The organism is Scandinavium sp. NPDC088450 (assembly GCF_044900545.1).
Lineage (GTDB): Bacteria > Pseudomonadota > Gammaproteobacteria > Enterobacterales > Enterobacteriaceae > Scandinavium.
This window is the reverse complement of the sequence record NZ_JBJDNI010000020.1, coordinates 57,672-98,540: the sequence shown is the minus strand read 5'-3', so window position 1 is coordinate 98,540 and position 40,869 is coordinate 57,672. Positions and strand designations below refer to the sequence as shown.

Here is a 40,869-nt window from a genome sequence, read left to right as displayed (position 1 = left end):
TCGGCGCAAAAACTATGTGATATTTACAGTTCCATCGGGTGTGCGCTAAGCTCTTTTCGTCCCTCATTGGGACCCCCTTTTGATTTCTTGTTGAATGTTTGCAGTTGCCAGACCGCAACCTGTTTTAACAAATCAAAAGGGGTTTTTAGAACCGACTCAAAGCTGAAAGCTTTACTGAACCCCCAGCCTAGCTGGGGGTTTTCTGTGCACAATAAAAAAGCGGTGATGGCCACCGCTTTTTAAATCTTACTCTGCTTTCGGCTCGGCGGTTTTCAGTTCGCCCATCACTTTCAGCTTCTTGGAGATCTCGCGACGCTCTTTAGAGAGTTCAGCGTTTTTGATGATGTAGTCGTCAACGCGATCTTCATAGTCGGTTTTCATGCTGGCAATGATGCCCTGAATCGCTTCTACGCTCATGCCTGGCTTGATGTAGTCGCTGAGGTTGTCCAGCAGCAGAACGCGTTTCTGGTTGTCACGGACCTTTTTCTCAACGTCCTGAATTTCACGCTGCAGCTTGTTCTTACGACGGAACAGACGAACAAACTCCAGTACGTCCTGGAATGAAGGCTTAGTTGTTTCCATTTTGACACCCCTGATAATTGAGATTCGGATTCGTAAAACAGCCGCTACGGGTAAACATAACTGCTAGCGGCCGCGAATGACAATGGTTTTTGCTCTGGGTTCATCATAACCCTAAACGTTGCTGAATCGAAACAAGCACACCGTAAACCGTGACCGTGTGGGCGTTATTTGCGCAACGCACGGCAAATCAGATGCGACAACAGTTCCAGCTGTCTTGCCAGCTCCATACTTAACCATACATAGCCGTGCATCGGGGTTTCTGCCAGGTTCTCCCCTTTGTAATCGCTGACCAGTTGGCGTAACTCTGCAACAATCTCATTGAGCTTTTCGTTATTCGCCAGAATCGGCTGCGGATTGCCTTCATACAGCGCATGCGCAATCGTAAGCAGCGTCTGTTGTGTCATATGCTGCATATCGCGCAGGGTATGAGCATTCAGCATCACGTAATGGCTGGCACGGGAAGCCCAGTGTGCGTTGATTTGCAGTTCAAGCATGCAGACCAGGTTGCGGTTAACGGTCTGAATACCTTCAAAGATAGATTTCTGGATGTGGGTTTCTTTGCTTGCGGGGGTAATCAGCCCACGCATTTTCACCACATCATTGAGGATTTTTTGCAGATGGCGGTCCAGACGCGGGCGTTCAAGCAAGTTCTGCGAGAACCCGGTCTGATAAAGACGGTTGAACTCTGTCACGTAGCTCGCCATCTGAATACGCCAGTGGATGAACGCTCGCTGCGGCCAGATACCGGTAAACAGCATCGCCAGCAATGAGCCAATGATCACGTCGCCGCTTCGCCACAGCGCCATGTGCATATCGCCAGGCGGCGCGCCCACCACCACCGCAAGCGTGATGCCAATCAGCAATGCCTGGTAAGGTTTTTTACCGAGCGCCAGCCAGCCACAAAGGAACATGGCCGCCGCACACCAGAGCAGCATTAACGGCAGCGACATCAGCTCCAGCTTGAGTGCCACCAGCCCGAGAACAGAGCCGAGGACAGTTCCGCCGATACGCTCGAAGGCGCGAGGCACCACATTGCCCCAAAATGAAATGGGCCCCATGATCACCACTATAGTGATCAGAGGCCACGTGCCTTCCGGGATGTTCAGCAGGCGAACCAGAAGAAAGGTCAGAATAAATGCCAGCGAAATACGAATGCCGTGAATAACGCGATAATTCCGGTACAGACGAATTTCAAAAGGACTCAATGATTTATCGGCGCGCACACCCGCTCTCCGCCAGGGCTAAAAACACAATTGTATCTGCTTTTCTGCTTCAGGCATCACGGATGTGCAAAAAACCCTGAAAAAGCCAGGACTTTTACCTTAAACCCCACGGCGTTTAACAGGCACGTACATCTCGATATCCCAGTGCCCGTCTTTGTTACCATCATTCAGATAGAGTTCGAAGCAGGGTTTGTCCGCCAGCTCGTGATCTTTATCTTCAAGCACGCTATTGAAGAACTGATACCACGGCGTAGAGAAGTCGTGATCGATGACCCTGGCAGAGGCTTTCGCATAAAGACCGGCGGCAACTTCAGTTATGATCACCCCTTCACTGTTAGCCGGGATAGCAAAGCCCTCATCGACCGTGACCACCGTATCGCAACGCAATTTTTCCGCTGGCGTTTCGTCTGGGTTGTCGTAATACACCGCCACCCACTCTTTGGCCGGGATCTTTTGGCCGTCCACCCACATAGCCAATTGCTCAAAGCCTTGTTTGACGGTTTGTTCCCATGGCCCAACCATGTGAAAACCCGCCACGACACGTTTTTGTTGCTGGGTAATGCTGTAATCCATACGTCCTCCGCAAACAAGTTTACTGGATAAATATACATATAAAATCTAGCAAACAGCCCTGAAGGAGTATGTGCGATGTTTCACAGAATGGGAAAATCAGATGTCGTCAACACGGGTTGACGGCCAGGGGAGCTGCCGGGTGGCGCTGCGCTTACCCGGCCTACAAATCCGTCCTGTAGGCCCGTGCAAACGCAGTGCCGCCGGGCAAAAGTGTCGTCCGGCAGAGGACTAAATAGATCAGGCTTTATGGTGCAACCAGTCGCTAAAGCGTGAGAAGACTCCGCCCTTGCCTACGCTTTCCAGCGTCACTAGCGGCCACCGGGCCACAATCTTGTCACCGTCGAACAGTTCTATTTCCCCAACGCGTTGATGGGCTGCAATCGGTGCATCCAGTTCTTTCTTATCGAGCACGTATTTGGCTTTGATGTTCGGCACTTCTGCTTTTGGCAGCGCCAGCCAGAAATCCTGGTCGGTGCCAAGACTGATCTGTTCTTTGTCGCCGTACCAGATGCGTTCTGTGCCCACCTGTTTGCCCGTATGCAGAATTTGCACGGTGTCGAAATTCTGCTGGCCCCATTGCAGCAGCTTGCGAGCCTGATCTTCACGCCCTTTCGGGCTATCAGCCCCCATCACTACCGCAATCAGACGGCGTTTGCCATCAACGGCCGACGCAATCAGGTTAAAGCCTGCACCTGAGGTATGCCCGGTTTTCAGGCCATCCACGTTCATGGTTTTATCCCACAATAGCCCGTTACGGTTGTTCTGGGTAATACCATTCCAGGTCAGGCTTTTCTCGCTATACATGTGATAGAAATCTGGCTCGCCGTGAATAATCGCCCGGGAAAGCACGGCCAGGTCGTAGGCAGAACTGTGCTGGCCTGGCGCATCAAGCCCGTGCACAGTTTCAAAATGGGTGTCTTTCAGGCCCAGCTTTTTCACGTAATCGTTCATCATGGTGACGAACTGCGGCTGACCCCCTGCGACGTAGTCAGCCAACGCCACGCAGGCGTCGTTACCGGAATCCACAATCAGGCCACGGCTAAGGTCATGCACCGTTAAGCGGTCGCCTTCTTTGAGGAACATCAGCGAGGAACCGTTAAACACAGGGTTAACCTTCGCCCACGCATCGCGCCCCACGGTGACCATGTCATCTGGTGAAATACGGTGGCTGTCGATAGCGCGGTCGACCACATAGCCTGTCATCAGCTTGGTCAGACTGGCGGGGTTACGCTGCTGGTGTTCATTACCGGCGGTAAGAACCTGGCCCGTGGTGTAATCCATCAGCACCCAGGAACCGGCCTGAATGGCAGGTGGCTGAACCGGTGCGGGGATATAATCTGCGGCAACGGCGCAGGTGATGCTCGAAGCGAGCAAAGATACAGCGACAAACAAACGGCCTTTCAACAGCAAATCCTCTACTTTCTTTTATTCGCCGTTCTTTTTACGGGAGTTACGTTTAACTGACAGCGTTAAATTGCAAGAAAATATGACATTTCCTGCGAGATGCGCCGCGAGATTAACCCCGTGCCCTTCTGATGCCCGGGCAAATCGTTTACCATTACCGCCTTTCGCGCTCACGGATTACTGACAGCTCATGCAAGAAACGCCCTCGCAACCTGGATTTCTGTTCCACGATTATGAAACCTTCGGCACCAGCCCACAGCTGGACAGGCCTGCACAGTTTGCGGCTATCCGCACTGACAGCGATTTCAATATTATCGGCGAACCGGAAGTCTTTTATTGCAAGCCTGCCGACGATTATTTACCCCAGCCACAGGCGGTGATGATCACGGGCATTACGCCGCAGGAAGCGCTGGCGAAAGGCGAAAATGAAGCGGCTTTTGCCAAACGCATTCACGACCTGTTTACCGTGCCGAAAACCTGCGTGGTGGGCTACAACAACGTGCGTTTCGATGACGAAGTGACCCGCAACATTTTTTACCGAAACTTCTACGATCCTTATGCCTGGAGCTGGCAAAACCATAATTCGCGCTGGGATTTGCTTGATGTTATGCGCGCCTGTTATGCGCTTCGTCCGGAAGGGATCAACTGGCCGGAAAATGAAGAAGGCTTGCCGAGCTTCCGACTTGAGCATCTGACCAAAGCCAACGGCATTGAGCACAGCAACGCGCACGATGCGATGGCCGATGTTTACGCCACCATTGCGATGGCAAAACTGGTGAAGTCACGTCAACCGCGCTTGTTTGAGTATCTCTACACCTACCGCGGTAAAAACAAACTCGCGACGCTGATTGATGTGCCGCAGATGAAACCGCTGGTGCATATCTCCGGCATGTTTGGTGCCTGGCGCGGCAACACCAGTTGGGTTGCTCCATTGGCGTGGCATCCGGATAACAAAAACGCGGTGATCATGGTCGACCTGGCGGGTGATATTTCTCCGCTGCTGGAACTGGATGCCGATGAGCTTCGTGAGCGTCTGTATACGCCAAAAGCGGATTTGGGCGAGTTAGCTGCCGTCCCGGTCAAACTGGTTCATCTGAACAAATGCCCGATTCTGGCACAAGCCAATACGCTGCGCCCTGAAGATGCAGACAGACTGGGCATCAACCGCCAGCAGTGTCTGGATAATCTTAAAATCCTGCGTGACAACCCGCAGGTGCGCGACAAAGTGGTCGCCATCTTCGCTGAAGCAGAGCCGTTTGTTCCTTCACCGAATATTGATACTCAGCTTTATAACGGTTTCTTTAGCGATGCCGATCGCACAGCGATGAAAATCCTGCTGGAAACGGAACCGCGTAATTTGCCAGCGCTGGATTTGACCTTTGCGGACCCGCGAATTGAGAAGCTGTTATTTAACTACCGCGCGCGTAACTTCCCGGGAACACTGGATGAGGCCGAACAGGAACGCTGGTTACAGCATCGTCGCAACGTCTTTACGCCGGAGTTTTTGCAAGCTTATGCGCAAGAGCTGGAAGCGCTTTACGGGCAATATGAAGGTGACAGCGAGAAGCAGGCTTTGCTGAAAGCGCTGTATCAGTACGCGCAGGATATTGTCTGATACCAGATTGCAGACATAAAAAAACCGGAGACAGTGTCTCCGGTTTTTTATTGCGCCAGAATTACTGCGCGATATCTTCGTACTGCGGCACCGGGTTACGGAAGCTGCGGGTCACACAGGCCAGATAAATCAGGCCAACTGCGCCCCAAATCAGACCCAGAACCATCGAGCTCTGTTCCAGGTTAATCCACAGCGCGCCAACGGTCAGAGCACCACATACCGGCATAATCAGGTAGTTGAAGTGGTCTTTCAGCGTCTTGTTACGCTTCTCGCGGATCCAGAACTGGGAGATAACGGACAAGTTCACGAAGGTAAACGCCACCAGCGCACCGAAGTTAATCAGCGCTGTCGCGGTAACCAAATCGAACTTGATAGCCAGCAGCGCAATCGCACCCACCAGCAGCACGTTCCACGCCGGAGTACGCCATTTCGGATGAACATAACCGAAGAAGCTTTTCGGGAACACGCCGTCACGGCCCATAACGTACATCAGGCGAGAAACCCCCGCGTGCGCGGCCATACCGGATGCCAGAACGGTGACGCTGGAGAAAATCAGCACACACCACTGGAAGGTTTTACCGGCAACATACAGCATGATTTCAGGCTGAGACGCATCCGGATCCTTGAAGCGGGAGATGTCCGGGAAGTACAGCTGCAGGAAGTAAGAGGCAATAATAAATACCCCACCGCCAATCAGCGCAGTCAGAACGATAGCCCGTGGGATCACGCGCTCCGCATCTTTGGTTTCTTCAGACAGCGAAGAGATACCGTCGAAGCCGAGGAACGAGAAGCACAGAATCGTCGCGCCGGTGATCATTGGCGTGATGTGTGCACCGTCAGACCAGAATGGACGGCTGCTGGTAAGCGTTGCAGCGCCCTCACCGTTGTGAACACCCCAGATGATCATGCCGACAATCACGGCCACGATACCCATCTGCAGTACAACAATCAGGGTGTTGAAGTTTGCCACGGTCTTGATGCTGCGCAGGTTAGAGATGGTCATAAAGGCCACCAATCCGACAACAAAGATCCATGACGGCACCGAAGGTACCAGGGCTTCAAAATAGATTTTCGCCAGCAGGATGTTGATCATCGGCATAAACAGATAATCAAGCAGCGAAGACCAACCCACCATAAAGCCAACCGTCGGGCTAATGGATTTCTGGGCATAGGTATAGGCTGAACCTGCAGACGGATAGCGGCGAACCAGCTTACCGTAACTTAGCGCAGTAAACAGGATGGCTACCAGAGCGAATGCATAAGCTGTCGGGACGTGACCATTGGTCAGTCCAGATACGATACCAAATGTATCGAACAGCGTCATAGGCTGCATATAGGCAAGACCCATCATAACAACCGGAACCAACGTAAGAGACTTACGTAATTCCACGCGAGAGGTGTTTGGAGTAACGTTATGCGACATGGTTATTCCCCTTTACGGTGATAACCGTCGCGTAAGCAAAAAATTGCCCCATTTTTTGGATTTCCTCGGCGACAACAACTGTCGATTTTTAGTAAGTATCTATCCGGTACGAAGCCCGGCCTCTTGTTTGTATGAGTGTCTGAAAACAAAAAAATAACCGACGCCACTGTTAAATTGCGTCGGTTACTCTTTTTTTTCTGGCGCGTATTTTGCCCCCATCCCCACGGAAAAACAAGAGAATGAGAGCCGCGTAAGAGAAATCTTTTCGTTAACTGTCTGATATTCCATCACCGATGCGATTGTAAACCGCCGCGATAGCATTATTTGCTAAAACTGCTTCCCGCCACCAGTTGCTTGCAAGCCCCGCCGTCTGCTCGTTCCAGCCCATCCAGACGGTATCAAAAGGCACATGAGCCGAAATCTGTTTTTCAATTAATGCGCCACTCTCAAGAAAGCGCTGCGCCATATATCGCGGTAAATATCCGCAGCCAAGGCCACTGATTTGCAGTTCAAGCTTGGTTTTAAAATCAAAAACCGTAATCGCTTCCTGATCGTCCAGCAATTGTTGAAATGCCGGGCAGTCCGGTGTCATACCATCGCCCACCACAATTGCGCGATAGCGTTTAAGGGTTTTACGACTTATCGGCTCCGCTTCCTGCGCCAGAGGATGATGAGGTGCAATAACGAAGATTTGCTCCAGTTGGCCCAGCGGCGCAAAGCCAAAATCACTGAGCGGTGGCGGATCGTGCAGCGCGCCGATAATCATATCCGCGCGGCCCTGGATTAACGCCTCCCATGAACCGCCGAGCACGCCGTTAACGAATTTGAGCCGCGTGACGTTGTGCTTTTCATAGAATTGCTCAATCAACGGTGCCAGAAGCGAGAAAGGAAAAGTGTCATCCACACCGATCACCAGATCGTTTTCCCAGCCTTCGTGCAGTTTAATCGCCTGCTTCTCAAGCTCACGCACGGTGTGCAGCACTTCCCGGCCTTTTTCCAGCAGCAGTTGCCCGGTGCGGGTGAAGGTTGCCCGATGCCCGCTGCGGTCAAGCAGTTGAATATTGAGGTCGCTTTCCAGCTTATGGACGGTGTAACTGAGGGCAGATGGCGTCTTAAAGAGCTTTGCCGATGCCGCAGCAAAGCTCCCTTCTTTATCGAGCGCATCAAGAATGATGAGGACTTCCAGCAATGGTTTCATCGTCGCCCCCTTTCGGTACGCGATGTCACCGCCAGCAAGTTATTCCAGCGGCATCACCAGCGGATCAGGATATTGATACTCAAAGCCCAACTCAGCACAAATCCGGTTCCCGTCAATAATGTGCCCTTTCTCAGCGCTGTTGCTGAACACAGGCGGCTCAAGCCCCAGTTCGCGGGCCATTTGCGGGTAAAAGGTCGAGCGCGACGGATGTCCCGGCGCACAAAGATTATAGATATGACCGCCTTTCGGGGCCTGTAACAGCAGTGTAATCGCCGAAATCACGTCTTCGAGATGCACAAGATTGACGCCCTGCTGCCCATCCGGCGCAGATTTTCCGGCAAAGAAACGGCCAGGATGGCGGCCTGGCCCGACTAAACCGGCAAGACGCAGAATGTCGACAGAGGTGCCCGGCAAATTGTGCAGCCAGTCTTCCAGCTCTTTTAATACTCGTCCGCTGGAGGTAATCGGCTCGCGCTCTGCATTCTCCTTTATTGTGCCCTGCCCTTTGCCGTACACGGACGTTGAGCTGGTAAACACGATGCGGGGAATATGGTAAGCCAATGCGCTGTCGACAATTTCTTGCACGGCCTGAAGATAAAAGTCTTCTCCCGGCCCGCTGCGGCGTGCGGGAAGCGTTATCACCAACGCATCCACATTCATCAACGCATCAAGGTCATCGCTATCGCAGACCAGTTGCGGCTCCAGACGCAGCGGATAACCATCGATACCGCACATCCTCGCCGCCTCAACCCCGTCAGCCGTGGTTTTGCTGCCCGTCACCTGCCAGCCTCGTGCCGTTAACGACAACGCCAGCGGCATTCCCAGCCAACCTAAACCGACAATGGCGACCTTTTTCATCTGCATTCTCCTGGCTTTTTCGCTTTCCTGACTTAAGGCTACGCCAGCCCCGGCGAACTGACAATTTATCTGGTGAATATGAAATGAATTAAAGATAAAAAAAAGCCCTTGCAATCAGGCGCAGAACTGGTTTAGGTTAAACGACATCAAATGCATAAGCATTCAACGAGAAAATTATGAGCTGCGTTCAATTTAAACACCACCATCATCACCATCACCCTGACTAGTCTTTCAGGCGATGTGTGCTGGAAGACAGTTAGATCTTCCAGTGGTGCATGAACGCAAGAGAAAGCCCCCGGAAGATCGCACTTCCGGGGGCTTTTTTTTGGGCGTGAGCAATCTAAATTCAGACAGGACTACGAGGATATAACAATGTCAGACACCAGCCGTTTACGCATAGCTATTCAGAAATCGGGCCGTTTAAGCGATGATTCACGCGAATTACTCGCCCGCTGTGGCATAAAAATTAATCTGCACACCCAGCGCCTGATTGCGCTGGCGGAAAATATGCCGATCGACATTCTGCGCGTACGTGACGACGATATCCCGGGCCTGATCATGGATGGCGTGGTTGACCTCGGCATCATCGGCGAAAACGTGCTGGAAGAAGAGCTGCTGAGCCGCCGTGCTCAGGGCGAAGATCCACGTTACTTCACGCTGCGTCGTCTTGATTTTGGCGGTTGCCGTTTTTCCCTGGCTATCAATGTTGATGAACCGTGGGACGGCCCGACATGCCTGAACAATAAGCGTATCGCGACCTCTTATCCTCACATCCTTAAACGCTATATGGACAGCAAGGGCGTGCAGTTCAAATCCTGTCTGCTGAACGGTTCCGTTGAAGTTGCCCCACGCGCCGGTCTGGCTGATGCGATTTGCGATCTGGTTTCCACCGGCGCGACGCTGGAAGCAAACGGCCTGCGTGAAGTGGAAGTGATTTATCGTTCTAAAGCGTGCCTTATCCAGCGCGACGGCGAAATGCCTGAAGCCAAACAGCAGCTCATCGACAAACTGCTGACCCGTATTCAGGGCGTGATTCAGGCTCGCGAATCGAAATACATCATGATGCACGCGCCAACCGAGCGTCTGGAAGAAGTCATTGCCCTGCTGCCTGGCGCTGAACGCCCGACTATTCTGCCGCTGGCGGGCGATCAGCAGCGCGTGGCGATGCATATGGTCAGCAGCGAAACCCTGTTCTGGGAAACCATGGAAAAACTGAAAGCGCTGGGCGCCAGTTCTATTCTGGTGCTGCCGATTGAGAAGATGATGGAGTAATTCCGCCAACGGTGCCCGGTGGCGTGAAGGCACGCTGGGGCTACGGGTCTTGTAGGCCGGATAAGCAAAGCGCATCCGGCAAAAGGAAAGTGATATGAGCTTTAATACCCTTATTGAGTGGAACCAATGTGACGAAGCGGAGCAGCGTGCTCTGCTGATGCGTCCGGCCATCAGCGCCTCTGACAGCATCACTCGCACCGTGGTCGACATCCTGGATAACGTCAAAGCCAACGGTGATAAAGCGCTGCGTGAATACAGCGCAAAGTTTGATAAAACTGACGTTAAAGCGCTTAAGGTCACCGAGCAGGAAATTGAGGCGGCAAGCGAGCGTCTGAGCGATGAACTGAAACAAGCGATGGCGGTGGCGGTCAAAAACATCGATATCTTTCACAATGCGCAGGTATTGCAGACGGTTGATGTGGAAACGCTGCCCGGAGTGCGCTGCCAGCAGGTGACTCGCCCGATTGCGTCCGTTGGCCTTTATATTCCTGGCGGCTCTGCGCCACTGTTCTCGACAGTATTGATGCTCGCCACACCAGCGCGTATCGCGGGCTGTAAAAAAGTGGTGCTCTGTTCCCCACCGCCGATTGCTGATGAAATTCTGTATGCGGCAAAACTGTGCGGCGTACAGGAAGTCTTTAATGTCGGTGGCGCACAGGCGATTGCGGCCCTGGCCTTCGGCACCGAATCCGTTCCGAAAGTCGATAAAATTTTTGGCCCAGGCAACGCCTTTGTAACCGAAGCCAAACGCCAGGTGAGCCAGCGTCTGGACGGCGCGGCTATCGATATGCCAGCGGGCCCATCCGAAGTGCTGGTGATTGCCGACAGCGGCGCGACACCTGATTTTGTGGCATCCGATTTGCTGTCTCAGGCTGAGCACGGCCCTGATTCTCAGGTGATTTTGCTGACGCCAGATGCCGACATGGCTTCTCGCGTGGCTCTGGCGGTTGAACGCCAGCTTGCAGAACTGCCACGAGCCGAAACGGCACGTCAGGCTCTTTCCGCCAGCCGTTTGATTGTGGCTCGCGACATGGCGCAATGCGTGGAGATTTCCAACCAGTACGGCCCGGAGCACCTGATTATTCAGACTCGCGATGCACGTTCACTGGTCGACAGCATCACCAGCGCAGGCTCGGTGTTCCTCGGCGACTGGTCCCCTGAATCTGCTGGCGATTATGCTTCCGGCACCAACCACGTCTTGCCAACTTACGGCTACACCGCAACGTGCTCAAGCCTTGGCCTTGCCGATTTCCAGAAACGCATGACCGTGCAGGAGTTGTCCCGCGAAGGTTTCGCTTCACTGGCTTCCACCATTGAAACGCTGGCCGCTGCCGAACGCCTGACCGCCCACAAAAACGCCGTCACTCTGCGCGTTGCCGCCCTCAAGGAGATGAAATGAGCATTGAAGAGTTAGCCCGCAAAAACGTTCGCGACCTGACGCCTTATCAATCCGCCCGTCGTCTTGGCGGTAAAGGAGATGTGTGGCTGAATGCCAATGAATATCCTACAGCGGTGGCGTTCGATCTCTCCCAGCAAACGCTGAACCGTTATCCGGAGTGTCAGCCAAAAGCGGTCATCGACAACTATGCCCAATACGCCGGGCTGAAACCGGAGCAAGTGCTGGTTAGCCGTGGGGCCGATGAAGGCATTGAACTGCTGATCCGTGCATTTTGCGAACCGGGCAAAGATGCGATTCTGTTTTGCCCGCCGACTTACGGCATGTACAGCGTCAGCGCTGAAACTTTCGGCGTGGAATACCGTACGGTGCCAGCGCTGGAAAACTGGCAGTTAGATTTACAGGCAATTGCCGACAAACTCGACGGCGTGAAAGTCGTTTACGTCTGCAGCCCGAACAATCCGACCGGGCAAATCATTAATCCGCAGGACATTCGTGTACTGCTGGAAATGACTCGCGGCAAAGCTATCGTTGTGGCAGACGAAGCGTATATCGAATTTTGCCCACAAGCGACGCTCACCAGCTGGATTGCCGAGTATCCACACTTAGTGGTGCTGCGCACTTTATCCAAAGCCTTTGCGCTGGCAGGGCTGCGCTGCGGCTTTACGCTGGCAAGCGAAGAAGTCATCGCCCTGCTTTTGAAAGTGATTGCGCCCTACCCACTTTCAACGCCAGTCGCCGACATTGCGGCTCAAGCACTAAGCCCGCAGGGCATTAACGCCATGCGTGACCGCGTCGCGCAAATCCTGCAAGAGCGCCAGTATCTGGTTAACCAGCTTCGTGAGATTGACTGTGTAGAACAGGTGTTTGATTCAGAGACCAACTACATTCTGGCGCGTATCACCGCCTCAAGCTCAGTCTTCAAATCTCTGTGGGATCAGGGCATTATCTTACGTGATCAGAATAAACAACCTTCTTTAAGCGGCTGTCTGCGTATCACCATCGGCACCCGTGAAGAGAGCCAGCGCGTCATTGACGCCCTTCGTGCGGAGAAAGTATGACCCAGAAGTTCCTCTTTATCGATCGTGACGGCACGCTGATTAGCGAGCCACCGAGTGATTTTCAGGTAGACCGTTTTGACAAGCTGGCATTTGAGCCGGAAGTGATCCCTTCCCTGCTGAAGCTGCAAAATGCTGGCTACAAGCTGGTGATGATCACCAATCAGGATGGTCTTGGCACCGACAGCTTCCCGCAGGCGGATTTTGACGGCCCACACAACCTGATGATGCAGGCGTTCACTTCGCAGGGCGTGAAATTTGAAGACGTGCTGATTTGCCCGCACTTCGAAACCGACAACTGCGAGTGCCGCAAGCCGAAAACCAAAATGGTGGCGGCCTGGCTGGCTGAAGGCGCAATGGACGTGGCACACAGCTATGTCATTGGCGACCGCGCCACCGACGTTCAGCTTGCCAATAACATGGGCATCGCTGGCCTGCGTTATAACCGCGACGAACTGAACTGGCTGAAAATCACCGAACAACTGACCCAACGCGATCGTTATGCGCACGTTGAACGCACCACTCGCGAAACGCAGATTGATGTGAAGGTGTGGCTGGATCGCGAAGGCGGCAGCAAAATCAACACTGGCGTCGGCTTCTTCGATCATATGCTGGATCAGATTGCCACCCATGGCGGGTTCCGTATGGAAATCACCGTTAAAGGTGACCTGTATATCGACGATCACCACACCGTGGAAGACACCGGTCTGGCACTGGGCGAAGCGCTGAAACTGGCGCTGGGCGATAAGCGTGGCATCAACCGCTTTGGCTTCGTGCTGCCGATGGATGAATGCCTGGCCCGCTGTGCGCTGGATATTTCTGGCCGTCCGCATCTTGAATACCGCGCCGAGTTTACCTATCAGCGCGTGGGCGACCTCAGTACCGAAATGATTGAGCACTTCTTCCGCTCGCTGTCCTACACCATGGGCGTGACACTGCACCTGAAAACCAAAGGCAAAAACGATCACCACCGTGTAGAGAGCCTGTTTAAAGCCTTTGGCCGCACGCTGCGCCAGGCCATTCGCGTGGAAGGCGATACCCTTCCCTCCTCCAAAGGAGTGTTGTGATGAACGTGGTGATCCTCGACACCGGTTGCGCCAATCTCAACTCGGTGAAATCCGCCGTGAGTCGTCACGGCTACGAGCCTGTCGTGAGCCGTGACCCGGATATCGTTCTGCGTGCGGATAAACTCTTTCTGCCAGGCGTGGGCACCGCGCAGGCGGCAATGGATCAGCTTCGTGAGCGCGAGCTGATTGAGCTGATCAAAGCCTGTACTCAGCCAGTACTGGGTATTTGTTTGGGTATGCAGCTGCTTGGTCGTCGTAGCGAAGAGACTCGCGGCGTCGATATGCTGGGCATCATCGAACAGGATGTGCCGAAAATGACGGATTTTGGCCTGCCGCTGCCGCACATGGGCTGGAACCGCGTTTATCCAAAAGCGGGCGATCGCCTGTTCCGTGGCATTGAAGACGGGGCTTATTTCTACTTCGTGCACAGCTACGCGATGCCGGTTAACACTTACACCACTGCGCAATGTAACTACGGCGAACCCTTTACGGCGGCAGTGCAAAAAGACAATTTCTTCGGCGTGCAGTTTCACCCGGAACGCTCCGGCGCGGCCGGGGCAATGCTGCTGAAAAACTTCCTGGAGATGTGATGATCATTCCAGCTTTAGATTTAATTGACGGCACCGTGGTCCGTCTTCATCAGGGCGATTACGGCCAACAGCGTGACTACGGCAATGACCCGTTACCACGCCTGCAGGATTACGCAGCGCAAGGTGCTGAAGTTTTACATTTGGTTGATTTGACCGGTGCAAAAGACCCGGCTAAACGTCAAATTCCGTTGCTTAAAAAACTGGTAGCGGGCGTTAACGTGCCGGTTCAGGTTGGCGGCGGTATTCGTACTGAAGAAGATGTCGCAGCCTTACTGGATGCCGGAGTTGCACGCGTGGTTGTCGGTTCAACGGCGGTGAAATCCCCGGAGGTTGTGAAAGGCTGGTTTGCCCGTTTTGGTGCGGACAAGCTGGTGCTGGCGCTCGATGTTCGTATCGACGAGCAAGGCAACAAGCAGGTCGCGGTCAGCGGCTGGCAGGAGAATTCAGGCGTCACGCTGGAAGAACTGGTTGATACCTATTTACCGGTTGGACTCAAGCATGTGCTGTGTACCGATATTTCACGCGACGGCACGCTGGCAGGTTCCAACGTCTCTTTATATAAAGAAGTCTGCGCTCGTTTTCCGCAAATCGCCTTCCAGTCATCCGGCGGGATTGGTGATATTCACGATGTGGCGGCCCTGCGCGGCACGGGTGTGAAAGGCGTTATTGTGGGGCGTGCCCTGCTGGAAGGTAAGTTCACTGTAACGGAGGCCATCGAATGCTGGCAAAACGGATAATTCCTTGTCTTGATGTGCGTGATGGTCAGGTAGTGAAAGGCGTACAGTTCCGCAATCACGAAATCATCGGCGATATCGTGCCGCTGGCAAAACGCTATGCCGAAGAAGGTGCAGACGAACTGGTATTCTATGACATCACTGCTTCCAGCGATGGCCGTGTGGTCGACAAAAGCTGGGTATCGCGCGTGGCAGAAGTTATCGATATTCCTTTCTGCGTGGCTGGCGGGATCAAGTCGGTGGACGATGCGGCCAAAATTCTCTCTTTCGGCGCAGATAAGATTTCGGTCAACTCCCCTGCTTTGGCTGATCCAGAACTGATCACCCGTCTTGCAGATCGTTTTGGTGTGCAGTGTATTGTTGTCGGGATCGACACCTGGTTTGACGATCAAACCGGAAAGTATCACGTCAACCAATACACGGGTGATGAAAGCCGAACTCGCGTCACTCAATGGGAAACCCTGGATTGGGTGAAAGAAGTGCAGAAACGCGGCGCGGGTGAAATCGTGTTAAACATGATGAACCAGGACGGCGTGCGGAACGGTTACGACCTGCAGCAGTTGAAAAAAGTCCGCGAAGTTTGCCATGTGCCGCTTATCGCCTCTGGCGGCGCGGGCACTATGGAACACTTCCTGGAAGCGTTCAGGGATGCCGACGTTGACGGCGCGTTAGCCGCTTCGGTGTTCCACAAACAGATTATCAATATTGGTGAATTAAAAGCGTACCTGGCGACTCAGGGCGTGGAGATCAGGTTATGAAACTGGACTGGGAAAAAACCGACGGACTGATGCCCGCCATTGTGCAGCACGCCGTTTCCGGCGAAGTGCTGATGCTGGGTTACATGAACCAGGAAGCGCTGGCGCAAACACAAGAAAGCGGCAAAGTGACCTTTTACTCACGCACGAAAGGCCGCCTGTGGACCAAAGGCGAAACGTCCGGAAACTTTCTGAATGTTGTCAGCATCACCCCAGACTGTGACAACGACACCTTGTTGGTGCTGGTGAATCCTATTGGCCCAACCTGCCACAAAGGCACCTCAAGCTGCTTCGGCGAAGCTAGCCACCAGTGGCTGTTCCTGTATCAGCTTGAACAACTTCTGGCTGAGCGCAAGACGGCCGACCCAGCCAGTTCGTATACCGCTAAACTGTACGCCAGCGGCACCAAACGCATCGCACAAAAAGTGGGTGAAGAAGGCGTTGAAACGGCACTGGCAGCGACAGTCAATGACCGCCACGAACTGACCAACGAAGCTTCAGATTTGATGTATCACCTGCTGGTCCTGCTGCAGGATCAGGACCTGGATTTGACGACGGTGATTGAGAATTTGCGTAAGCGGCATCAGTAAGACCGTTTTATAGAGATAAAAAAACCGGGCCATTTCTGTGCCCGGTTTTTTTATGACTTGCCTGAAGCTTAAGCTTTCGGCTGGTAGTTACGCAGCGCGTTGCGGCCCAGAACAATACCCGCACCGACCATACCGCCCAGCAACACAGCCAGGATCAGCGTAATAGCGCGTTTCGGGCTATCACGGTGAATAGGAAGAGTTGGCTTCATAACATAACGGTAAGCGTGAATATTAGAGGTTTTAAGCTCCTCTTTATTATCGCCAGATATCAGGTTATCGATATCAAACAAAGTCTGACGCGTCTGGTAGTAACTGTCCGGGAAGCTCAGTGGACGTGTAGATTCGTTTTTCACCATCGCCGACAACGCATCACTGCCCAGCATGAACAACGTATCCTGAGACACCTGATCAGCCTGCTGAATTTGCGGCAGTTTGATTTTTGACTGCTCGGCAATGGTCAGCGCCTGAGTAATCTGCGCGATACGCAATGCTTTCTGCTCAGTCGCAACTTTTTCCTGAGTGGTCAGCGACTGCTCAAGCGCATCTTTACGGGAATCGATGTTAGACTTCAGATCCCCGCCGACCGCTTTTGCCACACCTTCATCAACTTGCTGAATGTATTGTGCCAGGGTTTTCTGCGCTTCTTCAGCTGAAGGGCCTGTATAGGAAACACGCAGTGGCAGGTTTTGTCCTTTAACTGCCGTTTCAATGGTCAGTTTTTCAGGCTCTTCCTGGTTATCAAGAGATTCAGACAACGCAGAAAATGAGGAGTTAAAACGGGTGATAAAATCCTGCTGGATTGCACCGGTTGAGGGCGCACTGCCACCAAACAGAATGTTCATGGCGTTAGAATAGCTGGAAATTTGCCCAGAATCAGGCTGTGTGATCAGAGCCGTAGAGGTCCATTTCTCTTTGGCAACCAACAGATAGCCAGCTGCAAGAACGATAGCAACAACAACACAAACGATGATGGTGCCCTTCCCACGCCAGATCTGCATCATTAAATCTATCAGATCAATCTGCTCCGGATCGCTGTGGCGGCCGGCAAAACTCTTATTGTTATCCTGTGTCATACAAACCTTAACTGCGAAATGAAGAAAAGCCCACAAGGCTTGGTAGTGTACCGATGCCTCCAGGAATTTCTATAGGAATAATGCCCGAAGTCTTATCAATTTAACCAAAAATCTGGCTACCCTAATTGTAGATAACGATTATCTTTTTGCGTCATCTAACGGTATGATTTTGCTTTCAGATGTGCCAGAAGCGGTCTGGTGAATTTCTGGTCAGTTTTCGAGGATAAAAGATGAAATACCTGGTTACCGGCGCGGCCGGTTTTATCGGCTTCCATGTTAGCCAACGCTTGTTGCAGGCGGGCCATCAGGTGGTGGGGATTGATAATCTCAATGACTACTATGACGTTAGCCTGAAGCAGGCTCGACTGGATCTGCTCAGCTCACCAGAATTCAGCTTTCATAAAATTGATCTCGCAGACCGCGAAGCCATGGCAACTCTTTTTGCCAACGAAAAATTTGACCGAGTGATCCATCTGGCCGCACAAGCGGGCGTGCGTTACTCGCTGGAAAACCCACATGCTTATGCCGATGCCAACCTGATGGGTCACCTGAACGTGCTGGAAGGTTGCCGACACCATAAAGTTCAGCATCTTCTCTATGCCTCTTCCAGCTCCGTATATGGCCTGAACCGCAAGATGCCTTTCTCAACTGATGATTCAGTTGACCACCCGGTGTCTTTGTATGCGGCGACCAAAAAAGCCAACGAGCTGATGTCCCATACTTACTCACACCTTTACGGCTTGCCAACAACGGGGCTGCGCTTCTTTACCGTGTATGGCCCATGGGGTCGCCCGGACATGGCGCTGTTTAAGTTCACCAAAGCCATGCTCGAAGGCAAGAGCATCGATGTGTACAACTACGGCAAGATGAAGCGTGACTTCACCTATATCGATGATATTGCGGAAGCCATCATCCGCCTGCAGGACGTCATTCCTCAGCCTGATGCTAACTGGACGGTAGAAGAAGGTTCCCCGGCAACCAGTTCTGCACCTTACCGCGTGTATAACATCGGTAACAGCTCTCCTGTCGAGCTGATGGATTACATCACCGCGCTGGAAGAAGCACTGGGCATTGAGGCAGACAAAAACATGATGCCGATTCAGCCAGGTGATGTGCTGGAAACCAGTGCCGACACTAAAGCCCTGTTTGATGTTATCGGTTTTAAACCGGAAACCACCGTTAAAGATGGGGTGAAAAACTTCGTCGACTGGTATCGAGACTTTTACAAAGCATAAAAAATGGCCCTCATCGAGGGCCATTTTTCATTGTTCGTTTAGCTAATTAGTCATTACCAAACAAATCGCGGGTATACACTTTATCCGCCACGTCAGCCAGTTCTTCTGCCATGCGGTTTGAAATAATCACATCAGCTTCTTGCTTGAACGCTTCCAGGTCTCGAACTACGCGAGAGTGGAAGAACTCATCTTCCTGCATCACTGGTTCATAAATGATGACCTGCACGCCCTTCGCTTTGATACGCTTCATGATCCCCTGAATGGAAGAGGCGCGGAAGTTATCGGAGCCGCTCTTCATGATCAGGCGATACACGCCAACTACTTTTGGCTTGCGGGAAAGAATGGAATCTGCCACAAAATCTTTACGCGTACGGTTGGCGTCTACAATGGCCGAGATAATGTTGTTTGGCACAGACTGGTAGTTTGCCAGCAGCTGTTTGGTGTCTTTCGGCAGGCAGTAACCGCCATAACCGAATGATGGATTGTTGTAGTGGTTGCCGATACGCGGGTCGAGGCAAACACCTTCAATGATTTGACGGCTGTCCAGGCCTAAGCTTTCTGCATAGCTGTCCAGTTCGTTGAAGTACGCTACGCGCATCGCCAGATAGGTGTTGGCGAACAGTTTGATGGCTTCGGCTTCTGTGGAGTCGGTAAACAGCGTAGGAATATCTTTCTTGATAGCCCCTTCCTGTAGCAGCCCCGCAAAACGCTCCGCACGCTCGGAACGCTCGCCAATCACAATGCGTGATGGGTGCAGGTTATCGTAAAGTGCACGGCCCTCACGCAGGAACTCAGGCGAGAAAATCACGTTATCGATGCCCAACTCTTCCTTGATTGACTGAGTAAAGCCAACAGGAATGGTGGATTTGATAATCATCACCGCTTTCGGGTTGATAGCCACGACATCGCGGATTACCGCTTCAACGCTTGAGGTGTTGAAGTAGTTGGTCTTCGGGTCGTAATCCGTTGGCGTGGCGATAACCACATAATCAGCGTTGCGGTACGCATCTTCTTTATCGGTGGTCGCACGGAAGTTAAGCGTTTTGGTCGCCAGGTACTCTTCAATCTCTTTATCAACGATTGGCGATTTTTTCTGATTGAGCAGGTCCACTTTGGCCTGCACGATATCCAGCGCCACCACTTCGTGGTGCTGAGCAATCAAGATGCCGTTTGAAAGGCCAACGTAACCTGTACCGGAAATTGTAATTTTCATTAGTGCGCAACTTTTTCAGTTAACGGGCTGAGATGACCTTCTGGCCATCACGATAATTAATAGCTGTTGGCGTTTTACCTCTTACGTCGAGGGACTGTCAAGGCGAAGGCGGCGAATCCAGAGGATGTTGAGGCCATATTCAGACTACTTCGAACCGACGGACCATTTTTGGTTAAAAAAAAACCCGGAGACATGCTCCGGGCCTTGATGCGATATGGAAAACTTATTCCATCCACTCGGTGTGGAACACACCTTCTTTGTCAGTGCGCTTGTAAGTGTGAGCACCGAAGTAGTCACGCTGCGCCTGAATCAGGTTCGCTGGCAGAACCGCTGAACGGTAGCTGTCGTAGTAGGCAATCGCCGCTGCGAAGGTTGGCACTGGAATACCGTTCTGAACAGCGTAAGCCACTACGTCACGCAGCGCCTGCTGATAGTCATCGGCAATCTTCTTGAAGTACGGTGCCAGCAGCAGGTTCGCGATGTCTGCATTCTCAGCATACGCATCGGTGATTTTCTGCAGGAACTGAGCACGAATGATGCAGCCTGCGCGGAAGATCTTCGCGATTTCGCCGTAGTTCAGGTCCCAGTTGTACTCGTTGGACGCAGCACGCAGTTGAGAGAAGCCCTGAGCGTAAGATACGATCTTGCCCAGATACAGAGCACGACGCACTTTCTCAACGAATTCCGCTTTATCACCAGCCGGTTTAGCCTGCGGGCCGCTCAGCACTTTAGAGGCCGCAACGCGCTGGTCTTTCAGGGAGGAGATGTAACGTGCGAAGACAGACTCAGTGATCAGCGACAACGGCTCGCCGAGATCCAGTGAGCTCTGGCTGGTCCATTTACCGGTGCCTTTGTTCGCGGCTTCATCCAGAATCACATCAACAAGGTACGTGCCTTCTTCATCTTTCTTGGTGAAGATGTCTTTGGTGATGTCAATCAGGTAGCTGTTCAGCTCGCCGTTGTTCCACTCGGTGAACACCTGAGCCAGCTCTTCATTGGAAAGATTCAGGCCGCCTTTCAGCAGGGAGTACGCTTCAGCAATCAGCTGCATATCGCCGTACTCGATACCGTTGTGCACCATCTTCACATAGTGACCCGCACCGTCCGGACCGATATAGGTCACGCATGGCTCACCATCTTCTGCCACAGCAGCAATTTTGGTGAGGATTGGGGCAACCAGCTCGTAAGCGTGCTTCTGGCCACCAGGCATGATGGATGGGCCCTTCAGCGCGCCCTCTTCACCACCGGAAACACCGGTGCCGATGAAGTTGAAGCCTTCAGCAGACAGTTCACGGTTACGACGAACGGTGTCCGGGAAGTAGGAGTTACCGCCTTCGATGATGATGTCGCCTTTGTCCAGATAAGGCTTAAGAGATTCGATGGCTTTGTCCGTGCCCTCGCCCGCCTTCACCATTAACAGGATGCGGCGTGGTGTTTCCAGAGACTCGACGAACTCCTGCACCGTATAGAAAGGAGCCAGTTTCTTGCCAGGGTTCTCGGCAATCACTTCCTCAGTTTTTTCACGGGAGCGGTTGAAGATGGAGACGGTATAACCACGGCTTTCGATGTTGAGCGCCAGGTTGCGCCCCATCACTGCCATACCGACGACGCCGATCTGTTGCTTGGACATTACATACTCCTGTCAGGTGTGGTCACCGCGCAGGGTGCGCGCGGCTTGAAATGTGGTGAAGATGTTAACTCAGGTTGGGGACTAGAAGGTAGTAGATTATGATATGAGAATGAATGCTAATACCTTTCTATAAAAAACAAATTAAGAATTACAGTAGGACGTAAGCATTAACATAGCATTATCGTGTTTTTAAATATTCCGAAATTTCCACATTATTTCCCGTCGATTTAGTGTTAGTTATGCTACGAATCTTCTTACGTTGTTCTGAGTAAGAACAATGAGGAGATTTTAAAAAACACACAAAATCAGAATAGTTTAAAATTTTATGCCCCGGAGTGAAATCATTATAATCATAGCAGAACCCCACATTATTAATATATTCATCAATATCGTAGGGAATGAATCCAACCTTCTTATCTGCAATCAGGTAATCAATATATATACTTGAATAGTCAGTGATCAATGAGTCGAATGCAAAAAGAAAATCAGAAATTTCAGGTGCTTTATCAGAATTGAAAGATATTATATTCTCAAGTGCAGAAATATCATTCCTAATAGTAGATGGATAAAATGGATGGGAACGCGTAAAAATGTATATGTTATTATTTTTCAGAAATTCATTCAGCACATGTGCGTCGCAGTCAAAGGGGAAGAACTTTGTTGTCGAATAAGGACGCCATGTTGGAGCGTATAGTATAAAAGTACAATTAGTAGAAGCATTGGCAATTAAAGCTAACTCTTTCCTCGCAACCTCTTTTTCAAGTATAAAACAATCATTTCTCGGTTGCCCCATGAAAAGATAATTTGCAGTTTTACTTGCAAACGTTTTGACCATCGAGGGTTTCAAAAATTCGGAATAACATATGATATCAGTAAATTGTCTGGTGCGAATAATCCTGTTAATTTTTTTAATAAAACTGATATTTTCTTCGTTTAATCCGATCTTTTTGAGTGGAACTCCATGTCCAAGGTGAAGTACAACTCGATCAGGGTTTCTAAATAATGAATTTACTGGAAGCTCAAATGTCGAACTGATCCAATATTTGGCACGCAAACAAAAACAACCCCCCTTGGCATCAGCACTTGAAATAAACTTATTGTTTTTATAATATTCATTTAATGCAGTTCTTTTAACCTTATCATTAATTACAAAGAATATCTCATGATCTTTCCATTCTTCACAGTCGGATAAATATTCAAAAAGATATTTGCTATTAAAATTATAAGAGACATTATTTGTAGATGTAATGATAACACGTTTAGAGTTCAAACTTCTAAAACCTAATAAAAAGGCCCAAATCGAAGTTATAAGTAGAGTTATAGCTTCTTTAATATATTTCATGCTTGACCATGCCTAGTTGTACTTGAACGCAACATCATTAATAAGATGCACTTCCTTCTTTATTGTGCAATCCCCCGCAAACTTGGACAGACAAATAGAATATTTACCGCCCACTGTCTGCCAGTGTCGATTATGAATATCATATTCTGACAATAATCTAGGGTCTAATTCGAAGGATATGTTTTTTTCTTGCCCTGGACTAAGAGACACCTGTGCCCACGATATTAGACGAGCACTACCATCAGATGAGTATAGATAAATTTGCGGAGTATCAGTTCCCGCTACCAAACCTGAGTTTTTTATTTTGGCTGACAAAACATAATTTCGCTTTTGCAAATTTTCAACTTTGAAGTCGCTATAGATAAAATTAGTGTAAGACAAACCATAGCCAAATGGGTAAAGAACTTGAAGTCCTTTTTTCAAAAACCATTTATAACCCACATTTGCGCCTTCAATATTATAATTAATATCAAAAAATCCTTTTCGAGGCAAACTAGGGCTTGAAGTAGTAGTCGACCATTCTCTCATTACAGGATGGGGCAATTCGCTCTCATCCAGAGGAAATGATATTGGGAGTTTTCCAGATGGATTAGAAATACCGACCAAAATATTAGCAATAGCATTGCCACCATTAATTCCCGTATACCATGCTTCAATTATTGCCTTAACATTATTTTTCCAAGGCATTTTGACTGCACCACCCGTTTGTAGAAGCACTATGACATTGTTACTCATTGCAGATACACGATCAATCAGCTGATCTTGATTATTAGGTAAACCAAGAGATACATGATCTTTTGTCTCTCGACTCCATTGGTTTGCGACTACAATTATTGGCATATCATTTGAAGTTATTTCATTTTTTAATCTTTCAATGCTACTACCGTCATCAAATACAACTTCGGTGTTTGGTAGAACAGAAGTCAATCCGCTAATTATTGAATTTGGGTGATAGACCTCAACACCATCTTTTGTGCGAATCATTGAGCTTTCAGGTGGAATTACTTGACTAGCCCCTGCCCCAGAAAGAACCCCAAGATTTGCATTACCGCCAACCACCAATAACTTTCTAATATTTTTATTTAACGGCAAAGCATTATTATTTTTAAGAAGAACAATGCCCTTCTCTGCTATTCCTTGGGAGATAATTCTATTTTTAGCATAATCCGTTTCGGTCATGGAAGGTATTTTCAGAGCAACATTATGTTTGTTGAGTGTTTTGATAATTCTAGCAAACATATCATCTATACGATGTTCTGAGATGGCTCCAGCTCTAACAGCATCTGCCAACGGTTTGCCAAAATAATGTTGGCTATCATATTGATAGCCAGATTGCTGATCTAATCCAGCAAGCACAGCCTTAACAGTAGAATGAGTTCCTCCCCAATCAGACATAACCCACCCGGCATACTTCCAATCACCTTTTAAAACTGTATTGATCAAGAAATAATTTTCTGAGGAATAATCGCCATTAACTTTATTATAGGCAGTCATTACCGCCCCCGGCGCACCGATTTCGTTCGCAATTTCAAATGCTAACAAATCAGATTCCCGCGCATTTTTCTCGCTTATTATTGCATTAAGGACCACTCGGCCAGTTTCTTGCGAATTAAATGCAAAGTGTTTTAAGGTTGATACTACATGTTTAGTCTGAATACCTTTTACGAATGATCCCGCAATAATACCTGATAACAATGGATCTTCACTTGCATATTCAAAATTCCTACCATTCCTTGGTTCCCTTATAAGATTCACACCACCAGCTAAGACAATATTAAAACCTTTATCCTTTGCTTCACTGCCAAGAATCTTTCCGGCAGTCATTGCTAATTGACCTGAAAATGTTGATGCAACGAGCAGAGTAGATGGCAATGCGGTAGCATTGTCCCCTTTACGCAAATTGCCTGGGTTTGCGATGCCCATGCCAGAATCCACCTCTTGCAAAGGAGGTATATTGTAGCCAGGAAGACCCTTATTATAACCTGCAGACAAAAGTGCTCCATTTGGTTTCTGATGCCCGGAGATTGGAAATCCAAATGAAGTGCTCAATAGAGATATTTTATTATCAAGAGATATTTCAGTGCATAACACTCTCTTATCTATTATTAGGAACAATGTAACAAATGCTAATATAGCAATAAATATCGATCCCCAAATGACTCTCGCTTTTTTATTCATTAACGTCTTCCAGACCTCTTTGTTATTAAGTATCTGGTAGCAGATATTGATTGAATGGGATTGGATAAAATTTCAACCGAGAACCGAATAAAATCTTTGAATGAACATGTTTTTATACTCAATAACCAAAGTATTAATACCCAATTCATCTGATAACCAAGTGCGTTCAAATCAGGTTCAAGTTTGAAGTATGTTATCTTCAGACTATTATAAACGTTATTATAATAGTTTCCTCCACGACTTCTACTTATGCTATTGTCACTAGACTGATCATATATATATGTGGGAAACCTAATCAAATCACATTTTATACCCTTCAAAAAGAGGCGCCAAAAAAGCATAGCATCCCCCCATTTAAAGCTTTTAGTAAATCCTCCGGAATTTAAAAAATGTTCACGTTCAAATACATATGTTGGTTTACCAGGATAATTAAGAGGGTAACACATTACATAATCATAAACGTTTTTAGCATCGGCAAAATCTTTAGGTGAAAACAGTTCCTTCTTTGCACTACCTTTTTTTATCACAACACATTCCGAATAAAAGAAATTAAAACCTTCATTCTTTTTCACTGTAATATATTGCATCAATTCATTGCTATTTATTAGATAGTCATCACTATCAAGAAATATTATATAGTCACCTTTTGCGTTCTTTGCTCCGTAGTTTTTCGCATCAGCGGCCCCGCCATTATCTTTATAAAGATAGGTTATTGTAGAGCTAGTGATATAAGGTAATAGAACGCTCTTTGGATTATCAGTAGAACCATCATCAACAACGATAATCTCAACATCATTTAATTTCTTTAGGTGCGAAACACTATCAATAGCCCGTTCTACTAATTCTTTTCTGTTATACAATGTAATAATAATGCTGATTAACATAATTAATGATCCATATCAATTGCACGGTCAATTCTAAGATCGCCTTTAAACTCCGCAGGTATTAGATTTTCACTCTCAAGTATACTGTAGTACGGCATGAACACTGAAGTGTTTGATTCACTTCTGAAAATATTCATAAAGCTGAAAATAGAATAAAATACAATAACTAAATATGCTATTATTTTATTATACCCTCTATAGTGGTTAAATATGCAAAGGTATACAAACACATTAACAGCCACAAAGTATAATCTCAAACGATCATACAACACAGTGATTTCATAGAAGGCAAAGTAGACAATCATATAGAAGATAAAAATGCGAAGAAGAATTCTATTCTTTGTACTTCGTTCAGATTGATAAACCCTATAAATAGCCACAAACGTGACTATTTTCTCTAATAAACCAAAGCCAATTTCCCTGCTTCGCCCGAAACGATCACTATCAAGGTATGTCGTTATTTTATACCCAATATCATGAGGAAGAATTGGTGATATTATAGTAAAAACATTTTTTAACCAGTGAATTTCCAATAAATAAATAAATATCGCACCCAAGACAGTAATATATAATATTTTATTGGAAATGCTTTTTTTGTTCGCTATTAAAATAACAGGCAACAAAACAATTAAGGAAAAATGAAATAACGAACCAACCAGTATATAAATAATACATCTTGCTTTATTTTCAGACCAAATATTTGTCAGTGCTAAATATAGAAATGCTACTGCAATACCTTGTCTAATGACCGACATATTTAAAAACAAATAACATGTTGTAAAATACACAAATAGGAACAAAAGCTTGCTTTTCTCTTCCCTTATTGATTTGTGAATTAGCACAATGCAAACAAGTGAGACTAAAAATTGAAAGTAATAGAAATCTAATCCTATCATTTTAGAAAAAGACATCAACATTTTGAATCCGGGCTCAAAGTATATAGATTTATATACATCCCAATTTCCGAATAAGACATCTAATGATGGAATCAAATCGTAATAATAATGATAACCTTTGTAATCCCAACCAGTATCAAATCGTAGGCCGGCGAAACAAACAAGTATAGTGAGAGTTATAAAATATAAATAGTTATCTAAAGTAAGTGCAGCTGTATTTTTATTAGAGCTTAAATTGGATGCTGTGCATAAAAGAAAAAAGCTCAATAATATATAATAAATCATATCATCCCCATAATTGATATTTGCAGATCAACATGAAAAAATACATTTTTGCCTTCATGCTAATCGGTAAATAGGGAATTTGAGTCAAACAAATATTCTCTTTCTGCTCTCTTATTACAGATATAATTTCACGTTTATCATTCACCGTTGTTTTGCTTAGGTGCTTCAACGTTTGATACAAGAAAAACTCCATAAACAACCGTTTCCATAGCAAATTATTTTCATGAGAGTCAGGTATGATATCGCTTATACGTTTAATAGCATGCAGCCTGCTAAGCATATTTTTCGCAGTGTATATCTTTGTGGCAGAACTAATATTCTGATTATAATAATAATAACCAGAATCTATATTTATAACCTTAGGATTAACAATACTTAAGCTAACGTTAAAAAGAAAATCCTCAGCAATAACTAAATTTTGAAAACGAACTTCATTTTTATTTATAAATTCACGAAGGTATAATTTCCCCCATACATATTTCATAACCTTTGTTTTTAGGGCATAGGATAGGATATTCTCTGCCTGACATAGATTTGGAACATTCCATTTTATTTTTTTTCCACCATATACGTCAAACACACCATTAACAATAACTAATTCAGGAGGCTCATCACTTGTAAATATTTCATCATTCAGAAAATCGAAATATGAGGGGCTGATTTCGTCATCAGCATCAAGAAAAAATATCCATTTGCCTCTTGCTTCTTTTATTCCTGTATTTCTTGCACCTGCAACACCTAGATTAGGCTGAGTAACTAGTTTATATTTATGATCATGGCCGATCAATTGTTGAAGAATATCTATAGTGTTGTCGCTTGAGCCATCATTCACTATGATTATTTCGAAATTATGCAGTGTCAAACTATTCAGAGTTTTTATTAAATTAAAACAATGTTTAGACCCATTGAAGATCGGAACTATAATGCTTAAATTAATTTTCATTAGATTCATATCTTTTCATCAACAGTGTTAATATTTTTTTTGTGATATATCTAAACTCACTAGATATCGAAAATACGAAACTTACTGTTGCAAACACAGCAACACTGGCTATCGCAGTTTTCATTGCCCAGTCATAAAAGTGATCCGCTTTCGTCCAAAAAATTGGATAAAAGCAAATTATTGAAATGGAAATAATCGCAAGCATTAGAGGCTTGAATAATGAGATAAAGAAAGATAATATCGACTCATGGAAAATCTTCTTAAATAGATAAATCGGCTTAGCCAAGCATATAATTAGAATATTAGACAAAGCTGTTCCTATTATAACACCAATAAAGCCCATTTTATTTACCAATATAATTGACAAAGTGACATTTAATCCCCCCTCAATGATCGGGAGATAAATATCACTGAACTCACCTGAGGCATTTTTGATTATATCAATTCCTACTCTACTAATCAGAATAAACAAATTGAATAATAGTACATATAGCGTTGCTTTATCTAAAACATATTCATTGCCAATCCAAAGCCTCACGAAATCAGTTATAGTTAGAAATGTTAGTGCAGTTGCACATGTTGCCACATAGAAAAATAGAACCAAGATCTGATTCCACAATTCTTTTTTCTCAACGGAATTCTTATGAGATAGATAATTTCCGACGCTAGCAGTAACAGAGTTCCCCAAGATATTTACAAACATAGCTAATGCTTGGAATATCATCATGTAGCTAGAGTATATTGTCACTGATACCAAGTTTAGAAACTTAGAAATTATTAAATAGTCCGTATTGAAAACAAGCACACCACCGATTTTGTGAAAAAACACATTCTTTATTCTATTTCTTACTAATTTAAATTCTTCTTTCTCTTCACTTACTTTGATTAATTCAGCATCAAAAACATCATACTCGGCCTTCGCTTTTCTTATGAAAAGAAAATATTGAATTAATAAAAACACACTTTCACATAATATATAAATAAAGAAGTTTTTAAATATGACAATGACTACCAACTGCAGCAAAGTACATATTATTTTAGAGCCACCTTGAATGGTTCTAGCCGCATAATATTTTTGATCTGCGGTAAATAAAATTACGTAATGTGCAAATAGATATGAAATAGCAGTGTTTGATACATATATTAGCCAAAACACTAAAGAATATTGGATTTCGGATACAGCGGGTATTGTGTAATAAATTACAACACCTGAAACCATCCCAGAAAGCAATACAATTGCAGAAATGAATTTGTAAATTTTTGCAGCACTATGCAATATTTTTGCAATTACTGGTCGGTCGTTATTGCTTAATGGTTTATACAATAAACTTGCTGTCGCTGTACCAACTCCCATCTCAGCAATATTTATCATCCCAATAAGCTGAACAAATAGAAGCATTAGCCCTGTGACATCAGCCCCCATCGAGTCGATAAATATCTTTCTTGAAAAGAAACCTAACAACACAATTGATATTGTAATAAACAAATCAAATTTTATATTTTTCAGAGTCTTTTGGCTTCTCATACTCTCATCTGCTCTTAACAACCTCTATAATTTCCGTAGTTGAGATTGATGGGGTTCTAGGTAAATAAATAACTTCACAGTCATTTTTTACCCAATCAAAACGTCCAGCCCAATCATCCCCCATTACTAGTAGATCAGCATTGAATTTCTTGATATATTCTAGCTTTAGCTCTAAAGATTCCTCGAGAAATACTTCATCTACAAATTTTAAGGAACTTATAATTTTCAATCGATCACTTTCGTTATATATTGGATAGCGTTTCTTTTTGCTGAAATTCAAATCATCTGACGAAACCCCCACAATTAAATAATCACCTAACTCTGCAGCACGTTCGATAATATTTATATGCCCTACGTGAAAAACATCAAATGTACCAAATGTAATAACTTTCTTCATTTTTTCCTCAATTTCAGTTTCTAGTGAACTTATAAATAAAGCGTAATATAGATGTAGGTAATAATCGAGGGAACGATCTAACCAAGAATATTAACATTCCATACCCATAGTTTTGCAAATTAAGTTTTCTTTTCAATTTAAATAATTTAAATTCACTTTTGACATAATCGAATCCTTTACGTCGCCCAAGCATAGAATTTCCAGTTCTTGCCTTCACAAGTGTTTCATTCACATTATCAACTTTATAACCGGCTGCGATAATCCGTAACCAAAGATTATAATCCTCCATGTTTAAATGATGCTGATAGCCACCAACATTTTTGACCATACTCTTTTTGAAAGCAACTGTCATATGATTAAATGGACTTCTGAATAGTGCTTTCTCCTTAATTGTATCATACCCAATTGGCACTATTCTTTTACCTAGAATAAACTTCATTCCCTCATCATATTCATCTATATGCCCGCCAACCAGCATCAGTGAATTATCACTATCAAAGGCATTCAATTGAATTTTAAACCTGTCACTACAGCAGATATCATCTGTATCCATCCTAAAGACAATATCATTAGAGCAAATGTCTAATCCTTCATTGAGGGCTTTACCTAATCCAACATTTTCGCTCAGGCGCAAAATTTTAATCGGCAATATTAGAGCCCATTTGTCGACGACTTCATTTAGTTCTTGTCCAACTGGGCCATCAACAACCAATACAATTTCGTCAGCTTTTAATGACTGGTTTTGTATGCTTTCAAAGCATGCATCAAGATGCTCTGGTTTTTCCTTGAAATATAAGGAAAGTAATACTGAAAACTTCATACGCACTACAGCTCTCTTTTTTTAATACTGATGATAAATAGCCGCGTTAATAACTTATTTTAGTAAGAGAATGCTACCGCCCCAGGCTCAACAGCTACCAGTCCACTGCAAACTATCTGCGATGGTGTGAGCAAAATGCCCCCCAACCACTTAACATATTGGCAAAGCCAATATTGTGGTCTTAAACACATTTCAAAACAAGGGAAAATCCCAGTTTTGTGGTGTAAAAACAAACAACCAGCACATCTACAACTCGTTGATTATCAATAAAAAAAACGGCAGTGGCGTCATGAATGCGCGTTAATCGCTTCATAACCTCCCCTGCCGTTCAGTTTGGCATACTGCCTCCTGGGAATCAGCCTACCAATAATTTCTTGATGCTTTCTCTGAACTTAGCGCCTTCTTTCAGGTTACGCAGGCCGTACTGTACGAATGCCTGCATATAGCCCATTTTCTTACCGCAGTCGTAGCTGTCGCCAGTCATCAGCATGGCATCGACGGACTGTTTCTTCGCCAGTTCGGCGATAGCGTCAGTCAGTTGCACACGGCCCCAGGCACCTGGTTCGGTTTTTTCCAGTTCTGCCCAGACATCTGCGGAAAGCACATAGCGGCCCACGGCCATCAGGTCAGAATCCAGCGTCTGTGGCTGGTCTGGTTTTTCAACAAACTCAACAATGCGACTCACATTGCCTTCGTTGTCCAGCGGCTCTTTCGTTTTGATGATGGAGTATTCGCTCAGGTCGCCGTCCATATGCTTCGCGAGCACCTGGCTACGGCCTGTTTCACTGAAACGGGCTACCATTGCGGCAAGGTTGTAACGCAGCGGGTCGGCAGTGGCGTTATCCAGAATGATATCTGGCAGCACAACCACAAACGGGTTATCGCCAACAATTGGGCGAGCGCAAAGGATGGAATGACCCAAACCTAATGGCTGCGCCTGACGTACGTTCATGATGGTCACACCCGGCGGGCAGATAGACTGCACTTCGGCCAGCAGCTGACGCTTAACGCGTTGCTCAAGCAGTGACTCAAGTTCATAAGAGGTGTCGAAGTGGTTTTCCACCGCATTCTTGGACGCGTGGGTAACCAGGACGATTTCTTTGATCCCTGCAGCAACAATCTCGTCGACGATGTATTGGATCATCGGCTTGTCAACGATCGGCAGCATTTCTTTCGGAATAGCCTTGGTGGCAGGAAGCATATGCATCCCGAGGCCCGCTACCGGAATTACTGCTTTCAAATTAATCATTATCATGTCCACCTATGAATGGTTGAAGAATTATAGCCAGTCAGGACGTTTAATCCAGCACGTTTTTTTGATGATACCTGGCTAAATTTGATAAAACTTCAGGTTCAATCCGAGAGTTAGCAAGCTTTACCAGGAATCCTCGGATTTACCGCCCCGGCAGCCTAAAATTCAGCCCGCTAGCGTTAATGGTGTGCTGATCGACCCGGTCGATATCCACGGAGCGCACGCCGTTTTCATTAACGGCTTTGATGTTCGCGAGTGACAGCAAGGTGTCCTCTTTGGCCATAAATTTGCCCCGCACATCCTTGCGTAAATCAAAGTTCATCGACAGCGCCGGGCCACGGTCTGAATCCTGCATAACGTTGATATTACGCATGAAAAGGTGCTGCGGTTTGTTGTGCAGTTCCAGTGAGGCGCGCTTGATATCGAGGTTGGTGATGGAGACAAACGAAGGCGCATTGCCGGATGAAATCTGGATGCCACGCAGTTTGGACGGCATGTCCGTGTTGTCCAGCTTGATATTAGAGAGCGTGAAGTTCTGCGGTATCGAGAGGTAATTACCCTTAATCACGCCATAGCCAATCAGCATGCCGGCGCTATTGACCATCTCGACATTATCAATAATGAAATTATCACAGCCGTAAATTGCCACCGTCGCGTTATCGATTCCCGCCTGTTTACTGAACGCCGGGGTGATATTTTGCGCTTTTACATTACGAATGATGAAGTGTTTGCCATTTTCCACATGCACCAGCTGGCGGCAATTTTTGCCGGTGATGTTCGCCACAACAAAGTTTTTTACCGACTGGTCTTCCGGATAGCTGTTGTTATACGTGCTTCCTGCAAGCCCGATTCCGATACCCCAATTTATCTTGCCGTTGGTGCAGTTAATGGTGTCGAGCACATGATCAGAAATGAGAATGTTCTTATCATTAATGGCGACATTCCATTCAATTGCATCCCCCTGTAACTGGGTAAAATGGCCATTGGTGATTTTCACGCCATCAAACTGGTTATGAAATCCCTGTCTTAAAATGCCGTAGTTTGCTTTGGTGATGGTGATGTTATCGATAAGCAAGTTGCGCATTGTGCGGGTGTCTTTCCCGCCGATGAAAATCTGCGCTAACGGGCCATAGCCGCTCATCGTCACCCCTTCAATCGCGCAGTCTGATCCGCGCACATCCAGGCAGATATTATTGAGCTTGCCCTGATTGTTGCCGATGATTTTACAGCCATCCTGCAACGCAAAGCGCCCTCGCCCATTGCCGCTCAGCGCGCCTTCAATTTGCAGCGTTTTACCGGGTGGCATGATGATGCCGGTGTTGATGTTTTCACAGGTCACGCCTTGCGGAACGGTGACCACATCGCTGTCTTTGAAGGCATCGTTGAAGGCACGAATCCAGTCATTGTGCGTGTTGTAAGTCCTGATATCTGCCGCTTTAGAGCGCCCAACCGCAAAAGCGGCAGGGCTGTTAATGAGAGGGAGAGCAGCCAGCGCAGAGCTGGCCTGAAGGAAGTGTCGTCGAGAGAGGGGGTACTTTTTGGCAGTCATGCGACCTCTTTACAGCGTCTGCAACAGGCTCGCCAGTTGGCGGTTGATCACCTGCTGGTTAAAGGTGGTTTCCACTTTTTCGCGCGCCTTCGTGACCACAGGCTCCAGCTTTTGCTGTTCATAAGCGCTCAGGGCACTCAGGCGATTGGCTAACGCAGCCGCGTCGTTTTCAGGGACCAGCCAGCCAGATTCATCGGTTTCAATCAGCTCTGGAATGCCGCTGTGGAGGGTTGATACAACGGGAATGCCGACGGCCATTGCTTCCATCAGCGCCACCGGAATCCCTTCCATATCGCCGTCGGTACCAGTGACGGATGGCAGCAGGAACACATCAGCTTCATCGAGCATGGCTTTGACTTCATGGCTTGGCTTAAAGCCCGGCATCTCCACCACATCTTCGAGCTGATATTGCTCGATTAACGTTTTCAGACGGCGTTCCCACGGGCCGATGCCAAGAATACGATAGTGAAAATCAACGCCACGCTGTTTCAGCTGGCGGCAAGCTTCAATCGCCACGTGCAGCCCTTTTTTCTCGGTCAAGCGGGCGACAGAAATGATCTGCAGGGTTTTCCCCGGCTCTTTGGCGGCACGCAGAGCAAAGCGCTCCATGTTCACGCCCATACGCGACACCGCAATCTTCTCCGGCGGGCAGCCCATGGTTTGCAGGCGCTTCGCCCACAAATCGCTTATCGGCAGCATCAAATCGCCCCGACGGAACAGTTGTTGATACTCCGGCGTGTAATGCTGAAGTACTTCACGGCTGGAGATATCCACGCCGTGGAAGACTGTCGCAATTTTGCCGCGGATCACACCCAGTTCGCGCAGCTTAGCGGCGGTCACACCCGCCGGGCCAAAGTGGGCAATAAAAACATCTGCACTGATAGGATCAGGATTTTTCGCCGTGATAGACGAAAGAATAAGGTTGCGCGCCTCATTGCCATAACGACGCGGATCAAGCGAGCGCCAGGTGGCTGCACGATGCAACCCTTTCAGTGTGTTCGTCGCCCGGTAACGCAGCTTTGCCAGCTTGCCTTCCGGTTCATCCTGCAACCAGCGCGTTTTCTCCGCCAGGCCATAACGCCTGAACGCTTCATGGGTGTTGGTCATGTCGCCTTTCAGCAGCGAGACAATCTCCACCTCGTAACCCATCTCAATAAATGCCACTATCTGATTTAAAACAAATGTCTCTGACGACAGCGGAAATTTCAGCAGGAAGAATCCAATCTTCATTTCACCTCCTTGATGCGGTCGAGAACCGATTTCACCATTTGCAGGCCATTTTCACGTTCGGCTTTCACCGCCACGCGTAAGCGTTCGTTGATGGCAGGCAGTTGACCGAGCGTGTCTGCAACCATGGCACCCAGGCTTCCATCCAGTAAGTGTTTAATATCGATAGCCATTTCCGGCATACCGAGCTGCTGCATGATGCCCGCGGATTTGTGTTCGTAGTTAATGGCGATGGCTGGGGTGTCGAAGTTCATCGAGATAATCGCCGAATGCAGGCGCGTGCCGACAGTCAGGTCGCACGCACCTAGAATTTTGCCCATTTCAAGGTCATTGAGCTCATCCATCACCACGTGGTACTGGGAAGGGTCCTGAATGTGTTTATGCAGATTCAGCGCCACCATCCGGTCATCTTTGTTGTAGCTGTCGATGCCGGTACAGGTCGACAGTGCAATCACCTGATAACCCGCATCAATAATGCGATTCACCACACCCGCGAAGGCTTCTTCATAGGCCTGCTGCGTGGTGCCAAGGCGCTTATCGAACGGAGCCAGTTCGCGCAGGGTGATAGCCACACTTTTCTTTTGGCCGATGGTTTTCAGCCAGTGTTCGACGGCATAGCTCGCCGTAAAATCGTCGTTGTGGTGCTCGACCAGCCAGGCGGTATCTACGCCCTGCTCTACTTTCGCCGTGGTGATGTCGCTGCGCTTCATCAGGTTCAGGCTCACCGACTCACGCAGGATCAGCGCATCACACTGCGCAAACACATGGTTTGCCAACTGGTTAAACTGCTCGTTCTGGAATGGCCCCACGCTGTGCCCAATCATGTACAACGGCTTTTTCGCCATGAAGGTACAAAGCGCGTGCTCAAACTGCGGCGCACCGTACAAATCCACAAAGAACGAGCCGCCAACCTGGATGATGGCGTCGTAATTGCTGAGCAAACGCACGAAATCGGTGAAGCCCTGAGCGATACGGATATTGCGCAGTTTGCCCGTGTCAGTCACGCGGGAAAGCAGCACCTGATGCTGATAGCGACGACGCAGGATTTTTTTCACCCGGCCCATCACCCCGGCAGCATTGTTATGCTGTTTCATCTGCGCATACAGCGGGTCACCCATCACCGGGCGGTTCAGCAGCCAGGATGAACTCACCGGATAGCGGCTCATCACGTCCACTTCAGCATCCGGGTTCAGGGTGTTGATGGCATCAAGCAGGCCGCGCAAAATGGCACTGTCGCCGCGATTACCACAGGTGTGATTGCCTAGAATCAGTAATTTCATGTATGACCTCTAAATCGGGGTTCTTAATTCATCGGGAGCAGCCTGATGCCCTCTCCCCGGCCCTCCCCCACAAGGGGAGGGAGAAAAACAAATACCCTCAGCCTGTCTTTCTCCCCTCGCCCTAAGGGAGAGGGGTTGGAGGAGAGGGGAATCTTTTAACCAGCCCGCAATAACACTTTCATTTTTTCACTGCGGCACAGCTGTCGTTTCATCTCCACCACCAGCGGGTGGCGTGACATCACAATCATCAGCGCGAAGGCCAGTGCGCCAGCGGCAACCTGCACAGCCAGCAACAGCGGTAAGGGCATCGCATTTTTCAGCACCACGCCCAAGCCGTAACTCACCGCCAGTGTCGGCAGCGACAGGTAAAACGGCAGCCACAGGCTCAGCATGTATTCGCGATAGCTGGAGCCCAGCACCGGTTTAATCATCACGAAGTAGCTCAGCACGGTGTTGATGATTTGCACCAGCAAGAAGCCCAGCGTCACGCCCAGCGCGCCAGCCAGGTGGCCGCCCGCGATAATCGCCGGAATGAACAAAAAGGTTTTAAAGACGTTGAATTTGAAGCTGATATCGACGCGAGCTTTGGCCATTAACAGCGAGCCAATCGGATTGCCGACGGAACGCAGCAGCCCTACCACGCACAGCAATTGCAGCACGGGTACAATGCTGACCCACTTCTCGCCAAACACCAGCGGCACCATGTTGTTGCTGACCACCATCAGGCCGAGCAGCACCGGGAAGTTGATGATCCCCACCACCGACAGCAGCTTGTAGAAGTTCACGCGAAGCTTCGCGGTATCATCCTGAATCTTGGCAAACGCCGGAAACAGCACGCGGGTGATAATCGGATTGAGCTTCATCGGCGGCACCACCGCCACGTTGTAAGCCAGGTTGTAGCCCCCGGCGACGCTCGCGCCAAGAATACGCGCCAGCACCAGCGTCGACAGGTTAGTGTTCACATAGTTGATGATGCTGTCTGCCGTCAGCCACGCGCCAAAGCGCAGATTCGAGGAGACAGAAGCCAGTGAAAAATGCAGGCCCGGGCGGTAAATCTTGCGACCAAACCAACCGAAAAGCAGCGTGCGCACAGCGCTGTTCACCAGATAACCCAAAATGGCGGTCATCGCCAACGGCCAGAAATGGGCGCTGATCACCGTGAAGGTAAACCCGGCCAGCACGGCAGAAGTTTCAATCATGCCAATCTTGTTGAATTCCAGCTCTTTTTGCATCAGTGCGCGGAACTGCTGCCCATGCGGGATAACCACAAACGCGAACGACAGCGTGCGCATCAACGGCGCCAGATCCGGGTTATGCAGCACACTGGCAATCACCCCGCTCAGGGAAAAGACCAGCGCGAACACCACGATCCCTAAACCGACGTTCAGCCAGTACAGCGTGGTGAGCTCAAGGTGGCTTATCTCTTTACGCTGAATGATGGAGTTGGCGATACCGAAATCCGACAGCGTATCCGCCAGGGCGATAATCACCAGCGATACGGTCAGCAGGCCGAACTGGTGATTGTCGATAATGCGAGCCAGCACGGTCATCTGCACCAGGCCCAGACCGATAATCACCACGGTCGCCATCGCGGACCATTTGGCCCCGCTAATGGTTTTTTCTCTCAGGCTCATCTCGCTACCTCAGTACGCCGCTTTGTTGACAAAGCCTTTGAACACCGTCAGGAACACGATGCGAATATCGAACCACAGGCTCCATTCACGGATGTATTCCAGGTCGAACTCCACACGCTTTTCCATCTTCTCAAGCGTGTCGGTTTCGCCGCGCCAGCCGTTGATTTGCGCCCAGCCGGTAATGCCCGGTTTCACCTTGTGGCGCAGCATGTAACCTTCGATTAACTGACGATATTGCTCGTTGTGCGCCACGGCATGAGGGCGAGGCCCAACAATAGACATGCCGCCCGTCAGCACATTGATAAACTGCGGTAATTCGTCCAGAGAAGTGCGGCGCAGGAAGCTGCCGACAGGCGTCACGCGCGGGTCGTTTTGCGTCGCCTGCGTCACCACCGCATCATTTTCCATCACCTTCATGGAGCGGAACTTCCACACTTTGATAGGTTTGCCGTCCATACCGTAACGGGTCTGACGGAAGATAATCGGCCCCGGCGAAGTGAACTTCACCGCCAGTGAGATGCACAGCAGCACCGGCGAAATCAGCAGCAAAATGAGCGACGAAAGCACGATATCTTCCAGACGCTTAATCACCCGATTCAGCCCGGAAAGCGGCGTGTCATACAAAGGCACTACCGGCACACCGTTCACTTCATCAATGCGTGAATGCAGAATGTTAAAGGTGAATACATCCGGAATGAGGATCACCGAGCAGGTGGTGTCCGCCAGGTCACGCACCAGGTCTTTGATTCGCACTTCGTCCTGCATCGACAGCGCGATGTAGACGTTATGAATTTTGCCGCCGCGCGCATCTTCCAGCAGTTGCTCATAGTTACCCGCCCAGTCTGCCGTCACGCCGCCCGGTTTAGCATCGTGATAGCTGCCGATAACCTCAAACCCCAGCCACGGCTGGTTGCGGAAACTGTCGAGCAACGACTGCCCGGCAGGCATGTCGCCCGCGACCGCCACGGTGCGAACGTTGTAACCGCGGTGGCGTAACCAGCCCACGCCGAAACGGATAAACGTCCGGCAGCCAATCATTCCGCAGGTGCTTAACACATACCAGCCGAGCCACAGAGAGACGCTGTTGTTGAAGTCATCGTTAAAAGCCAGTACGCCGGCGGTGAAAATCAGCGCCAGGGTCCAGTTTTGCAGCAGCAGTAAGAGTTCCGTCGCAATACGCACGCCGCGCCAGGAGCGGTAAAAGTCAGTCATCCCGCCGATCATCTGAAACACCACCAGGGTTATCAGAACCATCAGTTGATGCGTGTAGGAAAAAGGTAATCCCGCCCCTTTGCAGACAACCCACAAGGCACTCACCATGATGGTGATGTCAGAGAATCGCTGCACCATTGAAATTAACGATGCATTCGTTTTGGCTCGCTCGCGCTTTCTTAGAGTCGTCATCGTTGTTCCTGTTGTTAATGTTTTTCCCCTCACCGGGTGAGCAGCCTGATGCCCTCTCCCCCAGCCCCTCTCCCACAGGGCGAGGGGAGTCACCCGAGCAGCGTGTTACTGATTCAGCAGCGCCAGAATGTCCCTGGTCCGCGCTTCCATCAGCGAGGTATCGCCACGAGACTCGACATTCAGACGCACCACAGGCTCGGTGTTGGAAGAACGCAAATTGAAGCGCCAGTCCTCAAACGCGAGGCTGATGCCGTCGGTGCGGTCGATCTCCAGCGCCTGCTGAGCGAAGTGCTGCTCGACGCGGGCAATCGCCGCCGCTGGCTCTGCCAGTTTGCTGTTGATTTCGCCGCTCGCCGGGAAAGCCAGCATGCGATCACGCACCAGCTCGCCGAGCGTTTTGCCTTTCAGGCACAGCAGTTCGGCCACCAGCAGCCATGGGATCATGCCGCTGTCGCAGTAGGCGAAGTCGCGGAAATAGTGATGAGCGCTCATTTCACCACCGTAAATGGCGTCTTCCTGGCGCATACGTTCTTTGATAAACGCGTGGCCCGTTTTCGACATCACTGGCGTGCCGCCTGCCGCTTCCACCACATCAACGGTGTTCCAGGAGAGGCGCGGGTCGTGAATGATGCGTTCGCCCGGCGCTTTCTCAAGGAACGCTTCCGCCAGCAGGCCGACAATGTAGTAGCCCTCAATAAACTGCCCGGTTTCGTCGAACAGGAAGCAGCGGTCGAAGTCGCCGTCAAAGGCGATCCCCATATCCGCCCCATGTTCAATCACCGCATTGCGGGTATCGTCACGGCACTCTGGCAGCAGCGGGTTTGGAATACCATTCGGGAAGTTACCGTCTGGCGTGTTGTGCACTTTAATGAACGTTACCGGCACGTTCAGGGCTTTGAAGCGAGCCTCCAGCGCATCGACAACCGGGCCAGCCGCGCCATTACCGGAGTTGATAACCAACTTCAGCGGCTTGAGGTTGTTGGTGTCGATGTAGCCCAGCAGGTGATCGATGTACGCTTTACGCAAATCGATTTTCTGGTAGCTGCCGCGTTTTTTGGTGTCCACTGGCGGGAAGTCATTCGCTTCTGCCAGACGCTGCACATCACGCAGGCCAGTATCGCCGCTGATCGGGCGAGCGCCTTCGCGCACCAGTTTCATGCCGTTGTAATCCATCGGGTTGTGGCTGGCGGTCACTTCAATGCCGCCGTCCACGCCGAGGTTAAACGTAGCGAAGTAAATCTCTTCGGTGCCGGAAAGCCCGATATCCAGCACGTCTACGCCCGCATCACGCAGCCCTTTTGCCAGCGCCATCTTCAGGCTTTCGCTGGTCAGGCGGACATCGCCGCCGAGCACGATGGTTTTGGGTTTCAGGAACTCGCCATAGGCGCGACCAATGCGGGTCGCAATCTCTTCATTCAGCTCTTCACCGAGCTTGCCGCGAATGTCATAGGCTTTAAAACAGGTTAGTTTGGTCATGTTTTTACCCTTTTCAGGCAACAGTCAGCCGTGACCCAAATGGGCCAAAATTGTTTTTTCAGGAATTGCCCGGTGGCGCTGGTGCTTACCGGACCTACAAACCGCGCTTAAACGCGCCCGTATCGGTCCTGGAATCGCACGATGTCGTCCTCTTCGAGGTACGAACCTGAGCGCACTTCAATCAGGTCAAGCGGGATCTTGCCCGGGTTTTCCAGGCAGTGCGTGGCACCCAGCGGAATGTAGATAGATTCGTTTTCCCCAAGCAGCTTCACGTCATCGTTGATGGTC

Annotated in this window: 37 protein-coding genes, 2 pseudogenes and 1 other annotated feature (1 of these 40 cut by a window edge); of the genes and pseudogenes, 11 read left to right on the top strand and 28 right to left on the bottom strand. The window is 48.7% G+C overall.

Annotated features, from left to right (window positions below):
* The 5 genes and pseudogenes from ACI2I2_RS17145 to dacD form a co-directional block, all read right to left on the bottom strand.
* Positions 1–67, bottom strand: a pseudogene (locus tag ACI2I2_RS17145) (IS200/IS605 family transposase); the annotation flags it as partial.
* Between the two features lie 179 nt (positions 68–246).
* Positions 247–582: a DUF496 family protein gene (locus ACI2I2_RS17140; RefSeq protein WP_097161971.1), complete on the bottom strand. Its 336-nt coding sequence runs from the start codon at positions 580–582 to the stop codon at positions 247–249.
* Between the two features lie 164 nt (positions 583–746).
* Positions 747–1,805, bottom strand: coding sequence for an FUSC family protein (locus ACI2I2_RS17135; protein ID WP_404658980.1), 1,059 nt, complete (start codon positions 1,803–1,805; stop codon positions 747–749).
* 99 nt (positions 1,806–1,904) lie between these two features.
* Complete coding sequence (gene sbmC / locus ACI2I2_RS17130; RefSeq protein ID WP_404658979.1) at positions 1,905–2,378, bottom strand: DNA gyrase inhibitor SbmC; 474 nt, start codon at positions 2,376–2,378, stop codon at positions 1,905–1,907.
* A 237-nt stretch (positions 2,379–2,615) separates the two neighbouring features.
* Positions 2,616–3,788 carry a serine-type D-Ala-D-Ala carboxypeptidase DacD gene (dacD, locus tag ACI2I2_RS17125; protein WP_404658978.1) on the bottom strand — a complete coding sequence of 391 codons (1,173 nt, stop codon included), beginning with the start codon at positions 3,786–3,788 and terminating at the stop codon, positions 2,616–2,618.
* 184 nt (positions 3,789–3,972) lie between these two features.
* Between dacD and sbcB the strand changes: the two genes are divergently transcribed.
* A complete protein-coding gene (sbcB, locus tag ACI2I2_RS17120; RefSeq protein WP_404658977.1) occupies positions 3,973–5,397 on the top strand; it encodes an exodeoxyribonuclease I in 1,425 nt (474 codons plus the stop codon).
* A gap of 61 nt (positions 5,398–5,458) precedes the next feature.
* Here sbcB and ACI2I2_RS17115 read toward each other — a convergent pair whose 3' ends face one another.
* The 4 genes and pseudogenes from ACI2I2_RS17115 to ACI2I2_RS17100 all read right to left on the bottom strand — a co-directional run bounded on the left by ACI2I2_RS17115 (position 5,459) and on the right by ACI2I2_RS17100 (position 8,876).
* Entirely contained in the window at positions 5,459–6,820 is a 1,362-nt protein-coding gene (locus ACI2I2_RS17115) for an APC family permease (RefSeq protein WP_404658976.1), read from the bottom strand.
* Entirely contained in the window at positions 6,810–6,872 is a 63-nt protein-coding gene (yoeI, locus tag ACI2I2_RS17110; protein WP_404658983.1) for a membrane protein YoeI, read from the bottom strand. Before yoeI ends, ACI2I2_RS17115 begins: the two co-directional genes overlap by 11 nt.
* A gap of 131 nt (positions 6,873–7,003) precedes the next feature.
* A pseudogene (locus ACI2I2_RS17105) lies at positions 7,004–8,018 on the bottom strand (LysR family transcriptional regulator).
* A 39-nt stretch (positions 8,019–8,057) separates the two neighbouring features.
* Entirely contained in the window at positions 8,058–8,876 is an 819-nt protein-coding gene (locus tag ACI2I2_RS17100; protein ID WP_404658975.1) for an SDR family oxidoreductase, read from the bottom strand.
* A 176-nt stretch (positions 8,877–9,052) separates the two neighbouring features.
* Between ACI2I2_RS17100 and hisL the strand changes: the two genes are divergently transcribed.
* From hisL to hisIE, 9 genes are all read left to right on the top strand, one after another.
* Positions 9,053–9,103 carry a his operon leader peptide gene (gene hisL / locus ACI2I2_RS17095; RefSeq protein ID WP_330986103.1) on the top strand — a complete coding sequence of 17 codons (51 nt, stop codon included), beginning with the start codon at positions 9,053–9,055 and terminating at the stop codon, positions 9,101–9,103.
* Positions 9,079–9,203 (top strand) — a sequence feature (His leader region). Its footprint overlaps the gene before it by 25 nt.
* A 45-nt stretch (positions 9,204–9,248) precedes the next feature.
* Positions 9,249–10,148 carry an ATP phosphoribosyltransferase gene (gene hisG, locus ACI2I2_RS17090; RefSeq protein WP_404658974.1) on the top strand — a complete coding sequence of 300 codons (900 nt, stop codon included), beginning with the start codon at positions 9,249–9,251 and terminating at the stop codon, positions 10,146–10,148.
* A 94-nt stretch (positions 10,149–10,242) separates the two neighbouring features.
* Positions 10,243–11,547: a histidinol dehydrogenase gene (hisD, locus tag ACI2I2_RS17085; RefSeq protein WP_404658973.1), complete on the top strand. Its 1,305-nt coding sequence runs from the start codon at positions 10,243–10,245 to the stop codon at positions 11,545–11,547.
* A complete protein-coding gene (hisC, locus tag ACI2I2_RS17080) occupies positions 11,544–12,605 on the top strand; it encodes a histidinol-phosphate transaminase (protein ID WP_404658972.1) in 1,062 nt (353 codons plus the stop codon). The genes hisD and hisC overlap by 4 nt, the downstream gene beginning before the upstream one ends.
* Positions 12,602–13,669 (top strand): bifunctional histidinol-phosphatase/imidazoleglycerol-phosphate dehydratase HisB, encoded by a 1,068-nt coding sequence (gene hisB / locus ACI2I2_RS17075; RefSeq protein WP_404658971.1) that lies wholly within the window; start codon positions 12,602–12,604, stop codon positions 13,667–13,669. The genes hisC and hisB overlap by 4 nt, the downstream gene beginning before the upstream one ends.
* A complete protein-coding gene (gene hisH / locus ACI2I2_RS17070; protein WP_404658970.1) occupies positions 13,669–14,259 on the top strand; it encodes an imidazole glycerol phosphate synthase subunit HisH in 591 nt (196 codons plus the stop codon). Before hisB ends, hisH begins: the two co-directional genes overlap by 1 nt.
* Complete coding sequence (gene hisA / locus ACI2I2_RS17065) at positions 14,259–14,996, top strand: 1-(5-phosphoribosyl)-5-[(5-phosphoribosylamino)methylideneamino]imidazole-4-carboxamide isomerase (protein WP_404658969.1); 738 nt, start codon at positions 14,259–14,261, stop codon at positions 14,994–14,996. Before hisH ends, hisA begins: the two co-directional genes overlap by 1 nt.
* Positions 14,978–15,751 carry an imidazole glycerol phosphate synthase subunit HisF gene (hisF, locus tag ACI2I2_RS17060; RefSeq protein WP_404658968.1) on the top strand — a complete coding sequence of 258 codons (774 nt, stop codon included), beginning with the start codon at positions 14,978–14,980 and terminating at the stop codon, positions 15,749–15,751. Before hisA ends, hisF begins: the two co-directional genes overlap by 19 nt.
* Entirely contained in the window at positions 15,748–16,338 is a 591-nt protein-coding gene (gene hisIE / locus ACI2I2_RS17055) for a bifunctional phosphoribosyl-AMP cyclohydrolase/phosphoribosyl-ATP diphosphatase HisIE (protein WP_404658967.1), read from the top strand. Before hisF ends, hisIE begins: the two co-directional genes overlap by 4 nt.
* A 68-nt stretch (positions 16,339–16,406) precedes the next feature.
* Here the strand turns inward: hisIE and wzzB are convergent, their stop codons facing one another.
* The gene (wzzB, locus tag ACI2I2_RS17050) at positions 16,407–17,411 is read right to left on the bottom strand and encodes an LPS O-antigen chain length determinant protein WzzB (protein WP_404658966.1); all 1,005 of its coding nucleotides are present in this window, start codon (positions 17,409–17,411) and stop codon (positions 16,407–16,409) included.
* Between the two features lie 230 nt (positions 17,412–17,641).
* Here wzzB and ACI2I2_RS17045 point away from each other — a divergent pair, with 230 nt between their 5' ends.
* The gene (locus ACI2I2_RS17045; RefSeq protein WP_404658965.1) at positions 17,642–18,646 is read left to right on the top strand and encodes an NAD-dependent epimerase; all 1,005 of its coding nucleotides are present in this window, start codon (positions 17,642–17,644) and stop codon (positions 18,644–18,646) included.
* Between the two features lie 46 nt (positions 18,647–18,692).
* Here ACI2I2_RS17045 and ugd read toward each other — a convergent pair whose 3' ends face one another.
* The 18 genes from ugd to cpsB all read right to left on the bottom strand — a co-directional run.
* Positions 18,693–19,859, bottom strand: coding sequence for a UDP-glucose 6-dehydrogenase (gene ugd / locus ACI2I2_RS17040; protein ID WP_404658964.1), 1,167 nt, complete (start codon positions 19,857–19,859; stop codon positions 18,693–18,695).
* Between the two features lie 223 nt (positions 19,860–20,082).
* Positions 20,083–21,489 carry an NADP-dependent phosphogluconate dehydrogenase gene (gene gndA, locus ACI2I2_RS17035; protein ID WP_404658963.1) on the bottom strand — a complete coding sequence of 469 codons (1,407 nt, stop codon included), beginning with the start codon at positions 21,487–21,489 and terminating at the stop codon, positions 20,083–20,085.
* A gap of 178 nt (positions 21,490–21,667) precedes the next feature.
* A complete protein-coding gene (locus ACI2I2_RS17030) occupies positions 21,668–22,831 on the bottom strand; it encodes a CDP-glycerol glycerophosphotransferase family protein (protein WP_404658962.1) in 1,164 nt (387 codons plus the stop codon).
* Between the two features lie 12 nt (positions 22,832–22,843).
* Positions 22,844–25,009, bottom strand: coding sequence for a glycoside hydrolase family 3 C-terminal domain-containing protein (locus ACI2I2_RS17025; protein WP_404658961.1), 2,166 nt, complete (start codon positions 25,007–25,009; stop codon positions 22,844–22,846).
* Entirely contained in the window at positions 25,009–25,893 is an 885-nt protein-coding gene (locus ACI2I2_RS17020; protein WP_404658960.1) for a glycosyltransferase family 2 protein, read from the bottom strand. Before ACI2I2_RS17020 ends, ACI2I2_RS17025 begins: the two co-directional genes overlap by 1 nt.
* Positions 25,894–25,895: 2 nt before the next feature.
* Entirely contained in the window at positions 25,896–27,074 is a 1,179-nt protein-coding gene (locus ACI2I2_RS17015) for an EpsG family protein (RefSeq protein ID WP_404658959.1), read from the bottom strand.
* 1 nt (position 27,075) lies between these two features.
* Positions 27,076–28,017: a glycosyltransferase family 2 protein gene (locus ACI2I2_RS17010; protein ID WP_404658958.1), complete on the bottom strand. Its 942-nt coding sequence runs from the start codon at positions 28,015–28,017 to the stop codon at positions 27,076–27,078.
* Positions 28,007–29,542 (bottom strand): lipopolysaccharide biosynthesis protein, encoded by a 1,536-nt coding sequence (locus ACI2I2_RS17005; RefSeq protein WP_404658957.1) that lies wholly within the window; start codon positions 29,540–29,542, stop codon positions 28,007–28,009. Before ACI2I2_RS17005 ends, ACI2I2_RS17010 begins: the two co-directional genes overlap by 11 nt.
* Positions 29,543–29,546: 4 nt before the next feature.
* The gene (locus ACI2I2_RS17000; protein ID WP_404658956.1) at positions 29,547–29,939 is read right to left on the bottom strand and encodes an adenylyltransferase/cytidyltransferase family protein; all 393 of its coding nucleotides are present in this window, start codon (positions 29,937–29,939) and stop codon (positions 29,547–29,549) included.
* Positions 29,940–29,952: 13 nt separating this feature from the next.
* Positions 29,953–30,759: a glycosyltransferase gene (locus tag ACI2I2_RS16995; protein ID WP_404658982.1), complete on the bottom strand. Its 807-nt coding sequence runs from the start codon at positions 30,757–30,759 to the stop codon at positions 29,953–29,955.
* Between the two features lie 355 nt (positions 30,760–31,114).
* Positions 31,115–32,008, bottom strand: coding sequence for a GalU regulator GalF (gene galF, locus ACI2I2_RS16990; protein WP_404658955.1), 894 nt, complete (start codon positions 32,006–32,008; stop codon positions 31,115–31,117).
* A 145-nt stretch (positions 32,009–32,153) separates the two neighbouring features.
* Positions 32,154–33,560 carry a colanic acid biosynthesis protein WcaM gene (wcaM, locus tag ACI2I2_RS16985; RefSeq protein WP_404658954.1) on the bottom strand — a complete coding sequence of 469 codons (1,407 nt, stop codon included), beginning with the start codon at positions 33,558–33,560 and terminating at the stop codon, positions 32,154–32,156.
* Between the two features lie 9 nt (positions 33,561–33,569).
* A complete protein-coding gene (gene wcaL / locus ACI2I2_RS16980) occupies positions 33,570–34,790 on the bottom strand; it encodes a colanic acid biosynthesis glycosyltransferase WcaL (protein ID WP_404658953.1) in 1,221 nt (406 codons plus the stop codon).
* The gene (gene wcaK, locus ACI2I2_RS16975; protein ID WP_404658952.1) at positions 34,787–36,067 is read right to left on the bottom strand and encodes a colanic acid biosynthesis pyruvyl transferase WcaK; all 1,281 of its coding nucleotides are present in this window, start codon (positions 36,065–36,067) and stop codon (positions 34,787–34,789) included. Before wcaK ends, wcaL begins: the two co-directional genes overlap by 4 nt.
* A 155-nt stretch (positions 36,068–36,222) precedes the next feature.
* The gene (gene wzxC, locus ACI2I2_RS16970; RefSeq protein ID WP_404658951.1) at positions 36,223–37,701 is read right to left on the bottom strand and encodes a colanic acid undecaprenyl disphosphate flippase WzxC; all 1,479 of its coding nucleotides are present in this window, start codon (positions 37,699–37,701) and stop codon (positions 36,223–36,225) included.
* 9 nt (positions 37,702–37,710) lie between these two features.
* Positions 37,711–39,105: an undecaprenyl-phosphate glucose phosphotransferase gene (gene wcaJ / locus ACI2I2_RS16965; protein WP_404658950.1), complete on the bottom strand. Its 1,395-nt coding sequence runs from the start codon at positions 39,103–39,105 to the stop codon at positions 37,711–37,713.
* Between the two features lie 105 nt (positions 39,106–39,210).
* On the bottom strand, positions 39,211–40,581 hold the full coding sequence (gene cpsG, locus ACI2I2_RS16960; protein ID WP_404658949.1) for a colanic acid biosynthesis phosphomannomutase CpsG: 1,371 nt from the start codon (positions 40,579–40,581) through the stop codon (positions 39,211–39,213).
* Positions 40,582–40,688: 107 nt separating this feature from the next.
* On the bottom strand, positions 40,689–40,869 hold the 3' portion of the coding sequence (cpsB, locus tag ACI2I2_RS16955; protein ID WP_404658948.1) for a mannose-1-phosphate guanylyltransferase ManC. 1,256 nt of this gene lie beyond the right edge of the window; the window shows 181 of its 1,437 coding nt (coding positions 1,257–1,437); its start codon lies beyond the right edge, outside the window — the gene reads right to left on this strand; it ends in the stop codon at positions 40,689–40,691.

What these genes read in the sequence shown, in the direction of transcription:
- ACI2I2_RS17140 (WP_097161971.1), bottom strand. Translation starts at nt 582, where the DNA reads ATGGAAACAACTAAGCCTTCATTCCAGGACGTACTGGAGTTTGTTCGT.
- sbmC (WP_404658979.1), bottom strand. Translation starts at nt 2,378, where the DNA reads ATGGATTACAGCATTACCCAGCAACAAAAACGTGTCGTGGCGGGTTTT.
- sbcB (WP_404658977.1), top strand. Translation starts at nt 3,973, where the DNA reads ATGCAAGAAACGCCCTCGCAACCTGGATTTCTGTTCCACGATTATGAA.
- ACI2I2_RS17115 (WP_404658976.1), bottom strand. Translation starts at nt 6,820, where the DNA reads ATGTCGCATAACGTTACTCCAAACACCTCTCGCGTGGAATTACGTAAG.
- ACI2I2_RS17100 (WP_404658975.1), bottom strand. Translation starts at nt 8,876, where the DNA reads ATGAAAAAGGTCGCCATTGTCGGTTTAGGTTGGCTGGGAATGCCGCTG.
- hisG (WP_404658974.1), top strand. Translation starts at nt 9,249, where the DNA reads ATGTCAGACACCAGCCGTTTACGCATAGCTATTCAGAAATCGGGCCGT.
- hisD (WP_404658973.1), top strand. Translation starts at nt 10,243, where the DNA reads ATGAGCTTTAATACCCTTATTGAGTGGAACCAATGTGACGAAGCGGAG.
- hisC (WP_404658972.1), top strand. Translation starts at nt 11,544, where the DNA reads ATGAGCATTGAAGAGTTAGCCCGCAAAAACGTTCGCGACCTGACGCCT.
- hisB (WP_404658971.1), top strand. Translation starts at nt 12,602, where the DNA reads ATGACCCAGAAGTTCCTCTTTATCGATCGTGACGGCACGCTGATTAGC.
- hisH (WP_404658970.1), top strand. Translation starts at nt 13,669, where the DNA reads ATGAACGTGGTGATCCTCGACACCGGTTGCGCCAATCTCAACTCGGTG.
- hisA (WP_404658969.1), top strand. Translation starts at nt 14,259, where the DNA reads ATGATCATTCCAGCTTTAGATTTAATTGACGGCACCGTGGTCCGTCTT.
- hisF (WP_404658968.1), top strand. Translation starts at nt 14,978, where the DNA reads ATGCTGGCAAAACGGATAATTCCTTGTCTTGATGTGCGTGATGGTCAG.
- hisIE (WP_404658967.1), top strand. Translation starts at nt 15,748, where the DNA reads ATGAAACTGGACTGGGAAAAAACCGACGGACTGATGCCCGCCATTGTG.
- wzzB (WP_404658966.1), bottom strand. Translation starts at nt 17,411, where the DNA reads ATGACACAGGATAACAATAAGAGTTTTGCCGGCCGCCACAGCGATCCG.
- ACI2I2_RS17045 (WP_404658965.1), top strand. Translation starts at nt 17,642, where the DNA reads ATGAAATACCTGGTTACCGGCGCGGCCGGTTTTATCGGCTTCCATGTT.
- ugd (WP_404658964.1), bottom strand. Translation starts at nt 19,859, where the DNA reads ATGAAAATTACAATTTCCGGTACAGGTTACGTTGGCCTTTCAAACGGC.
- gndA (WP_404658963.1), bottom strand. Translation starts at nt 21,489, where the DNA reads ATGTCCAAGCAACAGATCGGCGTCGTCGGTATGGCAGTGATGGGGCGC.
- ACI2I2_RS17030 (WP_404658962.1), bottom strand. Translation starts at nt 22,831, where the DNA reads ATGAAATATATTAAAGAAGCTATAACTCTACTTATAACTTCGATTTGG.
- ACI2I2_RS17025 (WP_404658961.1), bottom strand. Translation starts at nt 25,009, where the DNA reads ATGAATAAAAAAGCGAGAGTCATTTGGGGATCGATATTTATTGCTATA.
- ACI2I2_RS17020 (WP_404658960.1), bottom strand. Translation starts at nt 25,893, where the DNA reads ATGTTAATCAGCATTATTATTACATTGTATAACAGAAAAGAATTAGTA.
- ACI2I2_RS17015 (WP_404658959.1), bottom strand. Translation starts at nt 27,074, where the DNA reads ATGATTTATTATATATTATTGAGCTTTTTTCTTTTATGCACAGCATCC.
- ACI2I2_RS17010 (WP_404658958.1), bottom strand. Translation starts at nt 28,017, where the DNA reads ATGAAAATTAATTTAAGCATTATAGTTCCGATCTTCAATGGGTCTAAA.
- ACI2I2_RS17005 (WP_404658957.1), bottom strand. Translation starts at nt 29,542, where the DNA reads ATGAGAAGCCAAAAGACTCTGAAAAATATAAAATTTGATTTGTTTATT.
- ACI2I2_RS17000 (WP_404658956.1), bottom strand. Translation starts at nt 29,939, where the DNA reads ATGAAGAAAGTTATTACATTTGGTACATTTGATGTTTTTCACGTAGGG.
- ACI2I2_RS16995 (WP_404658982.1), bottom strand. Translation starts at nt 30,759, where the DNA reads ATGAAGTTTTCAGTATTACTTTCCTTATATTTCAAGGAAAAACCAGAG.
- galF (WP_404658955.1), bottom strand. Translation starts at nt 32,008, where the DNA reads ATGATTAATTTGAAAGCAGTAATTCCGGTAGCGGGCCTCGGGATGCAT.
- wcaM (WP_404658954.1), bottom strand. Translation starts at nt 33,560, where the DNA reads ATGACTGCCAAAAAGTACCCCCTCTCTCGACGACACTTCCTTCAGGCC.
- wcaL (WP_404658953.1), bottom strand. Translation starts at nt 34,790, where the DNA reads ATGAAGATTGGATTCTTCCTGCTGAAATTTCCGCTGTCGTCAGAGACA.
- wcaK (WP_404658952.1), bottom strand. Translation starts at nt 36,067, where the DNA reads ATGAAATTACTGATTCTAGGCAATCACACCTGTGGTAATCGCGGCGAC.
- wzxC (WP_404658951.1), bottom strand. Translation starts at nt 37,701, where the DNA reads ATGAGCCTGAGAGAAAAAACCATTAGCGGGGCCAAATGGTCCGCGATG.
- wcaJ (WP_404658950.1), bottom strand. Translation starts at nt 39,105, where the DNA reads ATGACGACTCTAAGAAAGCGCGAGCGAGCCAAAACGAATGCATCGTTA.
- cpsG (WP_404658949.1), bottom strand. Translation starts at nt 40,581, where the DNA reads ATGACCAAACTAACCTGTTTTAAAGCCTATGACATTCGCGGCAAGCTC.